This window comes from Streptomyces sp. NPDC058663 (assembly GCF_042716745.1).
Classification (GTDB): domain Bacteria; phylum Actinomycetota; class Actinomycetes; order Streptomycetales; family Streptomycetaceae; genus Streptomyces.
Genome location: NZ_JBHXRV010000069.1, coordinates 1 through 41,663 on the forward strand (window position 1 = coordinate 1; position 41,663 = coordinate 41,663).

The 41,663-nt window shown below is 71.6% G+C and carries 35 protein-coding genes and 2 pseudogenes; 30 read left to right on the top strand and 7 right to left on the bottom strand.

Annotated elements, in window-relative coordinates:
* Window positions 1-153 precede the first annotated feature (153 nt).
* Window positions 154-1,353: a hypothetical protein gene (locus tag ACFWVV_RS34440; protein ID WP_384357193.1), complete on the bottom strand. Its 1,200-nt coding sequence runs from the start codon at window positions 1,351-1,353 to the stop codon at window positions 154-156.
* 85 nt (window positions 1,354-1,438) lie between these two features.
* Between ACFWVV_RS34440 and ACFWVV_RS34445 the strand changes: the two genes are divergently transcribed.
* The 11 genes from ACFWVV_RS34445 (at window position 1,439) to ACFWVV_RS34495 (ending at window position 14,610) form a co-directional block, all read left to right on the top strand.
* Window positions 1,439-2,416 (top strand): ABC transporter substrate-binding protein, encoded by a 978-nt coding sequence (locus tag ACFWVV_RS34445; RefSeq protein ID WP_384357191.1) that lies wholly within the window; start codon window positions 1,439-1,441, stop codon window positions 2,414-2,416.
* A 104-nt stretch (window positions 2,417-2,520) separates the two neighbouring features.
* Window positions 2,521-3,648 (top strand): FecCD family ABC transporter permease, encoded by a 1,128-nt coding sequence (locus tag ACFWVV_RS34450; protein WP_384357197.1) that lies wholly within the window; start codon window positions 2,521-2,523, stop codon window positions 3,646-3,648.
* Complete coding sequence (locus ACFWVV_RS34455; protein WP_384357189.1) at window positions 3,645-4,652, top strand: FecCD family ABC transporter permease; 1,008 nt, start codon at window positions 3,645-3,647, stop codon at window positions 4,650-4,652. Before ACFWVV_RS34450 ends, ACFWVV_RS34455 begins: the two co-directional genes overlap by 4 nt.
* Window positions 4,653-4,761: 109 nt before the next feature.
* Window positions 4,762-5,571 carry an ABC transporter ATP-binding protein gene (locus ACFWVV_RS34460; RefSeq protein WP_384357195.1) on the top strand — a complete coding sequence of 270 codons (810 nt, stop codon included), beginning with the start codon at window positions 4,762-4,764 and terminating at the stop codon, window positions 5,569-5,571.
* 56 nt (window positions 5,572-5,627) lie between these two features.
* Window positions 5,628-5,741 (top strand): streptamidine family RiPP, encoded by a 114-nt coding sequence (gene amiA, locus ACFWVV_RS34465; RefSeq protein WP_260421499.1) that lies wholly within the window; start codon window positions 5,628-5,630, stop codon window positions 5,739-5,741.
* A gap of 147 nt (window positions 5,742-5,888) precedes the next feature.
* Window positions 5,889-6,887, top strand: coding sequence for a hypothetical protein (locus ACFWVV_RS34470; protein ID WP_384357187.1), 999 nt, complete (start codon window positions 5,889-5,891; stop codon window positions 6,885-6,887).
* The gene (locus tag ACFWVV_RS34475) at window positions 6,884-8,383 is read left to right on the top strand and encodes a CocE/NonD family hydrolase (RefSeq protein WP_384357185.1); all 1,500 of its coding nucleotides are present in this window, start codon (window positions 6,884-6,886) and stop codon (window positions 8,381-8,383) included. Before ACFWVV_RS34470 ends, ACFWVV_RS34475 begins: the two co-directional genes overlap by 4 nt.
* Window positions 8,380-9,759 (top strand): YcaO-like family protein, encoded by a 1,380-nt coding sequence (locus ACFWVV_RS34480; RefSeq protein WP_384357183.1) that lies wholly within the window; start codon window positions 8,380-8,382, stop codon window positions 9,757-9,759. Before ACFWVV_RS34475 ends, ACFWVV_RS34480 begins: the two co-directional genes overlap by 4 nt.
* A gap of 8 nt (window positions 9,760-9,767) precedes the next feature.
* Window positions 9,768-11,105: a SagB/ThcOx family dehydrogenase gene (locus ACFWVV_RS34485; RefSeq protein ID WP_384357181.1), complete on the top strand. Its 1,338-nt coding sequence runs from the start codon at window positions 9,768-9,770 to the stop codon at window positions 11,103-11,105.
* Window positions 11,102-12,841 (top strand): ABC transporter ATP-binding protein/permease, encoded by a 1,740-nt coding sequence (locus tag ACFWVV_RS34490; RefSeq protein ID WP_384357179.1) that lies wholly within the window; start codon window positions 11,102-11,104, stop codon window positions 12,839-12,841. The genes ACFWVV_RS34485 and ACFWVV_RS34490 overlap by 4 nt, the downstream gene beginning before the upstream one ends.
* Entirely contained in the window at window positions 12,838-14,610 is a 1,773-nt protein-coding gene (locus ACFWVV_RS34495) for an ABC transporter ATP-binding protein (protein WP_384357177.1), read from the top strand. The genes ACFWVV_RS34490 and ACFWVV_RS34495 overlap by 4 nt, the downstream gene beginning before the upstream one ends.
* Before the next feature lie 75 nt (window positions 14,611-14,685).
* On the opposite strand, the gene ACFWVV_RS34500 is transcribed toward ACFWVV_RS34495, so the two are convergent.
* Window positions 14,686-15,084, bottom strand: coding sequence for an ArsR/SmtB family transcription factor (locus tag ACFWVV_RS34500; protein WP_384357175.1), 399 nt, complete (start codon window positions 15,082-15,084; stop codon window positions 14,686-14,688).
* 93 nt (window positions 15,085-15,177) lie between these two features.
* On the opposite strand from ACFWVV_RS34500, the gene ACFWVV_RS34505 reads away from it, so the two are divergent.
* The 4 genes from ACFWVV_RS34505 to ACFWVV_RS34520 all read left to right on the top strand — a co-directional run bounded on the left by ACFWVV_RS34505 (window position 15,178) and on the right by ACFWVV_RS34520 (window position 22,374).
* Window positions 15,178-17,259, top strand: a complete 2,082-nt coding sequence (locus ACFWVV_RS34505; RefSeq protein ID WP_384357173.1) for an HAD-IC family P-type ATPase — start codon at window positions 15,178-15,180, stop codon at window positions 17,257-17,259.
* A gap of 458 nt (window positions 17,260-17,717) precedes the next feature.
* A complete protein-coding gene (locus ACFWVV_RS34510; RefSeq protein WP_384357172.1) occupies window positions 17,718-19,187 on the top strand; it encodes an aldehyde dehydrogenase family protein in 1,470 nt (489 codons plus the stop codon).
* On the top strand, window positions 19,184-20,776 hold the full coding sequence (locus ACFWVV_RS34515; RefSeq protein ID WP_384357171.1) for an APC family permease: 1,593 nt from the start codon (window positions 19,184-19,186) through the stop codon (window positions 20,774-20,776). The genes ACFWVV_RS34510 and ACFWVV_RS34515 overlap by 4 nt, the downstream gene beginning before the upstream one ends.
* Before the next feature lie 23 nt (window positions 20,777-20,799).
* Window positions 20,800-22,374, top strand: a complete 1,575-nt coding sequence (locus ACFWVV_RS34520; protein WP_384357170.1) for a GMC family oxidoreductase — start codon at window positions 20,800-20,802, stop codon at window positions 22,372-22,374.
* 98 nt (window positions 22,375-22,472) lie between these two features.
* Here ACFWVV_RS34520 and ACFWVV_RS34525 read toward each other — a convergent pair whose 3' ends face one another.
* Window positions 22,473-23,726, bottom strand: a complete 1,254-nt coding sequence (locus ACFWVV_RS34525) for a PP2C family protein-serine/threonine phosphatase (protein WP_384357168.1) — start codon at window positions 23,724-23,726, stop codon at window positions 22,473-22,475.
* Between the two features lie 137 nt (window positions 23,727-23,863).
* Between ACFWVV_RS34525 and ACFWVV_RS34530 the strand changes: the two genes are divergently transcribed.
* The 9 genes from ACFWVV_RS34530 to ACFWVV_RS34570 all read left to right on the top strand — a co-directional run bounded on the left by ACFWVV_RS34530 (window position 23,864) and on the right by ACFWVV_RS34570 (window position 31,132).
* Complete coding sequence (locus ACFWVV_RS34530; RefSeq protein WP_384357166.1) at window positions 23,864-24,448, top strand: MarR family winged helix-turn-helix transcriptional regulator; 585 nt, start codon at window positions 23,864-23,866, stop codon at window positions 24,446-24,448.
* Between the two features lie 303 nt (window positions 24,449-24,751).
* On the top strand, window positions 24,752-25,675 hold the full coding sequence (locus ACFWVV_RS34535; RefSeq protein ID WP_384357164.1) for an STAS domain-containing protein: 924 nt from the start codon (window positions 24,752-24,754) through the stop codon (window positions 25,673-25,675).
* 38 nt (window positions 25,676-25,713) lie between these two features.
* Window positions 25,714-26,127, top strand: a complete 414-nt coding sequence (locus tag ACFWVV_RS34540) for an STAS domain-containing protein (protein WP_384357162.1) — start codon at window positions 25,714-25,716, stop codon at window positions 26,125-26,127.
* Window positions 26,124-26,591, top strand: coding sequence for an ATP-binding protein (locus ACFWVV_RS34545; RefSeq protein WP_384357160.1), 468 nt, complete (start codon window positions 26,124-26,126; stop codon window positions 26,589-26,591). The genes ACFWVV_RS34540 and ACFWVV_RS34545 overlap by 4 nt, the downstream gene beginning before the upstream one ends.
* 135 nt (window positions 26,592-26,726) lie before the next feature.
* Complete coding sequence (locus ACFWVV_RS34550; protein WP_384357158.1) at window positions 26,727-27,977, top strand: PP2C family protein-serine/threonine phosphatase; 1,251 nt, start codon at window positions 26,727-26,729, stop codon at window positions 27,975-27,977.
* Window positions 27,978-28,532: 555 nt separating this feature from the next.
* The gene (locus ACFWVV_RS34555; protein WP_384357156.1) at window positions 28,533-29,318 is read left to right on the top strand and encodes a ferritin-like domain-containing protein; all 786 of its coding nucleotides are present in this window, start codon (window positions 28,533-28,535) and stop codon (window positions 29,316-29,318) included.
* Window positions 29,315-30,139 carry a ferritin-like domain-containing protein gene (locus ACFWVV_RS34560; protein WP_384357154.1) on the top strand — a complete coding sequence of 275 codons (825 nt, stop codon included), beginning with the start codon at window positions 29,315-29,317 and terminating at the stop codon, window positions 30,137-30,139. Before ACFWVV_RS34555 ends, ACFWVV_RS34560 begins: the two co-directional genes overlap by 4 nt.
* Before the next feature lie 70 nt (window positions 30,140-30,209).
* The gene (locus ACFWVV_RS34565; protein WP_384357152.1) at window positions 30,210-30,632 is read left to right on the top strand and encodes a cupredoxin domain-containing protein; all 423 of its coding nucleotides are present in this window, start codon (window positions 30,210-30,212) and stop codon (window positions 30,630-30,632) included.
* 59 nt (window positions 30,633-30,691) lie between these two features.
* Window positions 30,692-31,132, top strand: a complete 441-nt coding sequence (locus tag ACFWVV_RS34570; RefSeq protein ID WP_384357150.1) for a hypothetical protein — start codon at window positions 30,692-30,694, stop codon at window positions 31,130-31,132.
* Window positions 31,133-31,377: 245 nt separating this feature from the next.
* Here the strand turns inward: ACFWVV_RS34570 and ACFWVV_RS34575 are convergent, their stop codons facing one another.
* Complete coding sequence (locus tag ACFWVV_RS34575; RefSeq protein WP_384357148.1) at window positions 31,378-32,124, bottom strand: anti-sigma factor domain-containing protein; 747 nt, start codon at window positions 32,122-32,124, stop codon at window positions 31,378-31,380.
* A complete protein-coding gene (locus tag ACFWVV_RS34580) occupies window positions 32,121-32,420 on the bottom strand; it encodes a hypothetical protein (protein WP_384357147.1) in 300 nt (99 codons plus the stop codon). The genes ACFWVV_RS34575 and ACFWVV_RS34580 overlap by 4 nt, the downstream gene beginning before the upstream one ends.
* A gap of 367 nt (window positions 32,421-32,787) precedes the next feature.
* Between ACFWVV_RS34580 and ACFWVV_RS34585 the strand changes: the two genes are divergently transcribed.
* The 4 genes and pseudogenes from ACFWVV_RS34585 to ACFWVV_RS34600 all read left to right on the top strand — a co-directional run bounded on the left by ACFWVV_RS34585 (window position 32,788) and on the right by ACFWVV_RS34600 (window position 34,550).
* Window positions 32,788-33,435, top strand: a complete 648-nt coding sequence (locus ACFWVV_RS34585; RefSeq protein ID WP_384357145.1) for a fasciclin domain-containing protein — start codon at window positions 32,788-32,790, stop codon at window positions 33,433-33,435.
* A gap of 66 nt (window positions 33,436-33,501) precedes the next feature.
* Entirely contained in the window at window positions 33,502-33,981 is a 480-nt protein-coding gene (locus tag ACFWVV_RS34590; protein ID WP_384357143.1) for an ATP-binding protein, read from the top strand.
* 7 nt (window positions 33,982-33,988) lie between these two features.
* Window positions 33,989-34,194 (top strand): annotated as a pseudogene (locus ACFWVV_RS34595) (amine oxidase); the annotation flags it as partial.
* Between the two features lie 50 nt (window positions 34,195-34,244).
* Complete coding sequence (locus ACFWVV_RS34600; protein ID WP_384357199.1) at window positions 34,245-34,550, top strand: hypothetical protein; 306 nt, start codon at window positions 34,245-34,247, stop codon at window positions 34,548-34,550.
* A 215-nt stretch (window positions 34,551-34,765) separates the two neighbouring features.
* Here the strand turns inward: ACFWVV_RS34600 and ACFWVV_RS34605 are convergent, their stop codons facing one another.
* Window positions 34,766-35,416: a fasciclin domain-containing protein gene (locus ACFWVV_RS34605; protein ID WP_384357141.1), complete on the bottom strand. Its 651-nt coding sequence runs from the start codon at window positions 35,414-35,416 to the stop codon at window positions 34,766-34,768.
* 86 nt (window positions 35,417-35,502) lie between these two features.
* Window positions 35,503-37,086, bottom strand: coding sequence for a molybdopterin-dependent oxidoreductase (locus ACFWVV_RS34610; RefSeq protein WP_384357139.1), 1,584 nt, complete (start codon window positions 37,084-37,086; stop codon window positions 35,503-35,505).
* A gap of 219 nt (window positions 37,087-37,305) precedes the next feature.
* Between ACFWVV_RS34610 and ACFWVV_RS34615 the strand changes: the two are divergent.
* A pseudogene (locus ACFWVV_RS34615) lies at window positions 37,306-37,404 on the top strand (3-oxoadipate enol-lactone hydrolase); the annotation flags it as partial.
* Between the two features lie 430 nt (window positions 37,405-37,834).
* Window positions 37,835-40,888 carry a hypothetical protein gene (locus ACFWVV_RS34620; protein WP_384357137.1) on the top strand — a complete coding sequence of 1,018 codons (3,054 nt, stop codon included), beginning with the start codon at window positions 37,835-37,837 and terminating at the stop codon, window positions 40,886-40,888.
* Window positions 40,889-41,663 lie beyond the last annotated feature (775 nt).

Genomic DNA, 41,663 nt, shown 5'->3' on the forward strand with positions numbered 1-41,663 from the left:
ACACGACCCCAGGCGTGTGGCCCCGGCTGCCGTCGGCGCGCCGCTGCCCGCCCCGGGGGCCCGGGGCGGCCCCCCCGGCCGGGGGGCCGCCCCGGGCCCCGGCTGTCTGACGGGGCGACGTACCGCGTGTCCTTGCGCGGGCCGCCGCGGCTGTCAGCGGCCCACGGGATCGCCGGCGGCGCCGTCGTGCCGGCCGAGCAGCATCAGGTGGCCGCCGTGATGCAGCGGAGAGTCCAGCCTCAGCCGGGCCGTCTCCTGGCCCGTCTCCGTGTCGACGAGGTGGACTTCGCCGTGGCCGCCGCGGGTGACCGCCACCCAGGGGGATCCCGGAGAGGCGGCGACCGCGCGGCGCTGCACGCCCTCCCACGGTGTGCCCCCGCGCTGCGGCGCGCCGTCCATGGCGGCGAGGGGGATGCGGCGGAGGGATCCTTCGTCCCCCAGCAGTACCAGCTCGTCGCCGTCGGGGTGAACGCGGGTGAAGGCGGTGTGGTGCCGGGCGAAAGCCAGCCGGAAGACGAGGCCCGGGCCGAGTTCGGTCACCAGTGTGCGGCCCGTCGCGAGGTCGTGCCGCCACGCCTGGTTGGTCCACTCCGGCCACCGCAGGGGATCGGCGGGGCCTCCGCGCAACGTGGTCCACAGCGCCCGCCCCCGGGTGTCCAGCCGGAGGTACCAGCCACGGGAGGGCGATTCCCACGGGATCACCGGCCCTGCCACCAACGCGTCCCCTTCCCTGCGGGCCGTGTGCACTCCCGCGCTGGTGGCCGCGAACACCCGCCCCGTCACCGGGTCCTGGGCGTCGCCGTGCCCGTCGTCGGGCAGCGGCAGCAGCGCGTGCGGCGTGACCACGGGACAGCCGGGCGCGGCGGCCAGGAGGTCCGCGAACCGGTGGACGGCCAGGGCGCCGGGCTCCCGGTGTCGCAGTACGACCAGCGGGTCGCCCCCGCCCAGCACCGTCACCCCCGGCTCGCCGACACGAGTCCGTACCCGGGCGGCGTCCCCGGTGGCCAGGTCGACCACGGTCAACAGATCCGACCACGGTGCGGAGTTCTCGCCCAGGCCGGTCGTGATCGTCAGGCGGCGGCCGGAGGGATCGCAGGCGAGATGCTCGGCCGGTACGGCGACGGGGACGGCGAGGGCCACCAGGTCGTCGGCGAACGGGTCGAGCACCAGAAGTTCGCCCCGGCGGTCGTCGACACAGGCCACCCGCCCTCCCGGCAGCGCCAAGAACCCCGCGTGCTCGGAGAGATGGCGCCCGGTGAGGCGTCCCGTGACGGTGCCGTCCGGCACGGACAGCACCGTCACGGCCCCCTCCACGTGATCGGAGACGAGCAGTGCGGATGCGGCGGCGTTCACGGATCCTCCCAAGGGCTATTTAGTGAAAATGATTATCATGTATGTTCAGTGCGTTCCAGGTTCCTGAGAAGAAGTGAGGGCATCGATGCTGCGCGCACCATCGAGATTCGTCCGTAGTTGGCTCGCCGCAGCACTGGTGGGTTCCGTCCTGGCCGGCTGCGGCTCGCCCTCGGACGGGGCCGCGGACGACAAGGCCGGCCCCGGCCCGAAGACCGACGTCGCCGTCGAACCCATCAAGGCGACACGGGACTTGACCGACATCAAGGGCGTCAGGGTCTCCCTGCCGAAGCAACCGGAGCGGATCGTCTGCCTGTTCGCGCTCTGCGACGACATCCTGACCGAGCTCGGCATCGTCCCTGCGGCCACCAACAGTGCACTCCTCGCCCACCCAGGATTCCTGGGCAAGGACCGGGCGAAGAAGGTCGACGTGATCCCCGGCGGATTCATCGCCCCCGAGGTGGAGGCGATCCTCTCCCACAAGCCGGACCTCGTGATCGGTCTGGGCGACACCCACGGCAAGCTCGCCCCCGCGCTGAAGGGCGCCACCACCTTCTGGGCCGTCCAGCCCGAGACGTGGCAGGACAGCGTCGGCTACCTGCGCGACACCGCGGCCCTCACCGGCCGCACCGCCGAGGGGGAGAAGGCCGAACGGGCCTTCCGGACCAAGCTCGCCAAGGCCGAGAAGACCCCGAGCGGCAAGACCGCGCTCATCATCTACGGCAGCGACGAGAACTTCGGCGTCGCGACCCCGGAGGGCGACGTGACCGCCGGCTTGTTTCCCAAGCTCGCCGAATACCCGTGGAAGTCGCGTGGTGTGGAGGGCAGTTACAGCCTCGAAGAGATTCTCGCCCGGGACGTCGACGTGCTGTTCGTCGAGACGATGAGCTTCGGCGGGGCGGACGGCAAGCTGTCTCAGAAGCTGGCGAAGAACCCCCTCTGGAGCAAGATCCCGGCCGTGAAGAACGGCGACGTCCACGAGGTGAACTCCGAGGTGTGGGCCAAGGGGCGCGGTACCCGCTCGCTGGGCATCGTCCTCGACGAGGCCACGGCCGCGCTGCGGTGAGGACGACCTCCTCCGCTCCCACCGCCGCGGACCGCAAGGCGGTCGCGGCCCGCCGCACGGCGCCGCGCGCACGGAGGTGGCAGCCCCTGGTGGCAGTGGCCGCACTGACCTTGGCGTCGCTCTGCGCCCTGTGCCTGGGCACCCCCTACGTGCCACCGCACCGGCTCGCCGGGGCGCTCCTTGAAGGGGACACCACGCTCGCCGGGATCGTCGTCGGCGAACTCCGGGTGCCCCGGGTGGTGCTGGCGCTGATCGCCGGAGCCTGCTTGGGTGCGGCGGGACTCGTGCTCCAGGAGGCCCTGCGCAACCCGCTGGCCGTGCCGGAGATGCTGGGCGTCTCGTCGGGGGCCGCGCTGGGAGTGGCGGCACCGCTGGTGCTGGCCCTGTCGCTGCCCGCCGCGGTCCAGCCGCTCCTCGCGCTGGGCGGGGCCGCGCTCGGCGGCGGGCTGACCCTGCTCGCCGCCGGTCTAGGGCGCAGTCCGGCGGCGGTGCTGCTGACCGGCGCCGCCGTGGCGGCGGCGCTGCAGGCCGCGTTGCTCGTCCTGATGGTCATGGCCGACCAGCTCGACCTCCAGCTCATCTACCGCTATCTGCTGGGTTCCCTCTCCGCCCGGACCTGGGACGACGTGTCGGGGCTGTGGCCGTGGCTGCTCGTCGCGGTCCCCGCCCTCGTCCTGTGCGCGCCGGTCCTTTCGGTGCTGCGGCTGGGGGACGAGGACGCCGAGGCGCTGGGCGTGCGCGCCCAGCGGGCACGGCTTGCCGCGCTGGCCATCGCCGTCGTCCTGATCGCGCCCGTCACCGCGGTGTGCGGGCCCGTCGCGTGGGTGGGATTCCTCGCCCCGCACCTGGCCCGTTGGTTCAACCCCCTTGCGGGGGCGGTGCGCTGGCTGCCGTGGTCCGCCGCGTGGGGCGCCGTTGTCGTGGTGGTCGCCGATGTCCCCGCCCGGCTGGCGCTGGCTCCTGTGGAGACACCGGCGGGCGCCTGGACCGCCCTGCTGGGAGTGCCCGCCGGGGTCGCCCTGATGCGGTCCGGCCGCCGGCGTGCGGCGGCCGGACCGGCACGTGATGCCGCCGTGCCCGCGCAGCCGGGCGAACGTCTGCCGACCGAACGTCTGCCGACCGGGAGCCGGTTGACCGAAAGCCGGCCGATCGAGAAGCAGTCGACAGGAATACCGACGACCGGAATACCGCCGACCGGAGAGCGGCCGACCGGAACGGAGAACGTACGGTGAACCGGCGTTTCGCGGCGCTCGCGGTGCTGGCCGTCGTATGCGCCGGAGCGGAACTGGTGGCCGGGCGCGGCATGTCCCCGTCCGCGGTCTGGGACGTGCTGGCCGGTGGCGGCGACGCCACGGAGCGGCACATCCTCCTCCAACTGCGGCTGCCCAGAATGCTGGTGGCCCTCGGAGCGGGCGCGAGCCTGGCGGTGGCGGGACTGATCCTGCAGTCCGCGCTGCGCAACCCGCTCGCCGGACCCGAAGTGACGGGTGTGACGCCGGGAGCGGTCCTCGGCGCCGTCACGGCGACGGCCCTGGGACTCGCCGGCTGGGACTCGCCGCTGGCCGTCGTACTCGCCGCGTGCGCGGGCGGGTGCGTCGGTGCGCTGCTGCTGTGGCTGCTCGCCGGCCGCACGGGCGGGGACCCCGCGAAAACGGCCGTGCACGGAGTACTGGTGTCGGCGGTGCTCGGCGGACTCACCGCCATGGTGCTGCTCGTGGAGCCCGGTGAACTCGGCAGCGTCGTGCAGTGGCTGGTGGGCACCACGGAGGGGCGCGTCTGGGAGCACTGGCACCTGCTGTGGCCATGGGCCCTCGTGTGGGGCGCCGTGGCCTGGCTGACCGCAGGGCCGCTGACCCTGCTGCGCTGCGGCGACGACATCGCCCTGGCCGCCGGTCTTTCCGCCCGGAAGGCCCGCACCTTCGCCCTGCTGTGCGCGGTCGCGCTGACGGCGGGCGCGGTGGCCGCCGTCGGAGCGCTCGGCTTCGTGGGACTGCTCGTCCCGCACCTGGCCCTCGCCGTCTTCGGCGCGGACCTGCGCACGAGCCTGCCCGGCGCAGCGCTGCTGGGCGCGGTGGTGGTGTGCGGGTCGGACGCGGCGGCGCAGCTGTCCTCGCGACTCCTCGCAGGGGCGCTGGACGCCGGACGGCTCACCCTGCCGGTCGGCGCGCTCACCGCCTGCCTCGGGGCCGCGCTGCTGCTGGTCGTCGTGCGCCGATCGCCGAGCCATACGTTCTGAAGTCCACGGAGGACAAGGCATGACCGAGACCCAGTCCGGCACCCCGTCGGACACGCCGTCGGACACCCAGTCCGAGACCCGGCCCACCACCCGGTCCACGGCCCCGGCCATGGGAATACACGTCGAAGGCGTCCACTTCGGGTACCCTGCCCGACCCGTGCTGCGGGGCGTCGACCTGACCGTACGGCCGGGCGAACTGACCGCCCTCATCGGCCTCAACGGCTGCGGGAAGTCGACCCTGCTGCGGCTGGCCGCCGGACTGCTGAGACCGGAACAGGGGCGCGTCCTGCTCGGCGGGGACGACCTCGCCGGGCTCTCCCGGCGGGCCACCGCGGCCAGGGTGGCGCTGCTGCACCAGTCCGCACCCGCCGTACCGGGCATGACGGTCCGGCACCTGGTGCGGCAGGGCCGGTACGCGGCACGAGGCCCGCTGGGCATGCTGCGCGAGGGTGACGACCCCGTGGTGCGCAGGGCGCTGCGCGACGTCGGGGTGGAGCACTGGGCGGACCGGGACGTCGACGCCCTGTCCGGGGGCGAGCGCCAGCGGGTACGGCTCGCGATGGCGCTCGCCCAGGACACCCGCGTGCTGCTGCTCGACGAGCCGACCACGTACCTGGACCTGCACCACCAGCTCGACGTGATGCGGACCGTGGTGCGCCTGCGGGAGGAGCGCGGGCTCACCGTGGTGATGGTGCTGCACGACCTGGCCCACGCGGCCCGGTTCGCCGAACGCATCGTCGCGCTCAGAGAAGGCCTCGTGGTGGCCGACGGGGCGCCCAAGGACGTCGTCACGCCGGGGCTCCTCGCGGACGTGCTCAAGGTGGCCGGCCGCGTCGGGACGGACCCCGAGGGAGGTTGGCCGGTGTGTTACCCAGATCACCCTCTCCCCACTCTAGAAAATGAAAATCACTTCCATTAGTGTCGGTGACGGCGCTCAACCGAACGCCTCATCTCCCTTACGCACAAGGAGAGTTCATGGACAACGAGCAGATCTTCGCCCCGATCGCCGACCCGGGTCAGCTGGCTCACGCCTCGGCCTCCCACTCCAACGCCCTCGTCGAGAACCCCTTCGAGGACAACGAGGAGTAGTCGCGGCCTCCCTGCCTCGACCGTGGGCCCGCCCGTTGCCTTTCGGGCGGGCCCACGCCCGTTCCCCGGCATCGCGCCGATCGCCGAGCGCCCATCGCCAATTCGTCATCCGCCATTCGTCACTCGCCAGTCGTCAGGAGGTCCGCCGTGTCCCGCACCCGGCTCGTACCCGGTGTCGAAGTCGTCGCCGTGCCCGGGCGAGGTCTCACCGTCCGCACCACCGAAGGGGAGTTCCTCAGCGTCAGGACACGGGACGCGGACGAACGGGACCTGCTCCCCCTGCTCTCCGGCACCGGCACCGGCACCGGCACCGGCGAGGCTTCCGGGGACGAGGAGCTGAGCCGGATCGTGCGCGCCTTCGAACAGGCCGGATACCTGGCGGAGGAGCCGCAGCCCCTGCACTGGCCCGCCGACCGCAGGGACATCCGGCTCCTCGGCGCCCCGGTGCTGACCGGGCCGCTGGCCGCGCACCTGGTGGCGCTGGGCGCCGAGCCCAGGACGGTACCGGCCGCCACGGGTGCGGGCAGGTCACCGGCACAGCCCGAAGGCCTCCCCGGCATCGAGGACCTGCTCGCCGGGAACCCGGCCGCCGTCGTCTGGTGCCTCGACGGGCCCGTGGCCGACGGACTGTGGGAGGCCGCCGACCGGCTGCCCGGGCACGGGGTCGCCTGGCTGCGCTGCCACCGCGAGGGCCGGCAGGCGTACGTCGAACCCCTCGCGGCCGCCCCCGGGGACGTCACCTCCGCCCACGTCCGGGCGCGCCGGCTCGCCGCCACCTCCGCCCACCGCGAACTGGCCGCCTACTGGAGCGGGCCCCGTACGTCAGGCGCACCCGCCGGGCTCACCCCTCCCGCCGCCGCCCTGCTCGCGGCCCTGCTCGCCGACGACCTCACCCGGTGGGCCACCGGAGCCCCCGACACGGCCGGGCTCCCGGCACGGCGCCGGCTCCGGCAGGTGGACCTGCGCCTGCTGACCGTCACCGAACACCCCGTCCTGCCGGTACCGGCCGTCGCAGCCACCCCGGCCGCACGGATGCCGAAGGAGGACGTGCCCGCCCCTGCTCCCACCCCGGCCGCGCCCGTGCCCGCTCCCACCCCGGCCGCACCTGGGCCCGCCGTCCCGCCCATACCGAAGAAGGGCCGATGAGGTCCTTCCGTACGACCGTCGGAGAACTCGCCACGGACGTCTGCCTCCCCGACGGACGCGGCCCCTTTCCCGCCGTACTCCTGCGCACCCCCTACGACCGCGCCCGGCACCTCGCCGAGGCCCGCGGCTGGGCCCGGCGGCGCTTCGCCGTCGTCGTCCAGGACGTGCGGGGCCGGTTCGCGTCGCCGGGGGAGTGGCGCCCGTACGAGAACGAGGCCGCCGACGGGGCGGTGGCCGCACGGTGGATCCGGCGGCAGCCGTGGAGCGACGGGCGATACGTCGCCGTCGGCGCCTCCTACGCCGCCCACTGCGCCCTCGTACTCGCCCTCGAAGCATCCGGGGAGCCGGACGCCCGTCCTGACGCCGTCATCGCCGCCGTGCCCGCGCTCGGACCCGCCGAGACCGCGCGCGAACCCTCCGGCGTGGAGCGGCTGTTGGCCCGCGCCGGGTGGTGGGCCGCCCACGGCGACCGGCGGGACTCCGACGAGGACGCGCTGGCCAGGGCCGTCGCCGCCGACCCCGGCCTGCTCGCCCACCTGCCGCTCACCGGCCTCCCCGCGCGCATGGGCCGCGACCTCCCCTCCTGGGCGGCCGTGTGGGGACACCGCGAGCGCGGCCGGCTCTCCTCCCTGGCGGGCCGTGCCGAAGTCCCCCTGCTCGCGGTCGGCGGCCATCACGACCACTTCACCGAGGACACCGTCACCCTGTGGCGCGCCTGGGGCGGGCCCTCGGCCCGCCTGCTGCTCGGCCCCTGGGGGCACGGCCTCGTCGCCGCGCCCGGCCCCGACGCGGGCCCCTCCCACCGGGTCGTCCTCGGGGACCTGTACGCCCGCTGGGCCCACCACGCGCTGAACGGCGCGCCGGCACCCGGCCGCCACGGCGCGTCGGCGCTGGGCGGCGGCGACCTGTGGCTGCCCGCGGACACGGAGGGGCAGCCGCGGGTCCAGCGGCTGCGGCTGCTGCACGGCGCCCGCTTCACCGCCGACCCGGACCGCCCCGTCCGCTCGGACGACCTCACGGTGCCCACCGGTGAACCCGCCGACCGCTGCCTCCTGGCCGGCCCGCCGCTGCCCCGCCCCCTGGACGCCGTCGGACCCGTACGCGTACGGCTGCGAGCCGCAGCGGACAGCCCCTCCGCGGACTGGGCCGTCCGTCTCGTCGCCCTCACCCCGGAAGGGGCTGCCGACCGGCTGGCCGTGGGGGTTCTGCGGCGCAACGGGCGTCAGCCCCAAGGCCCCTACCCGCACAGCGAGTTCACCGTCGAACTCGGGCGGATCGCCCGCCGCCTGGAAGCCGGAACACGGCTGCGCGTCGAGATCGCCGGACACCACTTCCCGGTCCACGCCCGCAACCCGCACACCGGGGACGACCCCATCACGGCCGACCGGCTGCTCGTCTCCCGGCGTGACGTCGACCCGGCGAGCGTGACGCTGACGCTGCACGTCCTTTCCTCCCGCCCCACCTCCACCGATCCCGCCAAGGAGCTCCTGCGATGACGGCGCTGCCGCTGGAAGCACTCGTCGACCCCGTCTGCGGCATCGTCCGCAAGGTCGAGCCCGTCGAGCACCCCGCAGGTGCTCCACCCCGCTACACCGCACTCACCGCCGAGATATCGGACGCCCGCAGACTCGGTCTGTGGCCCGCCGACCGGGTCTCCCTCGGCACCACCTTCGGCGACCCGGAACAGGCCCGGATCGCCGCGATAGCCGAGGGCATCGAGAGGTACTGCGGCAACCGCGTGCCGCCGCCCGGTCACCCCGGCGCACCCCTGCGCGCCACCGCCGCCGAGCTGACGCAGCGGGGAATACGGCTCTACGGCCCCGACGACCTGCCCGCGTACGCGCCCTGGCAGTACGCGCGGGAGAAGTTCCCGTACCGCAGGCTCACCGACGACACCCCCGCCCTGTGGACGCGCGGCACCGAGCTGCTGGCCGACGGGCGTACGAGCGAGGTATGGGCCCCTGTCTCCCTCACCCACCTCAACTGGCGGCAGGGCGACCTGCGGGACCTGCCCCGTACCCACCACCTCAACTACGCGGGCATCGCCACCGGGCAGGGCCTCGACGACGCCGTCGAACGCGGTCTGCTGGAAGTCGTCGAGCGCGACGCCCTCGAACTGTGGTGGCACCTCGACGGACCCACCCGCGGCATCGACCCGGCCAGTGTGCCGGGGCTGCTGGACGACCTGGCCGGATCCGCGCTCGACGTGCACCTGGTGGAGATGCCGTCGGAGTTCGCTCCGTGCATGGCCGCGCTCGTCCACGATCCCGCCCTGGGGCTGTACGCGGCCGGGTTCGCCTGCAAGTACGACCCGGCGGAGGCCGCCCGCAAGGCCGTTCTCGAAGCCGTGCACACCTGGGTCTTCACCCAGGGCCTGACCGGCCCCGGCGGCTGGGTCTTCCAGGCGGTCGAGGCGGGTCTGCTCGCGCGCGGGCTCTACCTGGAACACCGCGCCGACGGCCGCTATCTCGACGCGTGCGGCGAACAGTTCGAGCACGTACGGGATCTGGGCGCGCACGTGCAGGTGTGGCTGGACGAACGGATGGCGGCCGAGGCCCGGCGATTCACCGCACCCGCCCACGGGACGGTGTCCGTCGACCGGGTCGAACCGGGCAGCCGCGAGCGTCTGGAGCGCGCGCTGCACGCGGGCGGCCACCGGCTCATGACCTTCGACCTGACCACCGAGGACGTGGCCGAGACAACCCTCCGGGTGGCCCGGGTCCTCGTCTCAAAACTCCTCCCCAACGCACCTGCGGCCTTCGGCTACTTCGGCTGCCCACGGCTCGCCGAAGCCGGCCTGCGCCGGGGCTGGCGCACCACCCCTCCTGGCGCCCCCGGGGACTTCACCCTGGCGCCCCCGCCCCACATGTGAGGACCACCGTGGAACACCCCGACGCGGGCGCTCCGGTCGCCGTGCACCACCCGCCGGACCTCGCCGCCGCTCTCGCCCGCGCCCGTTCCCCGCGACGGCCCGGTGCCGGTACGGGCGCCGGGACGGCCGTACTCCCCTGGCCGGGGGCGCCGACGGCGATCCCGGAGGCCGGACCCGACGACCTCGATCTGGCAGCGCTGCTGCGTCTCTCCCTCGCGGCATCGGACCCCGGCGGACGGCTGCGGCCCGCGTCCTCCGCCGGTGCGCTGCACCCGGTGGACACGGTGCTCGTCGTAGGAGCCGGCTGCTCCCTGCCGCCTGGCCGCTACGGGTACGACCCGCTGCGCCACCGTGTCCACCGGCTCGGCCCAAAGCCCGACGGGACACCGCCCGGCGTGCGCGCCGAGCTGTCGGTCACCGCACAGCGCACCGTCGCCCACTACGGTCACCGCGCCTGGCCACTGCTGCTGCTCGACACCGGGCACGCCGCCGCGGCGCTGTACCTCGCCGCCCGCGCGCTGGGCGCGGGCGAGCCCGGACTCCGGCTCGACGGGCTCACCGCGAGCCCGTTGGCCGCCGTGCACATCCCCCCGCCGACACGGGAGTCCCACGGGCGGGCGGGCTTCCCGCCCGCCGTACCGCCCCTTCACAGCGCAGACATGCCGCCGGCCGCCCGACCGGCGGCTGCCGCGCCCACGTCGGCGCCGGAGGAACTTCTGGAGACGGCCGCGCCCACGCCCGGGGAGCTGCCGGCGGCAGCCGTGCCCACGCCCGGGGAGCTGCCGGCGGCAGCCGTGCCCACGCCGGACGAGTTGCCGCCGGCAGCCGTGCCCACGCCGGACGAGTTGCTGGCCCGGCGCAGCGACCCGCCGCCGTTGACGGGCGCCCCGCCCCCGGACGCCCTGCGACGAGTCCTTGCCACCGCCGTCCGGGCGGGCGGTCAGGACCTGCGCTGGTGTGCCGCCGTCGGCCCCCCGCGGCCCGGCCTGGTGGAGATGGCCGACGGCACGGCCCTGCGGCGGTTCGCCGCGGGGGAGGCGCGCCCCGCGCTCGCGGCCTGGGCGGCGGGCCAGGCCTGGATCGCGGACGCGGGAGCCGTCCTGCTGGCCCGCGGCTGCCCGTCGGACGCGGACACGCCACACATCCTCCGCACCCACCTGCGGGCCGGCTTCGCCGTCCACCTCGCCCACGTCACCGCCCGGCGGCTCGGCCTCACCGCCCGCCCCGTGGGCTCCTGGCAGCAGGCGGACCTGGGCGCCGCGCTCGGCGCCCCACCCGGCCAGGACTGGATCGTCCACGGACTGGCCCTCGGCACCTTCCCCGCCGACGAGGAGAACCGCACATGATCGTCCACCCCGAGCTGCGCCGTGCCGCCCGGCGGGCACGGCGCCCCCTGCTCGCCGCCACCCTCCTGCAGGGTGCCGTCACCCTCTCCCACCTGGCGCAGGCGGTCCTGCTCGCCCTCGCCCTGTCCGCCCTGGCCCGCGGCCAGACCGGCGAGCTGCCGTGGCTGCTCGCCGCCGTACTCGCCGTCGTCGCCGCCCGCACCGTGCTCAGCATGTGGCAGCGGCGCACCGCCACCCGCGCGGGAGCGGAGGTCAGGGTGGCGCTGCGGGACGAACTCGTCGCCCACCTGGGACGGCTGGGCCCCGCCCACCTGACCACCGCGCGCGCCGGAGCCGTCCGTACCACGCTCGTCGACGGAGTGGAGGGCGTCGACGCGTACGTCTCCCGCTACCTGCCCCAACTCCTGATCACCCTGACCGTGCCGCCCCTGGTCCTCGCGGCCCTCGCCGTGGTGCAGCCCGTGGCGCTGCTCGGCCTCGTCCCGGCCCTGCTCCTCGCCCTGTGCGGCCCGCGCGCCTGGGACCGTCTCCTCGCCGCCCGGGGCAAGGCGCACTGGGACACCTACGAAGGGCTGGGCGCCGACTACCTGGAAGCGCTCCAGGGCATGCCCGCCCTGCGGGCCGCCGGTGCGGTCGGCCGTACCCGCGTACGCCTGGAGAAGCGTTCGGCGGCACTGCACCGGGCGACCGTCGCCAAACTGCGCGTCTCCCTGGTCGACACCGGCATCACCGACCTCGCAGTCCAGGGCGGCATCGCCGCGGCCGCGCTCCTCGCCTCCTGGTCGGCCGTCGGCGGAGCCGCCACCGCGACCGGCACCTACCTCGTACTGCTGCTGGCCTCCGAGTGCTTCCGGCCGGTCCGCGACCTCGCCCGCGAGTGGCACGCCGGATACCTCGGCGCGTCGGCCGCCGACGGCCTCGCGGCGCTGCGCACCGCCGAGCCCGCCGTCCGCGACACCGGAACGGCGCCCGCGCAGTGGACCGCACCCCCTGAACTCCGTTTCGAGGACGTCCGGTTCCGTTACGAGGGGGCGTCCGAGGCAGCCCTGCGCGGCGTCTCCTTCACCGCGCCGGCGGGACGCACCACGGCGATCGTCGGCCCGTCGGGCGCCGGCAAGTCCACCCTCGTGGCACTGCTGCTGCGCCACCACGACCCGCACGGCGGCCGGATCACCCTCGACGGGCGCCCCACCGGCCAGTACACCCTCGAAGCGCTGCGCCGGAGCGTCGCCGTGGTGTCGCAGGACACCTACCTCTTCCACGCGACCATCGCCGACAACCTGCGCCTGGCACGGCCGGACGCCACCGACGACGACCTGACGGCGGCGGCGCGCACGGCCGGCGTCCACGACGAGATCGCCGCACTCCCCGACGCCTACGCCACCGTCCTGGGCGAACGCGGCGCCACCCTCTCCGGCGGGCAGCGGCAGCGGCTCGCGCTCGCCAGGGCCCTCCTCGCGGACGCCCCCGTCCTGGTGCTCGACGAGGCGACGAGCGCGGTCGACGAACGCCGCGAGGCGGACATCGTCCGCGCCCTGCTGAAAGCCGCAGCCGACCGCACCGTCCTGGTGATCGCCCACCGGCTCGCCGCGGTCCGCCACGCCGACCACATCGTCGTCCTCGACGGGGGAGGAGTGGACGCGACCGGCGACCACTCCGCTCTCGTCGAGGCCGGCGGCGTCTACGCCCGGCTCGTCGAAGCCGGCCGTACCCACCGAGGAGAACTCGCCGCATGAGCAGTGCCGTTGACACCGCCAACAGCCCCCACGCGAGGACCGGGGCGGACGCGCCCGAGCGCGGCGCACTGCGCGCCCTCCTGCCCGCACTCGCCGCGCACCGCGCCATGACGGCCCGCACCTGCGGCGCGGCCCTCCTCGAACAGGGCTCCCTCGTCGCGCTCGTGACGCTGGCGGCGCACACCGTGGGCACGGCCGTCAGCGAAGGCAGAGCCCCGTCGGCCGGTACCGTCGTGGTGCTCGCCGCCCTCGTTCTCGTACGGGCCCTGACGACCTGGCGCGAGATGGACCTCTCGCACGACCTGGCCTACCGGGTTCTCGCCGCCCTGCGGGTACGCGTCTTCGACGGGCTCGCCCGCAGCGCACCCGCCCGTGTCGCGGGGCGGCGCAGCGGAGACCTCGCCGCCACCGCGATGGCCGACGTGGAGGCTCTGGAGTTCTTCTACGCCCACACCACCGCCCAACTCCTCGCGGCAGGAACGGTTTTCACGGGCGGTACGGTGGTCCTCGCCACGGTCGAGCCATGGCTGCTTGCCGCTGTACTGCCGGTAGCGGCACTCCTCGTCGCGGCCCCCTTCGCCGAGGCGCGCGGGCGGGCGGCGCGCGGCGCCCGCACCCGTACCGCAGCCGCGCACCTCTCGGCCGACACCGTGGAGATCGTCGACGGGCTGCGGGAGCTGCTCGCTTTCGGCGCCCTCACCGGACGGCGGCGGCAACTGACCGAGCGTGGACGGCAGGTGGGCGGCGCGCAGCGGTCCGAGGCGACGTGGGAGGCCGCCGTCGCCGCACTCCGCGATCTCCTCATCGTGGTGGCCGTCCTGGGCGTGGTGGCCGCGGCGGCGCAGTCCCTGGCCTCGGGCAGGCTGCACGGCGCGTGGGCCCCGGCGGCGATGGCGCTCGCCCTGGCCGTCCTCGGCCCGGTCGCGGAGTCGGCCAGGTCCCTGAGCCAGGCCGTGGCCCTGCGCGCAGCCGCCGCCCGCGTCGGCGCGGCGGTCAAGGCCCCCGCGCTCGCCCCGCCCGCCGCCGCGCCCCGCCCGCTCCCGGCCGGCCCGCTGGGTGTCCGGCTGCACCGGGTGAGCTTCGGCTACGGGGGCGGGCCGGTCCTGGACGGCGTCGAACTGACCGTCCGCGCGGGGCAGACGCTCGCCCTGGTCGGTGCCTCGGGTGCCGGCAAGTCCACCTGCGCCCACCTGCTGGCCCGCTTCTGGGACCCGTCCGCAGGGCAGATCCAGCTGATACCGGCCGACGGGACCCCGCTCGACATCCGCGACGTGGCCGACGCCGAACTCCGGCGCGCCGTCGCCCTGGTGGGCCAGGAGACCCCGCTCTTCCACGGCACCCTCGCCGAGAACCTGCGGATCGCCGCCCCGGACGCCGACGACGACCACCTCGCCGAGACGGCCCGCCGGTGCGGCGTCGACCTGATCGCCCCCCTGAGCACCCTGGTCGGTGAGCGCGGCGCCACCCTCTCCGGCGGTCAGCGCGCCCGCATCGCCCTCGCCCGCGCGCTCCTGGTGCGGCCCAGGGTCCTGGTACTGGACGAGTCCACCGCCCACCTGGACAACGCGAGCGACGCCCAACTCGCCACCGCACTCCACGAGGAGGGCCGTACCACTCTCGTCATCGCCCACCGCCGCGCCACCATCCGCCGGGCCGACCGCATCGCCGTACTCGAAGCCGGACGCATCGCCGAGGAGGGCACCTGGGAGGAGCTCACGGCCCGGCCCGGCAGCGCGCTCAACCGGAGCCTCGCCCGGATCCCCGCCTGAGCACCCGGACCTGGAGCGTCGCCGGGACCGGCCGCAGTACCGGGGCGGCCGGACCTCCGGCTGTGCGATCCGGGGCTATTCGACGGCGACCGCGGCACCGGCCTCCCCGGCGAGCCCGACGGGGAGGTCGCGGACCCCGATGCGCAGATGCTCGACGTGGTACAGCGCCTGGTCAAGAAGTTCGGCGACGTGGTCGTCGTGCAGCGCGTAGACGATCGACCGGCCGTGCCGCTCACCGGTGACGAGCCCGAGGTTGCGCAGCAGACGGAGCTGGTGGGAGCAGGCGGAGAGCTCCATGCCGACGGCGGCGGCGAGATCGCCGACCGAGGAGGGCCCCTCCCGGAGCCGGGCCAGGATGTACAGGCGCGAGGGCGTCGCGAGGGCCTGAAGGGTCGCGGCGACATCGGCGGCGCCGACCGCGTCGAGACGCTCGCGGGTGGTGGCGCTGCCGGTGGCGTTCATTCCATGACCCATGAGCCCATCATACGGACGACACTTGAAGACCTGTTCAGTTGTTCTTGTATGGTGAGGAGGTCACCCCGTCCGCCCGTGAAGGGTCACTCCGTCATGTCCTCTGTCCTGCAACGGCCCTCGCCGACCGGCGCCGGAGCGTCCTCGGCCCCGCCACCCCGGCGGCGCACCCGGATCCTGACGCTGCCCGAGGCCCGGTGGGCCCTCGCGGCGCTGACGCTGTTCCTGTGCGCCCTCCCGCTCCACCTCCTGGACGCCCCGGCCTGGCTGTGGGGTCCGCTGTTCGCCGCCACGTACGTCACGGGCGGCTGGGAACCGGGCTGGGAGGGCCTCAAGGCGCTGAAGGACAAGACCCTCGACGTGGATCTGCTGATGGTGGTGGCCGCCCTCGGCGCCGCCGCGATCGGCCAGGTCCTCGACGGCGCGCTGCTGATCGTCATCTTCGCCACCTCCGGCGCGCTTGAGGCGATCGCCACCGCACGCACCGCCGACTCCGTACGCGGCCTCCTCGACCTGGCGCCTGAGACCGCGACCCGGCTCGCGGCCGACGGGACGGAGGAGACCGTCCCGGCAGGCGAACTGGCCGTCGGCGATGTCGTCCTCGTACGCCCCGGGGAGCGGATCGGAGCGGACGGCCGGGTGCTCGACGGCGCGAGCGACGTCGACCAGGCCACCATCACGGGCGAGCCGCTGCCCGTACCCAAGCACCAGGGGGACGAGGTCTTCGCCGGCACCCTCAACGGCTCCGGGGCCCTGCGCGTGGAGGTCACGCGCGACCCCTCGGAGTCGGTCATCGCCCGGATCGTCCAGATGGTCGAGGACGCCGCCGGAACGAAGGCGCCCACGCAGCTGTTCATCGAGAAGGTCGAGCAGCGCTACAGCCTCGGCATGGTCGCCGCCACCCTCCTGATCTTCGCCGTCCCCCTTCTCCTGGGTGCGGACCTCCAGCCCACGCTGCTGCGCGCGATGACCTTCATGATCGTGGCGTCGCCGTGCGCGGTGGTGCTCGCCACGATGCCGCCGCTGCTCTCCGCGATGGCGAACGCCGGCCGCCACGGCGTCCTGGTCAAGTCCGCCGTCGTCATGGAGCGCCTGGGCCAGATCGACACGGTCGCCTTCGACAAGACGGGCACCCTCACCGAGGGCACCCCACGGGTGACGGAGCTGCGGGTCCTCGACAGCGTGGACGGCCCTCTCGGCACGGACGGCCCTGTCGGTGCGGCCGGCCCTCTCGGCCTGGCCGGTCCTGTCGGTGCGGACGGCTCCGACGGCGCGGCCGGTTCCGTCTCCGGCACCGCATCGCCCCTCGACGAAACCTCCCTGCTGCGCTTCGCGGCAGCCGCCGAGCACCCCAGCGAGCACCCCCTCGCCCGCGCCGTCGTGGACGCCGCCCGGGAGCGCGGAATCGCCGTTCCGGCCGCGGAGGACTTCACCTCCAGCCCCGGCACCGGCGTCAGCGCCACGGTCGACGGGCGCACCGTCGCCGTCGGCAGCCCGGCCCGTCTCCTCGGCACCCCCGCGGACCCGGCTGCCGCCGCCGTCGCCGCCGAACTGGAGGAAGGCGGACACACCGCCGTGCTGGTCACCCTCGACGGCAGGCCGGCCGGGGTCCTGGGAATCGCCGACCGGCTCCGCCCCGAGGCCGCCGCCACCGTCCGCGCCCTGCGCGAGCTCACCGGCCGGGCACCGGTCCTGGTCACCGGCGACAACCCCCGCGCCGCGACCCGCCTCGCGGCCGAGGTCGGCATCACCGACGTCCGGGCGGGCCTGCTGCCCCAGGACAAGGTCTCGGCCGTCCACGAGCTCCAGGCCGCCGGTGCCAAGGTCCTCGTGGTGGGGGACGGTGTCAACGACGCTCCCGCCCTGGCCGCCGCCCACACCGGGATCGCGATGGGACGCGCCGGTTCCGACCTCGCTCTGGAGACCGCCGACGCCGTCGTCGTACGCGACGAACTGGCCACCGTCCCCGCCGTGGTCGCCCTCTCCCGCCGGGCCCGCGCCCTCGTGATCCAGAACCTCGTCATCGCGGGCACCTGCATCGCCGTCCTGGCTGCCTGGGACCTGATCGGCACCCTGCCGCTGCCCCTGGGCGTCGCCGGACACGAGGGCTCGACCGTCCTCGTCGCCCTCAACGGACTGCGCCTGCTCGCCGACCGGGCCTGGCGCGGGGACAGCTGACCAGCGGGCCGCGCCAGGGGCGCCCCGGCGGCCGGGCCGGCCGGGCAGCCGGCGGACGGCGCCCACGAAGCGGACGGCGCCCACGAAGCGAACGGCGCCCACGAAGCGGACGGTGCCGATGCGGCGGACGGCGCCCACGAAGCGGACGGTGCCGATGCGGCGGACGGTTCCGACCTGTCTGTCGTACCGGACCGGCCGTACCTGATCGGGCGTACGCCGCCGCACTCCCGCGGTGCCGCGCCCCGGCCCGCGAGCGCCCATCCCGACCTGCGGACCGTCACCTGCCCCGGCGTGCGCAGCGAAGGAGCGAAGGGGCCACTCGGGTTCTCCCGCGCTGCGAACGGGGCCCGGTCTCCTTAAGGTCTGGCTGACGGAGCACTCACCGCAGGCACGCGCGTCTGCGAGTGCGGGAACGGGCCGCGCTCGGCGGCCCGCCGTCCGACCCCGGAGGAGCACCCATGCCGGAACTGTTCATCGGTGGCACGTGGACCGCCGCCGTCGACGGGCAGGTCCGTGAGATCCGCTGCCCGGCGGACGGCACCCTGGTCGCGACGGTCGACGAGGCAGGGCCCAAGGACGCCGCGGCGGCGATCGCCGCCGCGCGGGAGGCCTTCGACCACGGCCCGTGGCCCGCCACCCCCGCCGCCGAGCGCGGCCGCCTCCTGCTGCGCGTCGCCGACCTGCTGGAACGCGACAAGGACGCCCTCGCCCGCGCCGAATCCCTGGACACCGGGAAGCGGCTCGTCGAGAGCGAGTACGACATGGACGACATCGCCAACTGCTTCCGCTACTTCGGCAACCTGACGGCGTCCGGCGGTACGGACCGGGTCGTCGACACCGGAAATCCGGAAGTGGACAGCCGCGTGGTGCACGAGCCGGTCGGCGTGTGTGCGCTGATCACGCCCTGGAACTATCCCCTGCTCCAGACCGCCTGGAAGGTCGCCCCCGCGCTGGGCGCGGGCAACACCTTCGTCCTCAAGCCCAGTGAGCTGACCCCGCACACCGCCATCCTCCTGATGCGCCTGCTGGCCGAAGCCGGGCTGCCCGACGGGGCGGCCAACCTGGTCCTGGGCGCGGGCCCCGAGGTGGGCGCGCCGCTCAGCGAGGACCCCCGGGTCGACCTGGTGTCGTTCACCGGCGGGCTCCTCACCGGGCGGCGCATCATGGCCGCCGCGGCCCCCACCGTGAAGAAGGTCGCCCTGGAGCTCGGCGGCAAGAACCCCAACATCGTCTTCGCCGACGCCGACTTCGAAGCGGCCGTCGACTACGCCCTGATGGCGATCTTCCTGCACTCCGGCCAGGTGTGTTCGGCCGGAGCACGGCTGCTGGTCCAGGACGAACTGCACGACGCGTTCGTCGACGAGGTCGTCGAGCGCGCCCAGGACATCCGGCTCGGCGGCCCGTTCGACGTGAACGCCCGCACGGGACCCCTGATCTCCGCCGCGCACCGCGACAAGGTCGAGGCGTACGTGGCCGCAGGCGTGGCGGAAGGGGCGGTGCTGCGCTGCGGCGGGGTCCGCCCCACCGACCCGGCGCTGCAGGACGGCTTCTACTACCCGCCGACCGTGCTCGACGAATGCACGGCCCAGATGTCCGTGGTGCGCGACGAGTCGTTCGGCCCGGTGCTCACCGTCGAACGTTTCCGGGACGAGGCACAGGCGGTCGCCCTCGCCAACGACACCGTGTACGGCCTGTCGGGGGCGGTCTGGACCCAGGACACCGGCCGGGCGCAGCGCGTGGCCTCCCGGCTGCGCGCGGGCACCGTATGGATCAACGACTTCCATCCCTATGTGCCCCAGGCCGAGTGGGGCGGGATGAAGCAGTCCGGCTTCGGGCGCGAGCTGGGCCCGGCCGGCCTCGCCGAGTACCAGGAGGCCAAGCACGTCTGGCGCAACCTCGCTCCGGTTCCGCAGAGGTGGTTCGCATGAGCACCGCTTCCGGCGGGACTCCGGACCGGTCCGACGCCGCTGCCGCAGGCGGCGGGGTGCCGAGCGCGGCCGACGCCGCCCTCGCCCAGAGCAAGGACGACGACGACGCGCTCGGAGCGCTCGGCTACCGCCCCGAACTCAAGCGCACCCTAGGCAACTTCCACACCTTCGCCGCCGGGATCAGCTACATCTCCATCCTCACCGGCACCTTCCAGCTCTTCTACTTCGGAGTCACCTTCGGCGGACCCGCCTACTGGTGGTCCTGGCCGATGGTCTTCGTCGGCCAGCTGATGGTGGCCCTCTGCTTCTGCGAACTCGCCGCCCGCTTCCCGGTCGCAGGCTCCGTCTACAACTGGGCCAAGCAGCTCGGCGGCCCGCACGTGGGCTGGCTGGGCGGCTGGATGATGGTGACCGCCACCATGGTGTCGCTGGCCGCGGTGGCTCTCGCGTACCAGGTCACGCTGCCGCAGATCTCCGAAAGCTTCCAGTTCGTCGGGGACGGCTCGGGCACCACCGACTCGGCGAAGAACGCCGTGCTGCTCGGCTCGGTGCTGATCCTGTTCACCACCCTGATCAACGCGTTCGGCGTGAAACTGATGGCCCGTATCAACTCCGCGGGCGTACTGATCGAGCTGATCGCCGCCGTCGTCCTGATCGTGCTGCTGGCCGCCCACATCACCCGCGGGCCCAGCGCCGTCATGGAGACCCAGGGGCTGGGCAGCGGCGAGTCGCTGGGCTACCTGGGCTCGTTCCTCACCGCCTCGCTCGCCTCGGCCTATGTGATGTACGGGTTCGACACGGCGTCCTCGCTCGGCGAGGAGTCCCTCGACCCCAGCCGCAATGCCCCGCGCGCGATCCTGCGGGCGCTGATCGCCTCGTTCCTCATCGGCGGACTCATCCTGCTCTTCGCACTGCTCGCCGTGCCGGACCTGCACGCCAAGGAACTGTCCGTGGACGGCCTGCAGTACGTGGTGCTCAGCACGCTCGGCTCCACGATCGGCGAGATCGTGCTCTGGTGCGTCGTCATCGCGATCACCGTCTGCGAACTGGCGGTGCACGCCGCCGGCATCCGCCTCGCGTTCGCCATGGCCCGCGACAACTGCCTGCCCGCGTCCTCGCTGCTCGCCCGGGTCAGCCCGCGCTTCCAGACGCCCGTCGCGCCCGCCATCGTCATCGGCCTGGTGGCCGTCGGCATCCTCGTGATCAACATCAACCAGCCGCAGATCTTCTCGGTCATCACGAGCATCGCGATCATCATGATCTACGTGGCGTACCTGCTGGTCACCGTCCCCATGCTGATCCGGCGCCTGCGCGGCACCTGGCAGCCCGCCCAAGGCAAGTTCTCGCTCGGCAGGTTCGGACTGCCGGTCAACATCCTCGCCGTGCTGTGGGGCGCGGCCATGTCGCTCAACCTGGCCTGGCCGCGCGCGGAGGTCTACAACGCCACCGGGCCGCAGCACTGGTACCTGCGCTGGGGCGCGTTCCTCTTCGTCGGTGTCGTCGCGCTCGGCGGCTTCACCTACTACTGGTTCGTACAGCGGCACAAGACGGGCGTGCTCGCGGAACACCGCACCGAGACCACTTCCTGACCCCCCGATACGGAGATGCTGCGATGTCCGCCCAGAGCCCTGCCCACAGCCCTGTCCACGCATTCGACTACGTGATCGTCGGCGGCGGCACGGCCGGTGCCGTCGTCGCCGCCCGGCTGACCGAGAACCCGGACGTCAGCGTCTGCGTGCTGGAGGCCGGACCCTCGGACGTCGGCGACGACAACATCCTCCGGCTTGACCGCTGGATGGCCCTGCTGGAGTCCGGATACGACTGGGACTACCCCGTCGAACCGCAGGAGAACGGCAACAGCTTCATGCGGCACGCGCGCGCCAAGGTCCTCGGCGGCTGCTCCTCGCACAACTCCTGCATCGCCTTCTGGGCGCCCGCCGAGGACCTCGACGAATGGGGCGCGCTGGGCTGTACGGGGTGGAGCGCGGCGGACTGCTTCCCGCTCTACCGGCGCCTGGAGACCAACGACGCCCCCGGCGACCACCACGGCCGCTCCGGCCCGGTGAACATCCGCACCGTCCCGCCGAACGACCCGTGCGGCGCGGCCCTGCTGGAGGCCTGCGCCGCGGCGGGCATCCCCACGACCCCGTTCAACACGGGCCGGACGGTGGTGCGCGGAGCACACTGGTTCCAGATCAACTCCCGTACCGACGGCACCCGTTCCTCCGCGTCCGTGTCGTACCTCCACCCGGTCCTCGGAAAGCGGCCGAACCTGGAGGTACGCACCGGGCTCCAGGCCAAGCGGCTGCTGTTCGACGACGACCGCCGCTGCACCGGCGTGGAGTACCTCCAGCCCGACACCGTCCACTCCGGTACGGTCCGCGCGCGCCGCGAAGTGATCGTCTCCTGCGGGGCCATCGACTCGCCGAAGCTCCTGATGCTGTCGGGCATCGGACCGGCCGGGCAGCTCCGCGACTGCGGTGTGGAGGTGCGGGTGGACTCGCCCGGCGTCGGCGAGCACCTCCAGGACCACCCGGAGGGCGTGATCATGTGGGAGGCGAAGCAGCCCATGGTCACCTCCTCCACCCAGTGGTGGGAGATCGGCATCTTCGCCGACACCGAACCGGGGCTGGACCGCCCCGACCTGATGTTCCACTACGGCTCGGTGCCCTTCGACATGAACACCTACCGGCGCGGCTACCCGACCTCCGACAACGCGTTCTGCCTCACCCCGAACGTCACCCGCGCCCGCTCCATGGGCACGGTGCGGCTGCGCACCCGGGACTTCCGGGACAAGCCGAAGGTGGACCCGCGCTACTTCACGCATGAGCACGACATCCGGGTGATGACGCACGGGCTGCGCCTCGCCCGTGAGATCGCCGCGCAGGCCCCGATGGCCGGGTGGACGGGCACGGAGCTCGCCCCCGGCCCGGACGCCACCACCGACGAGGAACTGTTCTCCTACATCCGGGAGACCCACAACACCGTCTACCACCCGGCGGGCACCGTGCGGATGGGCGCCGAGGACGACGCGGACTCACCGCTCGACCCCGAACTCCGGGTCAAGGGCGTCACCGGCCTGCGGGTGGCGGACGCCTCCGTGATGCCGTTCCTCCCGGCGGTCAACCCGTGCATCACCACGATGATGATCGGGGAGAAGTGCGCGGACCTGATCAAGGCCGGCTGACCGCCCTGACACGGGTCTGACACGGGGTCGCCGAGGCTGAGCCCCCCGTCACCTCTGGCGAGGGTCCTTTCGGGGCCGGTCTCCTCCGCGCTCCGGCTCTACCGGGTGCCGGGGTGCTCGGCGGGTGCGGGACCTTTGCCCCGCCAGTCGAGGCAGACCACCATGGCGTCGTCGTTTCCGCGGCCGGAGCGGCGGTGAGTGGTGAGGGATTCCAGTACCGCCTGGGGGACTTGGGGTGCGGGGAGGAGGCGGGTGTCGTGCAGGGCGCGGGTGAGGGGCTGGGCGCTGAAGCGTTCGCCCGTGGGGGAGGGGGTGTCGTAGACGCCGTCGCTGACGAAGAGGAGCCGGTCGCCGGGTTCGACGGTCAGGTGCTGGGAGGCGTAGGGGGTGTCCTCGAACATGCCCAGCGGCAGCTGGGCGTCCAGGGTGATCGGTTCGACCTTGCCCCGGCGCAGCCGCCAGATCTTGGGGGAGCCGGCGTCGATGACCTCGACGGCTCCGGTGGCGAGGTCGAACTCGAGGAGCAGCGCGGAGACGTGCTGGCTGCCCTGGTGTTCGCCGTAGAGGGCCTGGTCGGCGAGCGCGGCCTGGTCGGCGAGAGGGAGGCCGGCGCGGCGGGCGTTGCGCAGAGCGTTGATGGCGAGGTTGGTGAGGAGGGCTGCCTTGATGCCCTCACCCATGCCGTTGGTGACGGTGAGCGTCAGGGTGTCGGTGGAGGTGGACCAGTCGAAGTTGTCGCCGTAGATGGCGTACGCGGGCTCCAGCTGGGCGCCCAGGGTGTACTCCGGGCGGGTGCAGGAGCGGCCCGGCAGCAGCTGCCACTGCATCTCCGCGGCGAGGGTGAGGCGGCTGGCGCGGCGGGCCTGGAGGTAGACGTCGGTGTCCCGGTCGGCGACGACGATCTCGTGGCCGAGCAGGCTGGCCAGCTGGGCGAGCTCGTCCAGCGCCTCGGACGTGTGCCGGTCGCCGGGAAGGGTGACCGAGAGCACCCCCAGGCGGTCGCCGCGGACGCTCACCGGCAAGTGGGCGGTCACGGCGGCCGGGACGTCCGGGCGATCTGTTCCGTCCCGCAGGGGCGAGTGTGAGGTGGGAGACTGCGGGTAGCGGATCTCACAGACATAAGGTTGCTGAGCGCCGAGGGCGCGGCCCGGGTCGCTGCCCCGTACCGGAACGGGGTCCGCGGTGTAGGGCAGCACCGTGACCGGCTGGAGCATGGACATTGCGTAATCGGCCATCCACAGGTCCACGGCGGTGGCCCCGTACTGGCCGGTGCACACGGAGCGGACCGTCTCGAACAGAGCATGAGGCGCTGCGGCACGCAGAGCCCGGTCGGCGAAGGCGAATCTTTCCATGGGGCGGCGGGGCCTTTCCCTGAGGCTCTGGAAGTCCGAGAAGCTCGAAGTTCGGCAAGGTTCAACGAACAAGGCTGGCAAACTGACTGCTGGACCGGCTCTCGTACGAGGCCGGCAGGCTGAATCGGAGTATCGCGGTGCGGAGTACCGACCCGGCTGCTGCACATTCCACGACGCCCGCGGCCGCGGTGTCCGCACGTGCCGTGGTCGAACAACTGGAAATGCTGTGGGAACGGGGCCGGGAGGCGGTGCCGACGGCCCCTGTGTCCACCTCACAGCTACGCGTGCTGTACATCCTGGACAAAGGGGACGGGCTCAATCTTCGCACCCTGGGGGAGCAGCTGGGGGCGGCCCCGTCCTCGGTCAGCCGGCTGTGCGACCGGCTCCAGGCCCTGGGCTACCTCGAGCGCGCCTACAGCGACACCGACCGGCGCGAAGTGCTGCTGCGCCTCACGTCGCCGGGCCGCACCTACCTGTCCGAGCTCCGAGGCCATCGCGAGGCGGCTCTGGCCGCGACGCTCGCCGCCATGGCCCCCCAGGACCAGGAAGCCCTCGCGAGGGGGCTCGACGCCTTCCGCCGGGCGAACGACGGGGCACCGGGGGGTGCTCCCCCGCACACGCACCGCTCCCGCAGCGGCGGGTCCCGGAGCAGGAGAACGGAGAGCCCACCGGGTATTGCGGAAATCCAGAACGTGCGCGTGCAGATCGGCCGGCCCGCCTAGCGGCGAGGGTGCCGGAGCCGTGTGCCAGTAATGAGGGTGCACCTGGGCCTCTCCGGTCCCGGGCCCGGCAGGCTCCGGGCTGCGCTGGTCAGCGACCTCGCCATCGAGACCGCTCGTAAGAATGTTGCCTGATCTCCATAGTTGTCAAACGGCAACTTTCGGAGCCCCCGCCCGCCCCTCCCGCCCGCCCCCCACTCCGTGCATCGGTGCGGCCTCTGTGCTTATATTTGTCACGCGACAAATATTGAGGCTGTAAGAGTAGTGCGTGGGTGACCGAACACGGAGCGAGGGAAGGGGAGCTGAATGGACATCAGCGACGAGGACGTACGGCGTCGGGTCACAGAGGTCCTGCGGGACCATGCCGAGAAGGTAGCCGACCGCTGGGTGCAGCTTCAGCAGCAGGGCGAGCTCGATGCCCTGGTCTCCGAGCGCGAGCTGCGCGAAGAGGCGGACAGTCTGGTCGCCGCACTCGTCGGCGGACTCCAGAGCCCCCTGCCGACCGCGAGCGTGGTTGCCGCCCACCGTGAGCTCGCCGGAGCGGTGAGCGACCTCTCGCTGCGCAGGGCCCGGGCAGGCGCCACTCCCACGTCCACCTCCCTGGCCGTGCTCTCCCTGAAGGAGGCACTGCTGGAGGCCGTCCAGGCCGAAACCCAGGACGCGCAGGAACTGTTCCCCACGGCACTGCTGGTCAACCAGCTCCTGGACGCGGCCGGAGCCCTGTCGTTCGCCACCTACGCGGAGGGCCGCGAGGAGATCATCCGCAGGCAGAGCCGCCAACTGCTGGAACTGTCGACACCGGTGGTACGGCTGTGGGACAAGGTGCTGGCGGTACCGCTCATCGGTACGCTCGACACCGCGCGCACCCAGGTGGTCATGGAGAACCTCCTCGACGCCATCCAGCGCAGCGAGGCCATGGTCGCCATCGTGGACATCACCGGCGTCCCCACCGTCGACACCGCCGTCGCGCACCACCTGATGCAGACCGTCAACGCGGTGCGGCTCATGGGCGCCGACTGCGTCATCAGCGGAATCCGGCCCTCCATAGCGCAGACGATCGCCCAGCTCGGGATCGACCTGGGGACGATCCTCACCCGAACCACCCTCGCGGACGCCCTCTCCGAAGCCATCCGGCTGACCTCCGCCGGCAGGCACAGCACCGCGGGCGCCCCAGCCCCGGGGGCACTGCCCTTCGACAGCAGGAACCCCGCGACGACGGTCTCCTTGTGACGGCCCCCGGACCCGCCCCCAGCGCCTCCCAAGCCTCCTTGGCCCCACCGGCCGCGGCCCGGCTCCCTTCGGCCGGAGCACCGTTCCTGCGTTTCGGCGACGTCCTGGTCACCGCACTGCTCGACGAGGTCGACGACGCCACCGTGCGCACCTTCACCGACGAGCTGACGGCGCACATCGTCGCCTCCGCCACCCGGGGCGTCCTCATCGACATCTCCCGGCTGGACCTCATCGACTCGTTCGTGGCCCGCGCGCTCATGGAACTCACCACCACCGCACGTCTGCTCGGCGCCTGCGTGATCGTCTCCGGCATGCGTCCCGCCGTGGCGATCACCCTGGTCGAACTGGGTGTACGTCTCGACGGCGTACGCACGGCACTGAACGCGGAACAGGCCATGGCCGCGCTCGGCTGGTACCAGGACGCGCCCTGTGACGGAAGGCGCCCTTCATGAGCCAACCCGTCGGCAGCCTGCGGATACCCGCGCCGCAGATTCCTGCCGGAGAATCCGGGCCGGACTCCGTCCCCGGCGTGGCACTGCGCACTGAGGAGGACCTCCTGACGGTCCGGCACGTCGTGCGCGCAGCCACCCTCACGGCCGGATTCGGCCTGGTGGACCAGACCCGCGTGGTGACGGCCGCCAGCGAACTTGCCCGCAACGCCTTCGTGCACGGCCACGGCGGCCACCTCCACGTGGAAGTCCTGCGCCGGCCCGGCGAGCGGGGTGTCCGGCTCACCGTGGCCGACCACGGCCCCGGCATCCCCGACATCGAAGCGGCACTCGTCGACGGCTACACCACGGGCACGGGGCTGGGCCACGGCCTCGGTGGCACCCGCCGCCTCATGAGCGACTTCGACGTACACAGCACGCCGGGGGAGGGCACCACCGTCCTCACCACCCGATGGGCGCCCGTCTGACCGGCCCGGCCTCACGGGTGCACTCCCGCCCGCCGGTGCCACGGCTGCGCTCCTGCCCGCCGGTGCCATGGCCTGCGCCGGCGCAGCACCCTGCCCAGAACCGCACCCACTTCGCCCCGTCCCCGTCAGGATGCAATGCACGATTCCCCGAGCGGCGTCTTCCACTCCGCGCCGTCGTTGCGCCAGGAAGTCCGCCGCCTCACCCGGGACCACCGGTTGCCGGCCGAACTCGTCACCCGACTCGTGCTGTCCGTCTCACGCCTGGCGGCGGACACCCTGCACGCCGGATTCCCCGTCACTCTGCACACCGGCGCCGACGCGGAAACCCCCGTACACCTGCCCGAGCACTACCTGGTCCTCACCCTGGGCGCGCTGACCCAAGGACACCGGGCCCCGGAGGCATCCCTGCTTCCGCCCGCGTACGAAACCCGGCACTCCGTCACCTGGCTCGTCCCCCTCCCGCGCGACGCCGACGCCCGGCCGTCCGCGCCCCCCACCGCCGACGACTGCGCGCTCTCCGACACCGAGGCATACGAGAGGGAACTGCTGGCCGCCCTCGCCCGCGTCGACGCACTCACCGTCCAGCACCGGGACCTCAAGCACGAACTCGCCGAAACCAACGGCGGCGTACTCGCCCTCTACGTACAACTCGAAGAGCGCGAGGAGCAGCTCCGCACCGCGCACGGGAGGATGCTCCTCGACCTGGAGAACGCCCTGCGTCCCGCTGCCCCCCACATCCCGGGGGCGGAACTCGCCGTGTACTACGCCCCGTCGGACCCGGCGGCACCCACCGGAGGTGACCTCTACGACTGGTTCGCCATGCCTGACGGCACCCTCCACATCACCGTCGTCGACGCCCTCGGCCACGGCATCAGGAGCACCCGCACCGCCCTCTCCGTCACCCACGCCGTGCGTGCCCTCGCCCTCGAAGGCCACCCGCTCCAGACCCTCATCGCCCGCACCCACCACCAACTCACCCCCATCGCAGCAGAGATGCAGGCAACCGCCCTCCTCGCCCGCCTCGACCCGCACACCGGAGCCCTCCACCTCGCGGGCGGCGGCCACCCGCCCGCACTCCTGCTGCGCGCCGACGGCCACACCGCGCAGTTCCTGCCCGCACCGGGCCGGGGCGTGGGCTTCCCGCTGCCCGGCAGCGAAGACCTCCGCCACGAAATCCTGGCCCCCGGCGACCTTCTCATCCTCTACACGGACGGCCTCACCGAGAGCCGCCGCAACCCCGTGGAAGGCGAACTCCGGCTCATCGCCTCGGCCCGCCGACACGCCCACCTTCCCGTGCGGGACATCCCGGCCGCCATCGCCGCCGACATGCACACCGTCGTCCTCCACTCCGACGACACCCTCGCCCTGGCCCTGCGCATCACCTGAGGAACCGCTGTCGGCGGACCGCGCTGAGGCGGCCGCCGTGGACGGCGAGCGACTTGGGGGCCCGTCGGATGCCTGTCATCGCGCCGTCGTGGCCATCCCGCCCGTCACCCTCCTGTGCACCTCGCCGCCGCCCCGGGCCCCACCGGAGACAGGACGCCAGGACAGGACCGCTCCGTGGCTATGCCGGCGACCCGGACTGTGTCGGCTGGTACACGGACACCGTCACGCCCGGCGAGGGCGGCAACACTCGTGGTCGGCCAGCTGGACTCGGCCACCGGGCCTGCCGCGCTGTACGGAGCGGGCGCTCTGCGCCCGGCGGCCGCAGCAGCCTCGAACGTCGAGAGGGGACTGCATTCGCCTTCACGTTCACCGATCTGGGAACCCCACGTTGGCGCCCCCTGTCCGTAACCAGGGTGTACCGGTCGCGAGAGGAGGTGTCTCGTTCGGGTGTACAGGCAGACCATTGAGCGGTATCCGGAGGGCACTCTTCCGGTCCTTCCTCAAATATGGGTCCGATGCCTGCGCTGTCCGGCGCGGCCAAGGAGATGGGATGCGATGGGTACGGACCACATCGACACCGCACTGCTCAGAGAACTGACCGAGCAGTCGCAGGATCTGAACAGTGACGCGTTGCGAGTGACAAACGCCTCGCTTACCGACTTCGCGGAGGCCGCGGAGCCTGCGGGCAGACGCTGGTGGCAGCGTCGCGCCACTGTCCTGGGGACAGCGGGGGCAGCGGCCCTGCTGGGGGCCGGCCGTGCGGCGGCTGCTTCCCGCAACGACATCATGGCGCTGCAGACCGCCGCCTCGCTGGAGAACCTGGCGGTGAACGTCTACCGGACTGCCGCCGGGCTGCCGTTCATCAAGGACGGCAACAAGACAGTGATGGCGTTCATCGAGAAGACGACGGCGCAGCACATCGAGCACGGCAAGGCGTTCAACGCCGCCGCGACGAAGGCGGGCGGCAAGGCCCAGAACGACCCGGACCCGAAGTACGCCGCCATCGTCCAGAAGCAGCTGCCGTCGATCAAGACTCCCGCGGACGTGGTCGAACTGGCCATCACCCTGGAAGACGTGGCCGCGCAGACCTACACGAAGAACATCGGCCAGGTCGAGGACAGGAACCTGCGGCAGCTGTTCGCCTCTGTGGCCCCCGTGGAAGCACAGCACCGGGCCACCCTGCTGGCCGTGCAGGCCCTGCTGGCCGGGAAGCTGCCCGACCTCATCGCGATCCCCACCGACGTCGCCAAGCTCCCGGCCGCCGCGGGCAGCGTCGGGTTCCCTGACGCCTTCTACCCCACCAAGAGCGCCTCGCCGGTCAGTGAAGGGGCAGTGAAATGACCACCAGCAAGCACGGCTCCTGGGAGCTGCCGATCAGCGAGGGTGAGCTGACCCGGCTGACCAGGGAGATGGACCAGGCCCACCAGGAGACCCTGCCCGTGATGGCCGCTTCCGGGCGCGACTTCACGCAGGAACTCCACGACCTGCGCGCCGCAGGCCCCGACGACGGCCGGCAGCAGGGCGTACACCTCGCGCGCCGCCGGTTCCTGGTCGGTGCCGGCGCGGCCGCCGCAACGCTGGCGCTGGCCGCCTGCGGCGGCAAGTCCGAGGTACGCGCCGCCCCCACCGGCGCTCCCTCGAAGTCGCCGTCGGGCACCTACACCGGGGACCTGAAGGTGGTCGCCCTGGCGGCCGCTCTGGAGAACCAGGCCGTCGGCGCCTACCAGGCCGCTCTCAAGGCGGCCAAGGACGGCAAGCTGGGCGACGTACCGCCGGCCTTCGCGACCTTCGCGCAGACCGCGATGAGCCAGCACAAGGATCACGCCGCCGCGTGGAACGCGATCCTGTCCTCCGCGGGCAAACCGAAGGTCTCCGGTATCCCGCTGTCCAACCACGACGACGTCACCACGGCACTCGGCAAGGTCAAGGACGTCCCCGGAGTGGCCAAGCTCGCTCTCCAGCTGGAGGACCAGGCCACCCAGACGTATGTGTTCGCGGCGTCCAACGTCGAGAGCAAGGGCGGGATCAACACGGCTGCGACCATCGCCCCGGTCGAGGCCATGCACTCGGCGATCCTGCACTACGTGCTCGGCCAGTACCCGGTGCCCGACGATTTCATCGGCACCGACAAAGCCGCCGGCACCAGCCTGTTGACTGTCTGACCCACCCTGGGCCAGGGGCGATGCGCACCTGGCCCAGCGGCCGGCACGCCACGAATCCTTCGGAGAAATGATGTCGCTGCGCCCTCGCAGACCGCACACGGTCATCACCGCTGCCGCCGCAGCGCTGTGCATGCTGACGGCCCTCACGGGATGCTCGGACGGCGAAAGTTCTGATCCGTACACGCCGCCCTCCGCGTCCGCATCGTCATCCGCACGCGCCCCCTCGCCATCGGGCGGCAAGGAAGCCAAGATCACGATCAAGGACTTCGCGTTCGAACCTGCCAACCTGACGGTCGCCGCAGGTACGAAGGTCACCGTCGTCAACGAGGACTCGGCCCCTCACACGGTGACCGCCGGCGGCGACAAGCCCTTCGACACCGGCAACATCCCCGCGGGGAAGACAGCCACCTTCACCGCGCCGTCCCGCGCAGGAAAGTACGCGTACATCTGCACCATCCACCAGTACATGAAGGGCTCACTCACGGTCCGCTGACCCCGGATGCCCGTGCAGCTCTGAGGCCCGTACCCAGCCCGGGCCGGGAAGGGAAACGCATGTCCCTCGAACCCCCGCCGTCCGACCGTCCGGCGCACCGGCTGCTCCTGGGCGTGGCCCGCATCCTGGCCGCCGCCGGGCTCGTGGTGAACGCCTACGTGCACGCGCGCCTCGCGGACCAGTACGACGCCGTCGGAGACACCATCAGCCAGGGTGTCCTGTTCCGGATCGAAGCCGCCCTCGCGGCACTTGCAGCTCTGCTTGTCCTGGTATGGCGGCGTCTGCCGGGGGACGCCTTTGCATGGCTGGTGGCCGCAGGAGGGCTGGCCGCCCTGCTCCTCTACCGCTACGTCGATGTCGGGGCAATCGGACCGCTCCCGAACATGTACGAACCCGTCTGGTCCAGCGACAAAAAACTCGCCGCAGGCGCCCAAGCACTCACCATCGTGACCGCCACACTGCTCCTCGGCTCCCGCCGAAGGCGACGCCGCCTCGAATGAAATCTGGGCAGGGAGTGACGTTCCTCCGGAAAGCGAGGGGGATATTCCGCAAGGTGGCTCCGCCAAGAAGAAGACACTCCCTGACCCGGCGGATCCGGATAGGCCGCGGATCCGGCGGGGGTGCCTCCTGTGCATTGGATTCGTCGCACAGTCGGTTCCTGCGCAGAATTGTTCACTCGCGAAGAGGGCAGTAAACGCCGCCCGGAAGTTGCGTTTGTCTGGATCCCCAACTCACGGGGGACGGATCAAGACGGAAGCGTCATGATTGTCAGGGGTGTGGTGGTGGGCCGGGACGAGCCGCCGACGGGTTCTACGGTGATGCCCATGCCGGTGGCCCTGCCTACTTCTCCCTTCATCACCAGGCCACCGTCCTGCCGCATGAGGCCGGCGGGCCTCATCGTGCCGCCGTCGTCGAACCACAGCTGGTAGGTCTTGTCATCGGGCAGTTCCGGCAGGCGGGACGCCAGGAAGACGGCGCTGTTCTGGCTGCGGGAGACGATCACGGTGGCCCGCGCACCCCCCTTGAGGTTGCCGGAGACACTGCGGGCGTCGGAGGCTGCCAGTACCCGTGTGATGTCTGCGGTCTCCGCTCTGGCCTGCTGGGCGAGCTGTGCGGACTGCTGCACCTCCAGGAACTGCCAGGCCGCCACCCCTCCGAACGCGGTAGCCCCTGCCACGCAGGCGGCCAGGACGAGACGGGGCATCTGCCGCGCGCGGCCGGCCCTCGGACGGCGTACGACATCGGCAGCCGTCACCTGCGGGGGCAGCTGACGCACTGTCTGGATGCGGGCGACGAGTTGTCTCTTCATTGCGAGTGGGGTGGCGGTGGCGACGGCTGCTCCCAGGCGGGCCGCGGTGGCGGTCAGGTCCTGTACTTCTTGGGCGCATGCCCCGCACTGCCGCACGTGGCGTTCGACCGTCTCGCTCTCGTTGTCCGCCACCGCGTTCAGGGCGTAGGCGCCAGTGAGGACGTGTACGCGTTCGTCGCTCATGCGTTTACTCCCACGCAGTCTCGAGGGCGGATCAGGCCGTCACGCAGACGGGTATGGACTGTTCCCAGTGGCGCCGGCAGCGAGGCGGCCACCTCCTGGCAGGTGTGGCCCTGGTAGTGGGCGAGGGGCCGGGCCGGATCGCGCAGCACTTCGAGTGCCAGCCCGTAGACCGGGCCGGCGATCGAGCCGTAGAGGGTGGCGAAGGTTTCCTGGTCGCCGTGGGCGACGCGAGCTACGGCATCGGACAGTTCCGGCCTGCGCTGCGAGACGCCTCCGATACGCGGGACCTCTTTCACCACACACCTCTCGGACGCGCGAACCCAGCGGGGTGAGGCTCGGTGCGATGGGCCGCCCATATCCAGCCTTTCCAGCGATACGGGTGAGCGAAAGCCACCCTTCCGCAGTTCTCCGGTGGTTATTGCCCTTTCGGTTGATTCGTAGCCGTGGGCGTCGCGGATGGGTTCGCCGGACGACTTCTTGTGCGCCCGGTAAATGCTTTCCTTTGCGACCAATCCGCCTCGGCTCCGGTGGCGAATGAGGGGTGTGAGGTAAGCGGTACGGCCTCGAAAGCAGTAGAAGCGGACTGCGAGGCCGTACCTACCTGGCAGTCCTCACTTGCCGGCGCCGCCCGCCGGCCAGTAGCCCACTCAAGGAGCACTCTTCATGTTCAGCACCCGCTCGCGTCGCACCCTTGCCGTTGTCATCGCCGCGGCCGCCCTGCCTCTCGCACTTACGGCCTGCGGCATGGACGACAGCAGCAGCGGCAAGAGCTCCACCTCCTCAGCCGGAAAGGGAAGCGCGGACCAGGATGGCGAGGGCCAGGCCGCTCAGGTGTCGGGACCGTTCGGCCCGGGGTGTGCTTCGGTGCCCACGGAAGGCGCCGGAAGCTTCGACGGCATGGCCCAGGACCCCGTCGCCACCGCGGCGTCCAACAACCCCGCCCTGTCCACTCTCGTCACCGCGGTGAAGAAGGCCGGTCTGGTCGACACGCTCAACAACGCTGAGAACATCACGGTGTTCGCGCCCACCAACGACGCCTTCGCCAAGATCCCGAAGGCAGACCTCGACAAGGTCCTTGCCGACAAGGCGACGCTCACCAAAATCCTCACCTACCACGTCGTAGGCCAGAAGCTCGCCCCCGAAAAGCTGGAGAGCGGCACCTACGCGACGCTGGAGAAGAGCACACTCACCACGGCCGGCTCGGGCATGTCGTACAAGGTCAACGACTCCGCGTCCGTCGTCTGCGGCAACGTCCCCACCGCCAACGCCACCGTCCACATCGTCGACTCCGTCCTCATGCCCAAGATGTGATCCCCGGACGACGAAGCTCCCGGCGGGAGCACCCATCCAGAAGTGCGCCGGTGACGAATCACAGGTATGCGCATCGTTGTTGCTGTTCCGGCCCCCTTCCGGGCCGGGCATAGCGAGGCGGTTTCAGCGACGTGTGCTGTTGCCGGCGTCAGAGCCGTGATCCGCATGCATCTGGCCCACTGGGGCCTGCAGAGCCTCACCGAGGACGCGCTGTTGGTCGTGACGGAGCTGCTGGCCAACGCTGTCCGCCACGGCAAGCCCTCGTGGAGTGTCTGCATGTGGCTGATGCCTCAGCCTCAACAGGGCGGTCGTCGGTACGTGCGGCTGGAGGTCGCCGACGCCGGGGCAGGCACCGACATCGGTCTCCTACGTGCCCGCTGGCGCCACCCGTCGAGCTCGCTGACGGAAGGTGGACGCGGTCTGCTCATCGTCGACGCTCTCGCGTCCTCCTGGGGCAACGACCGCACCAGCCACGGGCACACCGTATGGGCGGAACTGGAAGTCAAGCCTGAATCCCCCGGCGGCGGCCCGGCTCCCTCCCGCTGACAGCGCCACGCTCGAGCTGTGCACAGCCGATGGACGGCCGCTTTGCGTCGAGAGCGAATTCATCGTGCACAACGAGCGGACCTGCCCGATGCTGCTGCGCCTGTTCGCCGAGCTCGGGCCGCGACGCAGGACTCCGGCGTGAGGATGTCGGTGCGGTGCGGTGCGGTGCGGTGCGGGGGCTGTGGGCTGGAGTACGCGGGAGCACGCGGCCCCCTCCTGCCGAGCAGCGTCAACTGCCACCGAGCCGGATCCGGGAGGCGGGGATGGCAGACCGGGTGGCGGTGGACCTGTGCGACTACCGCCATGTCCGCGGCACGTACGACGCGGTGGCGAGGGCGATCACGATGCCACACGAGCGGATGCTGGCCATCGGCCGGAACCACACCTGGATCAGCAAGTACATCTTCCCCGGCGGACTCATCCCCTCGATGACCGCCACCGAGGCTGCCGGTGCCGCATTTGCCGTCATGCTCATCGTCTTCGTCCTGGCCGCAGTCAGGGGATCCCACCGGCTGGTGGACGTCGCCCGGGACTCGCCTTCACGGCGGTGGCCGTCCTCCCGTACGTGATGTCCGCCGGCCGCGGTGACGACACGAGACGTCTGCTGGTCGCAGTGGTGACCTCGGTGAGGTACCGCGAGCAGCCTGTCGGCCGTCCTGACGTACAGCAAGACCGCTGCGCAGCCCCTGGTGCGGGCTGCGCAGCGGTCCTTCGGGTATCGCGGAAGCAGCGCAACTCCGGGCCGGCCGGGAGTCGCGCTGCTGGGCCGGCCCGGAGTCTGCGGCTACTTGGGCATCAGGACGGTGTCGATGATGTAGACGGTGGCGTTGGCCGTGGGCACGTTGCCGCAGACGACGCTTGCCGAGTCATTGATCTTGTACGACTCACCGGAGCCCGAGGTGGTCAGCTTGCTCTTCTGGAGCGTGTCGTAGGAGCCGCTCCCGAGCTGCTGGGGGGTGAGCTTCTCACCGACGACGTGGTAGGTGAGGATCTTGGTGAGCATGGCCTTGTCGTTGAGGACCTTGTCCAGGTCCGCCTTCGGGATCTTGGCGAAGGCGTCGTTGGTCGGCGCGAACACTGTGATGTTCTGGGCGTTGTTGAGGGTGTCGACCAGACCGGCCTTCTTCACTGCTGTGACGAGGGTGGACAGGTCCGGGTTGTTCGACGCGGCCGTGGCGACCGGGTCCTGTGCCATGCCGTCGAAGCTGCCCGCGCCGTCCTTCGGGACCGAGGCGCAGCCCGGACCGAACGGCTTGTCCGCCATCGCTGTGGCGTCAGCGGTCGGGGGCGCCTCCTGCGGCGTGGAAGCGGCCGAGGTGGGGGAGCTCTCCGACGCGGAGTCGGAGCCGCCGTCGGAGCACGCGGTCAGACCGAGCGGGAGTGCTGCTGCGGCGACGACGGCGATGGCAGTGCGGCGGAAGCGGAGGCTGTTCATTGGGTTCTCCTTGAGTGGTTGTGTGGTAACTCTGCGTAAGGAGTAAGGGTCTGTGGGTTCCGGGCGGCCGGGCGGCTGCCCGCGCTTCAGTCGACGGCGACGACGACCGAGTGCCAGCCGCTGGCGCCGTCGGGGACGGTGCCCGTTCGCTTCTCGGTCTGGACTTCGCCGGTGCGGTCGGTCGCGCGGACGGTGAGGGTGTGGCCTCCGGGGGTGGCCTTCCAGGGGAAGGACCATTGGCGCCAGGTGTCGACGGTGTGCTGTGCGGCGAGGTCGGCCGGACGCCAGGGTCCGTCGTCGATACGGATTTCGACCTTTTCGATGCCGCGGTGCTGGGCCCATGCGACACCGGCGACCATGACAGTGCCGGCCTTGGGACGGGCGAAGGGTTTGGGTGTGTCGATGCGCGACTGGGTTTTGATCGGCGCCTTCTTGGCCCACTTGCGCTTGACCCAGTAGGGGTCGTAGTCGTCGAACGTGGTCAGTTCGATGTCTTCGATCCACTTGCAGGCGGAGACGTACCCGTACAGGCTGGGGACCAGCATGCGGACGGGGAAGCCGTGGACGAAGGACAGCGGCTCGCCGTTCATCCCGACCGCGAGCATCGCGTCACGGCCGTCCATGACCTCCTCGACCGGCGTGCCGAGCGTCATGCCGTCCACCGAGCGGGCCACCAGCTGATCGGCCGGCCCACCGCGTGACGGCGGCTTCACGCCGGCTTCGCGCAGCAAGTCCGCCAGCCGTACGCCGATCCAACGCGCGTTGCCCACGTACGGACCGCCGACCTCGTTGGACACACACGTCAGCGTGATGTCCCGCTCGATCAACTCCCGTTCCAGCAGGTCCTGGAAGGTGACAGTCATGGGCCGCTTGACGCCCTTGCCGTGGATACGCAGACGCCAGCTGGTGGCGTCGACCTTCGGAACCACCAACGCCGTGTCCACCCGGTAGAACGTCTTACTGGGGGTCGTGAAGGAACTGACCCCCGCAACACGCAGCTGGGCCCCGGAGGGGATCGCGGCCGCCGGCGAAGCGGGCTCAGGCAGCAGCACCGCGGAGCGTGAGGCCACCGCGTCCTGAGCCCGTCGCCCGTTCAGGGTCCGGCCAAGAGCGCCCGCACCCGTGGAGGCGACCGCCGCAGCCGATGCGGCGATCAGGAACCCCCGCCGGTCCCAGCCGCTCTCCTGGCCCTGCTCGGCCGCGTGCCGCCGGGCGGTGAGCCTGCCGATGAGCACATAGAGCAGTACGGCGCCCACAACGGTGCCCACCAGGGACGGCACGCCGTCCGCGAGCCCCGTCGAGTCGGGACGGCTGATCGCCGCCGCCGCGCCCACCACACCGAACCCCAGTACCCCGGCAGCGCCGATACGCGGATGGCGCAGCGCCACCAGTCCCAGCAAGACCCCCAGTACGGCGAGTGTCGCCAGGATGCCCAGTTGCAGAACGAGCTTGTCGTCCTCCCCGAAGTTACGGATCGCCCAGTCCTTCACCGGCGCCGGGGTGCGGTCGATCGCCGCACCACCGACCGCGGTGATCGGCCCGGCTTCGGGCCGTACCGCAGCGGAGGCGAGCTCAGCCACGGCGAGTGCGGCGTAGCCGGAGAGCAGGCCGCTGAGAGCGGCGAGTGCGCCACGGGCCAGGTTCGTTCGGGAGATCCTCACACCTCTCATTCGGAACTGACCGCTGTGCGGATTGGCCCACCACTCGAACGATTTGGAACCCACCAAGGACTCCTATGAACGTCGGATCATCATGGAGAGCAGGACCCGGCGCGGCATCGTCCGCTGCCTTACTCGCTACGCGGCCCGAGAGGCCTTCCACCTGGCCGAACAGTGCCGGCCCTTACCCCGCTCACAGGGGCCGGCGTGACAGATGAGAGGGTCACGCGGGTGAGTGAGACACCGATGAACACCCTGCAATACCGCTTCGACGGGCCGGAAAACGCCCCTGTCCTTGTCCTGGGTCCCTCATTGGGTACCACCTGGCACAGGTTGTAGATGGCGTCTTGTGGGGTCCAGAGTGGTTCAGGTGAGATGCAAAAGGCCAGTTCAGCTCATTGTGGTCCAGGCGCGTCTTTGTAGTTGGTGAGACGCGTGTGAGAGGTGGGGGCCGAGCCGGAACCGTCCGGCTGGGCCTGCGTCGTCTCTGGCGCCCTGGTTGAGGCGCGGATAGCGGGTCCTGACGTACCGCTGCTCCTGAAGAATGAGGGCAGAGGTCCGCTAACCGTGTGTGGGTTTTCCGGCCGCGACTTCGAGCTGCCCCATCCGCCGGGCCCTGTCGGCCCTGACGCAGTCACGCATCACGTCTGTCCGCCCGATCGTGGGTGGGCGGCTCCTCCGCCGCGCGCGGCAGATCGGGGCTCACGACGTTCCCGCCGACAGCACGCCCGTTGTCAGTGGTGTGGGAGAGAATCCTTGTGTGGCGACTTTCCCTGAGACCGAACGCTATATCCAGTTTCTGCTCGAGCAGTTGGCGGGCCGCAACGAGCACCATGTGTTCGAGCAGATCGTGTTTCAGATTGCGCTGCGCCGACTGAGCAGCAACATCGTGCCGGCTACCGGTCCGGTGAGTGCTGGCGGGGACCAGGGACGTGATGCCGAGTCGTACTACACAAACCTGCCACACGAGCTGCCTGAGGCAGGTGGGTTCGTCGGGCGTGCCACCACGGAGCCATGGGTCCTGGCGGCATCCGTGCAGAAGCCGCCGTTGGACGGGAAGATCCGCGACGACCTGAAGTCGATCTGCAGCCGAGGAGAACCCGTGCGTAGGGTGGCCTTCTTCGCGGTGCACGAAATCCCGGTAGCGGCACGGCACCGGTTGCAGCAACACGCGCGGGATACCTACGACGTCGCCCTGGACGTGTTCGACGGGCAGGCTGTGGCCAACATGCTCGCCCAGGGCGACCTGGTCTGGATCGCCCAGCGGTTTCTGGATCTGCCCTCGGCGATGATCCCGGACGAGCCGGCCGAGGCACATCCGGACTGGTACCGCTCCACCTTGACCGCTTTGCGGGAGCGGCCGGGTAAGCGTCTGACGCCGGGAGCCCTATCCGAGGTCCGGGACGGTTTGCGGCATGCGACCTTCGACGACGAGGCGCGGGTGGACCTGCCCGAGTGGCTCGGCTACGTCGGGGAATTCATCGAGGCTGGGGACGGAGAGCTCGCTCTGCGGGCGCGCTACGAACGAGTGTTGGCCGTGCTGCGCGGGAAGAACAGCTTGGACGGTGTCGAAGCGGACATCCGGGCAGTTATCGACGCCGCCCTGTCCTCGGAGCGTGTCGCGCTCCTGGATGACGCGGGCCAACTGCTGCTGTACTGGGGCGGCGCCTGGCTGCGTCACCTGGGTACGGCGAACGCCGAGGAACTGCGCGAGCTGGACCTGCGCCTGCTGCAGCGTGTGGCTGTCTTGATCGGGGCCACTGACGCCGCTGCCTACCCGGTACGCAAGGCGTCGCTCCTCGACGTGGCCGCCCGCCTGTGTCTGCACCCGCGCTGGCCACAGGTCACACGCCCGGCCGCAGGGACGCTGCCCACCCCACAGGAGACGACACGGCTGCGGCGGGCGAGTGAGATCGTGCCCACTGTCAGCTCGGCCAACCCCTCGGTGGACGTCACCGAGGCGATGGACTGTCTGGAACAGCTGGTCGACCTGCTGCCGCAGGCCCCTGCCTTCCCGGTCGGCGGTGTAAGCGAGACGTTCCAGATCTTCGCACCCGCCCTCACCGAAGACCCACGCTACGAGAAGATCCGCGACGCGCTGGACGCCGCGCAGGCGGACCTCGCAGGCGACAGCAGTGTTGCCGCACGCTGCCGGGACCGTGCGATGGCATTCGTGCGCGCGGGCAGACCGCTGGACGCGCTGCACGAACTGCACGAGGTCAAAATCAACTGGTGGCACGGCGACACCCTGCGCGGCGCGCTCCTCACCATGTGCATGATCGGGAAGATCTACGGCGACCTGAACCTGCAGCAAGCCGCCCGGCAGTACGCGCTGACCGCCGCCGCCCTCGCAGCCGCACCCGCGGGCCAAGAACATGAGGACCTGCTGCCCGCCGCATTGACCCAAGCCATGATTCATACCCACGCGGCGGGCCACTGGGGCGACGCCCTCGCTCTCGGCGGACTCGCCTTCATGACCCACCACCTGTTCGCCGAAACCCCCGAGGACTACCCCTCTCACGGCTACATCCAACAACTCGACTTCCACGCCAGCATGGTGATGCTCAGCGCAGAGCGGTTCCGCCCCGCGATCATGCCGACCCTCCGTGAGCTAGCCCATGCCGACTACCTGGCCGACCTGGACGAACACCTCCCGCTGATCCGGCCCAGCTTCACGCAGACAGAGCAGCAGTTCATCCATAACGCAGACGACCAGCTCACCGGAAGACCGTTCTCGGACGTGGGAGCGCACCGGGATATGAACTTCGCAGCCCTGGGCACGACATGGCGTATCCGGTGCGACAACACCCGCGCTACCGTCCTGGCAGCCGAGCGTTTCACCGCCGCGGTGCAGATCTCGCTTGCGGAACTCGCCCCGCACGATCCTCTGTTCTTCCCCCAGGACATTCTGGTCCGGGTGATCACGGGCACACCACTGGGCGGAGGGGACAGAGTCACCTTCGGGCCCAACAATCACGCCATCGACTGCACCGTCATCCTCAGCCCCTACAGCGCCTCGACCGACCACACAGCCTTCGAGCGTGAACTGTCCACCACGGTGGTGCACCTGCTGGCCCACCTCAGCGCCAGGCCCACCGAGGCGTTCATGTCCCTGGTGAAGACAACATTCGCCCGCGGACTCCTGCACAAACTGATCAGCGGTCGCCCCTACGACGAAGCCGCCGGTCTGCTGGCCGAGGACCACTACGACACCCTGCGGCAAACCGCCATGCGACCGTGGTCGGACACGGCATTCCAGCCCCCCACCGCCCCGCAACTCGCCCGGCCCACGACACCGGGACCCGGCTACGACCGCACTAGAGCACTCGACATGATCCGCGACAACTACACCGACCTGCCCCAGGTACTCAGTGAGACACTGCCCCGTGTACTGGCCGATCCTGGCACCCGCACAGGACTGGAAGAACTGCGCAACGAAGGATGGCTCGACTGGCAGATCTTGCTGGCCCTGGCCAACATCGCCGCTAACCTACGGCTGCAGCAGGCCAGCCCGGGCAGCATTCCCCGGGACTATCCCACCCGCTTCTTCCGAACGCCGGAAAACCATTATGCAACCCCACTGCCCCTAAACGCCTTTACCGCTGACAGCCTGCGCCTACAGATGGACGTGACCCTGCTGGCCGTCGCCCAACGCCGCTGGAAACTGGGCTCGGCCATGACGACCCCCAACCCGCAGGTGTTCAAGGAGCTGTTGACCACCCGCTACAACTTCGCGACAGATGACGTTCCACACTGCGACCTGCTCAACGGCGCCCTGGACGAGCACGAGCCTCTGCTTCCTCCGAGCCCCTGAGGAATATCCGGGTGAGATACCCCGAGTTCCGCACTCGAAAGCGCGCCCTCTCATGGATAAGAGAACGACCTCCGACCTGTCTCTGGATGGTCGGGACGACAGGGTTTGAACCTGCGCCCCTTGACCGCAGAGGCCGCAGGAATTATCTGCACCCGGCCTGGCAGGACTATCGCACCGGACGCGCGTCTGCGCGCGCTGTTCAGGTTCGCGAGCTCGGGGTGGTCCCCCTACTGGTAGAGGCATCCGCGTGGGCCGTCCAAGATCCCGGATCAAGCTCTGTCACGGCGCCCGACAGAGACGCTCAAAGGCCGTCATCAATATCAATCAGGAGGTCGGCGTGCGGGACGCATCCGACCGCCTCTCCGGTCGACGTACGGCAGGTACACCGCCCACGGCCAACGGCTCACGAGGTCTTCGACAAGGGTGTCCTCAGTGTCGACGACAGCCATCGCGTCTTGGACCCCCAGCCCTTCGCCGGTCACAGCCCCGCCGGGCACGACCACACCACCGCCCCCTGTCGGCTGCCCCTTGTCGCCCTCAGCCCCGTCCCGTCGCCGCCGCTCACCCACGCCTGACACGCCAGCCAGGTCTTCCACGGCGATCCCACGCCCTGCTGTGTCGGCCTGACGGAACGCAGCAAGGACCTCACAGGTAACTAGTAGCCGGTCGATCCCAGTGTCCCTAGTCTTCTGAGTCAGGAATTCTGTTCAGATATGAGGCGAGGCGTTCGAGGATCTCGTCCGCGGTCTTGGTCCAGATGTAGGGCCTGGGGTGG

Coding starts and splice junctions, on each gene's coding strand:
- ACFWVV_RS34445 (WP_384357191.1), top strand. CDS start 1,439: ATGCTGCGCGCACCATCGAGATTCGTCCGTAGTTGGCTCGCCGCAGCA.
- ACFWVV_RS34460 (WP_384357195.1), top strand. CDS start 4,762: ATGGGAATACACGTCGAAGGCGTCCACTTCGGGTACCCTGCCCGACCC.
- amiA (WP_260421499.1), top strand. CDS start 5,628: ATGGACAACGAGCAGATCTTCGCCCCGATCGCCGACCCGGGTCAGCTG.
- ACFWVV_RS34475 (WP_384357185.1), top strand. CDS start 6,884: ATGAGGTCCTTCCGTACGACCGTCGGAGAACTCGCCACGGACGTCTGC.
- ACFWVV_RS34480 (WP_384357183.1), top strand. CDS start 8,380: ATGACGGCGCTGCCGCTGGAAGCACTCGTCGACCCCGTCTGCGGCATC.
- ACFWVV_RS34490 (WP_384357179.1), top strand. CDS start 11,102: ATGATCGTCCACCCCGAGCTGCGCCGTGCCGCCCGGCGGGCACGGCGC.
- ACFWVV_RS34495 (WP_384357177.1), top strand. CDS start 12,838: ATGAGCAGTGCCGTTGACACCGCCAACAGCCCCCACGCGAGGACCGGG.
- ACFWVV_RS34500 (WP_384357175.1), bottom strand. CDS start 15,084: ATGGGTCATGGAATGAACGCCACCGGCAGCGCCACCACCCGCGAGCGT.
- ACFWVV_RS34505 (WP_384357173.1), top strand. CDS start 15,178: ATGTCCTCTGTCCTGCAACGGCCCTCGCCGACCGGCGCCGGAGCGTCC.
- ACFWVV_RS34510 (WP_384357172.1), top strand. CDS start 17,718: ATGCCGGAACTGTTCATCGGTGGCACGTGGACCGCCGCCGTCGACGGG.
- ACFWVV_RS34515 (WP_384357171.1), top strand. CDS start 19,184: ATGAGCACCGCTTCCGGCGGGACTCCGGACCGGTCCGACGCCGCTGCC.
- ACFWVV_RS34520 (WP_384357170.1), top strand. CDS start 20,800: ATGTCCGCCCAGAGCCCTGCCCACAGCCCTGTCCACGCATTCGACTAC.
- ACFWVV_RS34525 (WP_384357168.1), bottom strand. CDS start 23,726: ATGGAAAGATTCGCCTTCGCCGACCGGGCTCTGCGTGCCGCAGCGCCT.
- ACFWVV_RS34535 (WP_384357164.1), top strand. CDS start 24,752: ATGGACATCAGCGACGAGGACGTACGGCGTCGGGTCACAGAGGTCCTG.
- ACFWVV_RS34545 (WP_384357160.1), top strand. CDS start 26,124: ATGAGCCAACCCGTCGGCAGCCTGCGGATACCCGCGCCGCAGATTCCT.
- ACFWVV_RS34550 (WP_384357158.1), top strand. CDS start 26,727: ATGCACGATTCCCCGAGCGGCGTCTTCCACTCCGCGCCGTCGTTGCGC.
- ACFWVV_RS34555 (WP_384357156.1), top strand. CDS start 28,533: ATGGGTACGGACCACATCGACACCGCACTGCTCAGAGAACTGACCGAG.
- ACFWVV_RS34560 (WP_384357154.1), top strand. CDS start 29,315: ATGACCACCAGCAAGCACGGCTCCTGGGAGCTGCCGATCAGCGAGGGT.
- ACFWVV_RS34565 (WP_384357152.1), top strand. CDS start 30,210: ATGTCGCTGCGCCCTCGCAGACCGCACACGGTCATCACCGCTGCCGCC.
- ACFWVV_RS34570 (WP_384357150.1), top strand. CDS start 30,692: ATGTCCCTCGAACCCCCGCCGTCCGACCGTCCGGCGCACCGGCTGCTC.
- ACFWVV_RS34575 (WP_384357148.1), bottom strand. CDS start 32,124: ATGAGCGACGAACGCGTACACGTCCTCACTGGCGCCTACGCCCTGAAC.
- ACFWVV_RS34585 (WP_384357145.1), top strand. CDS start 32,788: ATGTTCAGCACCCGCTCGCGTCGCACCCTTGCCGTTGTCATCGCCGCG.
- ACFWVV_RS34590 (WP_384357143.1), top strand. CDS start 33,502: ATGCGCATCGTTGTTGCTGTTCCGGCCCCCTTCCGGGCCGGGCATAGC.
- ACFWVV_RS34600 (WP_384357199.1), top strand. CDS start 34,245: ATGGCAGACCGGGTGGCGGTGGACCTGTGCGACTACCGCCATGTCCGC.
- ACFWVV_RS34605 (WP_384357141.1), bottom strand. CDS start 35,416: ATGAACAGCCTCCGCTTCCGCCGCACTGCCATCGCCGTCGTCGCCGCA.
- ACFWVV_RS34610 (WP_384357139.1), bottom strand. CDS start 37,086: ATGAGAGGTGTGAGGATCTCCCGAACGAACCTGGCCCGTGGCGCACTC.